Origin of the sequence: Helicobacter saguini (assembly GCF_000762875.2) — a bacterium.
GTDB classification, from domain to species: Bacteria; Campylobacterota; Campylobacteria; order Campylobacterales; family Helicobacteraceae; genus Helicobacter_A; species Helicobacter_A saguini.
In genome coordinates this window covers 57,672-115,342 of record NZ_JRMP02000007.1, presented here as the reverse complement: position 1 = coordinate 115,342, position 57,671 = coordinate 57,672, and the positions used below count along the sequence as shown (strand labels likewise).

General features: G+C 33.8%; 57 protein-coding genes, 1 tRNA gene and 1 other RNA gene (2 of these 59 cut by a window edge). 23 read left to right on the top strand and 36 right to left on the bottom strand.

The window, feature by feature from the left end; genetic code table 11:
• From LS64_RS06020 to LS64_RS05995, 6 genes are all read right to left on the bottom strand, one after another.
• A protein-coding gene (locus tag LS64_RS06020; protein WP_034570101.1) for a hypothetical protein crosses the window boundary here: on the bottom strand, positions 1 to 753 show its 5' portion. 666 nt of this gene lie to the left of the window's left edge; 753 of the gene's 1,419 nt are visible here — the first part of the coding sequence; it begins with the start codon at positions 751 to 753; its stop codon lies beyond the left edge, outside the window.
• An 8-nt stretch (positions 754 to 761) separates the two neighbouring features.
• The gene (locus LS64_RS06015; protein ID WP_034570104.1) at positions 762 to 2,027 is read right to left on the bottom strand and encodes a hypothetical protein; all 1,266 of its coding nucleotides are present in this window, start codon (positions 2,025 to 2,027) and stop codon (positions 762 to 764) included.
• A gap of 75 nt (positions 2,028 to 2,102) precedes the next feature.
• On the bottom strand, positions 2,103 to 2,972 hold the full coding sequence (gene ftsY, locus LS64_RS06010) for a signal recognition particle-docking protein FtsY (RefSeq protein WP_034570107.1): 870 nt from the start codon (positions 2,970 to 2,972) through the stop codon (positions 2,103 to 2,105).
• Positions 2,973 to 3,100: 128 nt separating this feature from the next.
• Positions 3,101 to 3,901 carry a zinc ribbon domain-containing protein gene (locus LS64_RS06005; RefSeq protein WP_052062333.1) on the bottom strand — a complete coding sequence of 267 codons (801 nt, stop codon included), beginning with the start codon at positions 3,899 to 3,901 and terminating at the stop codon, positions 3,101 to 3,103.
• A 24-nt stretch (positions 3,902 to 3,925) separates the two neighbouring features.
• Positions 3,926 to 4,987 (bottom strand): Nif3-like dinuclear metal center hexameric protein, encoded by a 1,062-nt coding sequence (locus LS64_RS06000; protein WP_052062334.1) that lies wholly within the window; start codon positions 4,985 to 4,987, stop codon positions 3,926 to 3,928.
• Positions 4,988 to 5,029: 42 nt separating this feature from the next.
• Positions 5,030 to 5,106: transfer RNA gene (locus LS64_RS05995), tRNA-Arg, on the bottom strand.
• 158 nt (positions 5,107 to 5,264) lie between these two features.
• Here LS64_RS05995 and rpmH point away from each other — a divergent pair.
• From rpmH to LS64_RS05980, 3 genes are all read left to right on the top strand, one after another.
• A complete protein-coding gene (gene rpmH / locus LS64_RS05990; protein ID WP_034570110.1) occupies positions 5,265 to 5,402 on the top strand; it encodes a 50S ribosomal protein L34 in 138 nt (45 codons plus the stop codon).
• A gap of 392 nt (positions 5,403 to 5,794) precedes the next feature.
• Positions 5,795 to 7,873 (top strand): elongation factor G, encoded by a 2,079-nt coding sequence (fusA, locus tag LS64_RS05985; protein ID WP_034570112.1) that lies wholly within the window; start codon positions 5,795 to 5,797, stop codon positions 7,871 to 7,873.
• 74 nt (positions 7,874 to 7,947) lie between these two features.
• Positions 7,948 to 9,339, top strand: coding sequence for a ComEC/Rec2 family competence protein (locus tag LS64_RS05980; protein WP_034570115.1), 1,392 nt, complete (start codon positions 7,948 to 7,950; stop codon positions 9,337 to 9,339).
• 3 nt (positions 9,340 to 9,342) lie between these two features.
• Here LS64_RS05980 and LS64_RS05975 read toward each other — a convergent pair whose 3' ends face one another.
• The 5 genes from LS64_RS05975 to LS64_RS05955 form a co-directional block, all read right to left on the bottom strand.
• A complete protein-coding gene (locus LS64_RS05975; protein WP_034570117.1) occupies positions 9,343 to 10,116 on the bottom strand; it encodes an ABC transporter ATP-binding protein in 774 nt (257 codons plus the stop codon).
• A 145-nt stretch (positions 10,117 to 10,261) separates the two neighbouring features.
• On the bottom strand, positions 10,262 to 10,537 hold the full coding sequence (locus LS64_RS05970; RefSeq protein WP_034570119.1) for an EscU/YscU/HrcU family type III secretion system export apparatus switch protein: 276 nt from the start codon (positions 10,535 to 10,537) through the stop codon (positions 10,262 to 10,264).
• Positions 10,538 to 10,644: 107 nt separating this feature from the next.
• Positions 10,645 to 11,598 carry an ATP-grasp fold amidoligase family protein gene (locus LS64_RS05965; protein WP_238699469.1) on the bottom strand — a complete coding sequence of 318 codons (954 nt, stop codon included), beginning with the start codon at positions 11,596 to 11,598 and terminating at the stop codon, positions 10,645 to 10,647.
• A gap of 56 nt (positions 11,599 to 11,654) precedes the next feature.
• Positions 11,655 to 11,966, bottom strand: a complete 312-nt coding sequence (locus LS64_RS05960) for a hypothetical protein (protein ID WP_118962124.1) — start codon at positions 11,964 to 11,966, stop codon at positions 11,655 to 11,657.
• A 53-nt stretch (positions 11,967 to 12,019) separates the two neighbouring features.
• The gene (locus tag LS64_RS05955; protein WP_034570377.1) at positions 12,020 to 12,493 is read right to left on the bottom strand and encodes a hypothetical protein; all 474 of its coding nucleotides are present in this window, start codon (positions 12,491 to 12,493) and stop codon (positions 12,020 to 12,022) included.
• A gap of 332 nt (positions 12,494 to 12,825) precedes the next feature.
• Here LS64_RS05955 and LS64_RS05950 point away from each other — a divergent pair, with 332 nt between their 5' ends.
• The 4 genes from LS64_RS05950 (at position 12,826) to LS64_RS05935 (ending at position 19,681) form a co-directional block, all read left to right on the top strand.
• Entirely contained in the window at positions 12,826 to 15,504 is a 2,679-nt protein-coding gene (locus tag LS64_RS05950; protein ID WP_034570379.1) for a TonB-dependent receptor, read from the top strand.
• Positions 15,505 to 15,600: 96 nt separating this feature from the next.
• Entirely contained in the window at positions 15,601 to 18,108 is a 2,508-nt protein-coding gene (locus tag LS64_RS05945) for a TonB-dependent receptor (RefSeq protein WP_034570381.1), read from the top strand.
• Positions 18,109 to 18,514: 406 nt separating this feature from the next.
• A complete protein-coding gene (locus LS64_RS05940; RefSeq protein WP_138127268.1) occupies positions 18,515 to 18,715 on the top strand; it encodes a hypothetical protein in 201 nt (66 codons plus the stop codon).
• 204 nt (positions 18,716 to 18,919) lie between these two features.
• Positions 18,920 to 19,681 carry a hypothetical protein gene (locus LS64_RS05935; protein ID WP_034570382.1) on the top strand — a complete coding sequence of 254 codons (762 nt, stop codon included), beginning with the start codon at positions 18,920 to 18,922 and terminating at the stop codon, positions 19,679 to 19,681.
• 66 nt (positions 19,682 to 19,747) lie between these two features.
• Here LS64_RS05935 and ribA read toward each other — a convergent pair whose 3' ends face one another.
• On the bottom strand, positions 19,748 to 20,323 hold the full coding sequence (ribA, locus tag LS64_RS05930) for a GTP cyclohydrolase II (protein ID WP_034570384.1): 576 nt from the start codon (positions 20,321 to 20,323) through the stop codon (positions 19,748 to 19,750).
• A 78-nt stretch (positions 20,324 to 20,401) separates the two neighbouring features.
• Between ribA and LS64_RS05925 the strand changes: the two genes are divergently transcribed.
• Complete coding sequence (locus LS64_RS05925) at positions 20,402 to 21,640, top strand: N-acetyl-gamma-glutamyl-phosphate reductase (RefSeq protein ID WP_034570386.1); 1,239 nt, start codon at positions 20,402 to 20,404, stop codon at positions 21,638 to 21,640.
• Between the two features lie 96 nt (positions 21,641 to 21,736).
• Entirely contained in the window at positions 21,737 to 22,972 is a 1,236-nt protein-coding gene (ilvA, locus tag LS64_RS05920) for a threonine ammonia-lyase (RefSeq protein ID WP_034570389.1), read from the top strand.
• A gap of 16 nt (positions 22,973 to 22,988) precedes the next feature.
• Here ilvA and LS64_RS05915 read toward each other — a convergent pair whose 3' ends face one another.
• The 9 genes from LS64_RS05915 to LS64_RS12410 all read right to left on the bottom strand — a co-directional run bounded on the left by LS64_RS05915 (position 22,989) and on the right by LS64_RS12410 (position 30,484).
• Positions 22,989 to 23,444 (bottom strand): DUF1104 domain-containing protein, encoded by a 456-nt coding sequence (locus LS64_RS05915; protein WP_052062347.1) that lies wholly within the window; start codon positions 23,442 to 23,444, stop codon positions 22,989 to 22,991.
• A 163-nt stretch (positions 23,445 to 23,607) separates the two neighbouring features.
• Positions 23,608 to 24,315 (bottom strand): hypothetical protein, encoded by a 708-nt coding sequence (locus LS64_RS05910; protein ID WP_034570391.1) that lies wholly within the window; start codon positions 24,313 to 24,315, stop codon positions 23,608 to 23,610.
• Between the two features lie 117 nt (positions 24,316 to 24,432).
• Complete coding sequence (fur, locus tag LS64_RS05905; RefSeq protein WP_034570393.1) at positions 24,433 to 24,897, bottom strand: ferric iron uptake transcriptional regulator; 465 nt, start codon at positions 24,895 to 24,897, stop codon at positions 24,433 to 24,435.
• A 175-nt stretch (positions 24,898 to 25,072) separates the two neighbouring features.
• Positions 25,073 to 25,439, bottom strand: a transfer-messenger RNA (tmRNA) gene (ssrA, locus tag LS64_RS05900).
• A 249-nt stretch (positions 25,440 to 25,688) separates the two neighbouring features.
• Positions 25,689 to 26,006, bottom strand: a complete 318-nt coding sequence (gene yajC / locus LS64_RS05895) for a preprotein translocase subunit YajC (RefSeq protein WP_034570397.1) — start codon at positions 26,004 to 26,006, stop codon at positions 25,689 to 25,691.
• Between the two features lie 94 nt (positions 26,007 to 26,100).
• Positions 26,101 to 27,060: a hypothetical protein gene (locus LS64_RS05890; RefSeq protein WP_034570400.1), complete on the bottom strand. Its 960-nt coding sequence runs from the start codon at positions 27,058 to 27,060 to the stop codon at positions 26,101 to 26,103.
• Between the two features lie 141 nt (positions 27,061 to 27,201).
• Positions 27,202 to 27,774: a hypothetical protein gene (locus LS64_RS12765; protein ID WP_034570405.1), complete on the bottom strand. Its 573-nt coding sequence runs from the start codon at positions 27,772 to 27,774 to the stop codon at positions 27,202 to 27,204.
• A gap of 83 nt (positions 27,775 to 27,857) precedes the next feature.
• Entirely contained in the window at positions 27,858 to 30,047 is a 2,190-nt protein-coding gene (locus tag LS64_RS05880; protein ID WP_118949061.1) for a phosphoethanolamine transferase family protein, read from the bottom strand.
• A gap of 266 nt (positions 30,048 to 30,313) precedes the next feature.
• Positions 30,314 to 30,484: a hypothetical protein gene (locus tag LS64_RS12410; protein WP_160662222.1), complete on the bottom strand. Its 171-nt coding sequence runs from the start codon at positions 30,482 to 30,484 to the stop codon at positions 30,314 to 30,316.
• Between the two features lie 130 nt (positions 30,485 to 30,614).
• On the opposite strand from LS64_RS12410, the gene LS64_RS05875 reads away from it, so the two are divergent.
• Positions 30,615 to 31,439 (top strand): metal ABC transporter permease, encoded by an 825-nt coding sequence (locus LS64_RS05875; protein ID WP_034571303.1) that lies wholly within the window; start codon positions 30,615 to 30,617, stop codon positions 31,437 to 31,439.
• A complete protein-coding gene (locus LS64_RS05870; RefSeq protein ID WP_202391488.1) occupies positions 31,432 to 31,761 on the top strand; it encodes a hypothetical protein in 330 nt (109 codons plus the stop codon). Before LS64_RS05875 ends, LS64_RS05870 begins: the two co-directional genes overlap by 8 nt.
• Before the next feature lie 81 nt (positions 31,762 to 31,842).
• Here LS64_RS05870 and tsf read toward each other — a convergent pair whose 3' ends face one another.
• The 3 genes from tsf to LS64_RS05855 all read right to left on the bottom strand — a co-directional run bounded on the left by tsf (position 31,843) and on the right by LS64_RS05855 (position 34,837).
• A complete protein-coding gene (tsf, locus tag LS64_RS05865; protein ID WP_081948299.1) occupies positions 31,843 to 33,207 on the bottom strand; it encodes a translation elongation factor Ts in 1,365 nt (454 codons plus the stop codon).
• Positions 33,208 to 33,314: 107 nt separating this feature from the next.
• Positions 33,315 to 34,124, bottom strand: a complete 810-nt coding sequence (gene rpsB, locus LS64_RS05860) for a 30S ribosomal protein S2 (RefSeq protein ID WP_034571305.1) — start codon at positions 34,122 to 34,124, stop codon at positions 33,315 to 33,317.
• 206 nt (positions 34,125 to 34,330) lie between these two features.
• Positions 34,331 to 34,837 carry a hypothetical protein gene (locus tag LS64_RS05855; protein WP_034571308.1) on the bottom strand — a complete coding sequence of 169 codons (507 nt, stop codon included), beginning with the start codon at positions 34,835 to 34,837 and terminating at the stop codon, positions 34,331 to 34,333.
• A gap of 83 nt (positions 34,838 to 34,920) precedes the next feature.
• On the opposite strand from LS64_RS05855, the gene luxS reads away from it, so the two are divergent.
• The 3 genes from luxS to LS64_RS05840 all read left to right on the top strand — a co-directional run bounded on the left by luxS (position 34,921) and on the right by LS64_RS05840 (position 38,557).
• Positions 34,921 to 35,421 (top strand): S-ribosylhomocysteine lyase, encoded by a 501-nt coding sequence (luxS, locus tag LS64_RS05850; RefSeq protein ID WP_034571312.1) that lies wholly within the window; start codon positions 34,921 to 34,923, stop codon positions 35,419 to 35,421.
• Positions 35,422 to 35,901: 480 nt separating this feature from the next.
• Positions 35,902 to 37,269, top strand: a complete 1,368-nt coding sequence (locus tag LS64_RS05845) for a TrkH family potassium uptake protein (RefSeq protein WP_034571314.1) — start codon at positions 35,902 to 35,904, stop codon at positions 37,267 to 37,269.
• A 193-nt stretch (positions 37,270 to 37,462) separates the two neighbouring features.
• Positions 37,463 to 38,557, top strand: coding sequence for an FkbM family methyltransferase (locus tag LS64_RS05840; RefSeq protein WP_052062274.1), 1,095 nt, complete (start codon positions 37,463 to 37,465; stop codon positions 38,555 to 38,557).
• Between the two features lie 202 nt (positions 38,558 to 38,759).
• Here the strand turns inward: LS64_RS05840 and LS64_RS05835 are convergent, their stop codons facing one another.
• From LS64_RS05835 to LS64_RS13595, 3 genes are all read right to left on the bottom strand, one after another.
• Complete coding sequence (locus tag LS64_RS05835) at positions 38,760 to 39,032, bottom strand: hypothetical protein (protein ID WP_034570261.1); 273 nt, start codon at positions 39,030 to 39,032, stop codon at positions 38,760 to 38,762.
• A 79-nt stretch (positions 39,033 to 39,111) separates the two neighbouring features.
• Positions 39,112 to 39,393, bottom strand: coding sequence for a hypothetical protein (locus LS64_RS05830; protein WP_118949064.1), 282 nt, complete (start codon positions 39,391 to 39,393; stop codon positions 39,112 to 39,114).
• Positions 39,394 to 39,503: 110 nt separating this feature from the next.
• Positions 39,504 to 39,629, bottom strand: a complete 126-nt coding sequence (locus tag LS64_RS13595) for a hypothetical protein (protein ID WP_272916628.1) — start codon at positions 39,627 to 39,629, stop codon at positions 39,504 to 39,506.
• A gap of 58 nt (positions 39,630 to 39,687) precedes the next feature.
• Between LS64_RS13595 and LS64_RS05825 the strand changes: the two genes are divergently transcribed.
• From LS64_RS05825 to LS64_RS05810, 4 genes are all read left to right on the top strand, one after another.
• Positions 39,688 to 40,176 (top strand): hypothetical protein, encoded by a 489-nt coding sequence (locus LS64_RS05825; RefSeq protein WP_052062281.1) that lies wholly within the window; start codon positions 39,688 to 39,690, stop codon positions 40,174 to 40,176.
• Between the two features lie 67 nt (positions 40,177 to 40,243).
• Positions 40,244 to 40,705 (top strand): hypothetical protein, encoded by a 462-nt coding sequence (locus LS64_RS05820; RefSeq protein WP_034569240.1) that lies wholly within the window; start codon positions 40,244 to 40,246, stop codon positions 40,703 to 40,705.
• A gap of 47 nt (positions 40,706 to 40,752) precedes the next feature.
• Complete coding sequence (locus LS64_RS05815; RefSeq protein WP_160659270.1) at positions 40,753 to 40,971, top strand: protein NO VEIN domain-containing protein; 219 nt, start codon at positions 40,753 to 40,755, stop codon at positions 40,969 to 40,971.
• A gap of 82 nt (positions 40,972 to 41,053) precedes the next feature.
• On the top strand, positions 41,054 to 41,152 hold the full coding sequence (locus LS64_RS05810; RefSeq protein ID WP_275051255.1) for a hypothetical protein: 99 nt from the start codon (positions 41,054 to 41,056) through the stop codon (positions 41,150 to 41,152).
• Positions 41,153 to 41,204: 52 nt separating this feature from the next.
• On the opposite strand, the gene LS64_RS05805 is transcribed toward LS64_RS05810, so the two are convergent.
• The 6 genes from LS64_RS05805 to LS64_RS05780 form a co-directional block, all read right to left on the bottom strand.
• A complete protein-coding gene (locus LS64_RS05805) occupies positions 41,205 to 41,420 on the bottom strand; it encodes a hypothetical protein (protein WP_118949066.1) in 216 nt (71 codons plus the stop codon).
• Positions 41,420 to 42,580 (bottom strand): tyrosine-type recombinase/integrase, encoded by a 1,161-nt coding sequence (locus LS64_RS05800; RefSeq protein ID WP_118949067.1) that lies wholly within the window; start codon positions 42,578 to 42,580, stop codon positions 41,420 to 41,422. The genes LS64_RS05805 and LS64_RS05800 overlap by 1 nt, the downstream gene beginning before the upstream one ends.
• Before the next feature lie 4 nt (positions 42,581 to 42,584).
• Complete coding sequence (locus LS64_RS05795) at positions 42,585 to 42,959, bottom strand: hypothetical protein (protein WP_118949068.1); 375 nt, start codon at positions 42,957 to 42,959, stop codon at positions 42,585 to 42,587.
• 434 nt (positions 42,960 to 43,393) lie between these two features.
• Positions 43,394 to 44,737: a hypothetical protein gene (locus LS64_RS05790; RefSeq protein ID WP_138127266.1), complete on the bottom strand. Its 1,344-nt coding sequence runs from the start codon at positions 44,735 to 44,737 to the stop codon at positions 43,394 to 43,396.
• 187 nt (positions 44,738 to 44,924) lie between these two features.
• Entirely contained in the window at positions 44,925 to 45,254 is a 330-nt protein-coding gene (locus tag LS64_RS05785; RefSeq protein WP_138127264.1) for a hypothetical protein, read from the bottom strand.
• 554 nt (positions 45,255 to 45,808) lie between these two features.
• Positions 45,809 to 47,635 carry a glucosyltransferase domain-containing protein gene (locus LS64_RS05780; RefSeq protein WP_034570466.1) on the bottom strand — a complete coding sequence of 609 codons (1,827 nt, stop codon included), beginning with the start codon at positions 47,633 to 47,635 and terminating at the stop codon, positions 45,809 to 45,811.
• Between the two features lie 252 nt (positions 47,636 to 47,887).
• Here LS64_RS05780 and LS64_RS05775 point away from each other — a divergent pair, with 252 nt between their 5' ends.
• Positions 47,888 to 50,713, top strand: coding sequence for a TonB-dependent receptor (locus LS64_RS05775; protein ID WP_118988413.1), 2,826 nt, complete (start codon positions 47,888 to 47,890; stop codon positions 50,711 to 50,713).
• On the opposite strand, the gene LS64_RS05770 is transcribed toward LS64_RS05775, so the two are convergent.
• Positions 50,697 to 52,148, bottom strand: coding sequence for an AAA family ATPase (locus LS64_RS05770; RefSeq protein ID WP_034570472.1), 1,452 nt, complete (start codon positions 52,146 to 52,148; stop codon positions 50,697 to 50,699). The genes LS64_RS05775 and LS64_RS05770 overlap by 17 nt on opposite strands.
• A gap of 89 nt (positions 52,149 to 52,237) precedes the next feature.
• Between LS64_RS05770 and LS64_RS05765 the strand changes: the two genes are divergently transcribed.
• A complete protein-coding gene (locus LS64_RS05765; protein ID WP_052062353.1) occupies positions 52,238 to 53,059 on the top strand; it encodes a tetratricopeptide repeat protein in 822 nt (273 codons plus the stop codon).
• Positions 53,060 to 53,074: 15 nt separating this feature from the next.
• On the opposite strand, the gene LS64_RS05760 is transcribed toward LS64_RS05765, so the two are convergent.
• A complete protein-coding gene (locus LS64_RS05760; protein WP_052062354.1) occupies positions 53,075 to 53,920 on the bottom strand; it encodes an NHL repeat-containing protein in 846 nt (281 codons plus the stop codon).
• Between the two features lie 204 nt (positions 53,921 to 54,124).
• On the bottom strand, positions 54,125 to 54,796 hold the full coding sequence (locus LS64_RS05755; protein ID WP_034570476.1) for a response regulator transcription factor: 672 nt from the start codon (positions 54,794 to 54,796) through the stop codon (positions 54,125 to 54,127).
• Between the two features lie 210 nt (positions 54,797 to 55,006).
• On the opposite strand from LS64_RS05755, the gene LS64_RS05750 reads away from it, so the two are divergent.
• The 3 genes from LS64_RS05750 to LS64_RS05740 all read left to right on the top strand — a co-directional run.
• Positions 55,007 to 55,513, top strand: coding sequence for an outer membrane beta-barrel protein (locus LS64_RS05750; RefSeq protein ID WP_034570478.1), 507 nt, complete (start codon positions 55,007 to 55,009; stop codon positions 55,511 to 55,513).
• A 539-nt stretch (positions 55,514 to 56,052) separates the two neighbouring features.
• A complete protein-coding gene (locus LS64_RS05745; protein WP_064773690.1) occupies positions 56,053 to 57,498 on the top strand; it encodes an efflux RND transporter periplasmic adaptor subunit in 1,446 nt (481 codons plus the stop codon).
• A gap of 21 nt (positions 57,499 to 57,519) precedes the next feature.
• Positions 57,520 to 57,671, top strand: partial view of a hypothetical protein gene (locus LS64_RS05740; RefSeq protein ID WP_064773691.1) — the 5' end (the start) only. The gene runs 2,383 nt beyond the window's last position; the window shows 152 of its 2,535 coding nt (coding positions 1–152); it begins with the start codon at positions 57,520 to 57,522; its stop codon lies beyond the right edge, outside the window.

Below are 57,671 nucleotides of genomic sequence, written 5' to 3'. Positions count from 1 at the left end.
GTCACTTAAATCAAATCTATAAAAGATATAACATATTTTAGCTCCCTGTTGATTATATGCTTTAATGTAATTTATGATATATTTTTGGGCTTCTAATATTTTTTCTATTTCAGTATCAAATGATTTATTTTGTATATTAAGTATTTTTTCAATACTTGCTTGCAAAAACTCTAGTGCTTCCTTTACATTGCATATTGTTTCTAGTTTATTCCAAGATTCTATATTTGTAGGTAAAAGTTTATTGTATAAATCTTGTTGTTCTAAGCTTTGTTTTTCTCTTTTAGCTTCTACAACTTCATTATCATGTCCATTTCCTACTTTAAAACTCATATCTATTGATAAAAAGCACATATCTACTTTAGAATCAAATGCATCATACACAATGATTACAGCATAGTATTTTTCAAAAGTGGCTTCATTTATTCTTTTTATAGGTAGTGAAAATTCTATTTTAGTATTGCTATCAGGTTCTATATTTAGTTTTCTTGCATTATATTTACTATTATGTGCACTACCAGATTCTAATAAAGCATCATGTTGTTTTAAGCTTTCAGTATTAAAAGTATCCTTTGTAATTTCTTTTATAAAAATATCTAAATCTTTCTTACTTGATTTTTCTATAATAACCCATCTATAATGCTTAGTTGTATCTTTATGCTCTAACTCTAAATTAATATAAGTACCAGGTGCAAATGGGGCTTTAAAATCACAATGTTTGCAATTATGTATTATACCTTTACTTGCAATAGACATATTTATCCTTATTCATATTCATAAAATTCATCATCACGTTCTTTTTCCAACTCTTCTTTAGTTTTATCACAAGTAGGGCACACCATTATAATACCATGACTGGTGCCTTGAGGTCTAGGTTTAGTCCCATCATAATCGTGACCATGATATACTTTCAGTCTAATGCACTGCGATTTTGGTGTATATTGTTTCAGCATATCTTTTAAAAATATAAACATTTTTTCATCTACTCCTATACTACCTATGGAGCCAAACTCCCCTTTTTTATTAACGCTGTATAGATAAAATTCTTTTTTTATAATATCACCTTTATCGCTTGTTTCAATATTTACTATACTATTTTTACATTCTTTATCTGTGTAGATTTTAGTGTAGTATTTTCCCCAAGTTTTACCTATATTAAATGGATTTTTTTCTTTAGATTTTATATCATTTTTAGATTCTACAATATCAGCTAAGTTTATATAATAATCCCCTCGCGGAATTGCTCCATATTTAGTATGTGTGCTTTTGGTATCATAGTAGAATATTGCTTTTGGCTCTTTTTTACCTAAATATATACCAGATTCTGGTGCATTCATTTTTTTTCTATCTTCTCCTTGTGGTTGCCTGTCTTTTGGTATGCCACTTTTTGCTTCATATGTTTTTATATCGTGAACTTGTTTAAGCTGTTCAGTAAATCTTTGAAATATTCCTTTGTCTATTGTTAAAGTTGTTCTACTAAACACTAAAATGATTTTTGCTTTAAAATATATTTTTGCATATTCATTTTGATAATTATTTGGTGTATATAATTTTTTACTTACATCTTTTAACTTATTATCTTGCAGTGTTGTAGATAGATTAAATTCACTTTCTTCATATAAATCATCATCTACTAATCTAACGCTAAAATAATCAGCCCTCTCACTAGAATCTACTTCAAAAACTACAATACCTCTTGCATCAGTCACTTTATATGGATATACCTTTTTTGTATCCACATTTTTTATTTCCACTTTTCTAAGTGGCAATCTTTCGTCAGTATCATAATCTATTACTTCAAAATATAAATTCACTTTATCTCCTTTTTCTTGATTAGAATCTTTTGCTTTTGCCATTATACTTTTATTTCGTTTTAAGGACTTTGCATATTTATTCGCTTTTAATTCTAATTTCTCACGTGATTTCTCATACTCTCTTTCTAATCTATCTTCTTGCCATTCGCTAAATTTTTCACATCCATTAAATAATACTATTATCAATAAAATACATATTTTAATACTATATTTCATAATGCTATGCCTTTTATATTGACAAATTATTAAATAAAGACGCCTAGATAGATTTTTAATTTGACACTTTGCTATTTACTCAAATATAGAATCTAAAAACCCATTGATAAAGTCGCTTTCATTAAATGGCACTAAATCATCCTCTTTTTCGCCCATTCCTAAGTAAATTATGGGTAGCCGCAGCTCATGGATTATGCTTAAAATCGCGCCGCCCTTTGCCGTGCCATCCATTTTTGTCAAAATAATTCCATCAAGATTCAGGCTTTCATTGAAAATACTAGCCTGCGAAATGGCGTTGCTCCCTTGCGTGCCATCCAGCACCAAAATGCGATGAAAAGGCGCGTTATCTAGGGCTTTGGCACAAGTTTTGGAGATTTTTATTAGCTCATTTTTTAGATTGATTTGATTAGGCAGACGCCCTGCGGTATCAATTATCGCGTAGTCCATTTTGCGTGCACGCGCCGCATTTATCGTATCAAAGGCAAGTGCGCTAGGGTCAGCCGCCATTTTTGTGGTGATAATCTCAACGCCGATTTTTTCACTCCAAAGCTCTAGCTGCTCGACAGCCGCGGCACGAAATGTATCCCCAGCGCCCAAAATGACCTTTTTACCGCCATTTTTAAAGCGTTTGGCAAGTTTGGCAATGCTTGTGGTTTTACCCGCGCCATTCACACCAAAGACAAGATAGACAATCGGGCTGTGCGTAATTTCGCTGAATTTGACCTTATCATAATAGCTCTCTCCGCGAAAGAAACGCTCAAAGGCGACTTTCAGCTCGGCTCGCGTGATATTTTCACCCAAATTATCAAGCATTTTTTCGATAATATCATAGCTAATATCAGATTCTATCAATATTTCTTCTAAGGCATCTTTGCTAATTTTTTGCGTCTTTTTGCCTAGCATTTGGATGATATTTTGCGAAGTTTTTTTGAGGAAATTAAACATTTTGCACCTTAAAACTTAGAATCTTAAAAGGGAAATTGTAGCGATTTTTCTAAAAGATTGTAAAAAGATTCTATAAAGTTGTTTTTAAATATGATTTTAAACGTATGGCTTTAAGTGTTAATCTTAATTTATGCGTGAGCTTCTGCTACTTCACTAGATTCAGTAGTTTTAGAATCTTGCACCTTAGAATCTTTAGAATCACCAGGCACAATGCTAATCCCAACCTCCTCACCATCATACAAAATGCGCCCACAATGCGGACAATGCACGATTTCATCACCACGTTTTATATCAATCACATTTTTGTCGCTAAGCTTGATAAAACAGCCACCACACGCATTTTTGTAAATAGGTATCACGCTAGAATTGCCCGCCCACTTGCGAATTTTCTCATAAAGCCGCAAAAGTGCGCCATCCATTTCAAGCGCCACCTTCTGCCGTTTTGCACTCACCACATCCTGCTCTTTTTTAATGCGATTAATATCGTCACTGCAGGCATCATTTATTTTTTTAATCTCAGCATCCGTCTCTTCTATTTTTTTAGTCAGCTCATCAATCTTGTTTTTTGCTTGCTCGTTTTGCTTTTCTAAGGTGTCAATTTCGTTATTAAAAGCCGTAATACGCTCCTTTAAAATATCCTCCTCCATGCCAAGATTTTTTTGCTCTTTTTCGCTTTTAGAATCCTTAATCTTTTCAGTTATTTTTTCAACATCAGCACTCACAGCAGCCAAATCAGCGTTGCTTTTATTCAGCAAATCCTCATTTTGTCTTATTTTTTCTTCTAAGTCAAGTTTTTCCTTTTCATAGCGCTCTTTTTCATCACTTTTGGCGTAAATGGGCGCTTTTTTCTCCTCAATTAGCGGATTAAATTTCGAAATTTCAAGGTCAAATTGATTAACTTCGATTAACTTTTTAAGGTTGCTATTCATTTTTTTTCTCCTAATTTTAATGTTTCAAGCGTAGCAAAATGGGTTATGTGAATTTGAAATTATAGCTTGAATATTGTATTTTTGCAAAATTTTTGCCATTAATGGCGCGAAAATATGCTCACTTTTGTAATGCGAAATCTCAATAAGGCTGATATTTTGAGAATCTGCAATCATTGCATCGTGATATTTTATGTCGCCTGTAATAAGCAAATCCCCACTTTTTAAACTCGATATGAAACTCGCTCCGGAGCCGCATATAATGTGGATGTTTTTTATTTTTTGAGCTAAATCATTTGTTACATATTTTAAATGTTGCAAATTTAGAATCTTTTTTATATGGGATATGATAGATTCTAAAGTTATAGATTCTGTAACTTTTTTGGTGTTTTTGTTATTAATGGGTGCTAGGTTAGATTCTATATTTTCTAATTTTTTAGAATCTTTATTAGAACCTTGCTCGGCATTAGATTCTATATTTTCTAACTTTTCTAAGGAATAAATTATACTAAAATCTTTATCGTGGGAATATTCAAAGCCTAAAGATTCTAAGTTTAAACTATCGGCAAATGCGCGATTTAAATGGGCTAAATCAAAATTTGTATGCAAAGAAATCACAGAAATATTTTCTTTAATGCAACGTTCTATCAAATTGCATGGATAAATTTGCGTATTAAAATTTTTTATAGGCTTAAAAATCACAGGATGATGGGTAATTAAAAGGGTGGAAAAGTTATGATTTTTGTAACTTTTTAAATTTTCTTTAGAATCTTCTTTTGAGTTCGCAGGGCATTTTTCCTGCTTTATATTTTTTTGTGGGTGGGTAGGGTGGGGCAAGGAATCTAAAGCAGGAAAAATGCCCTGCGAACCTTGCATAATATTAGAATCTTCTAAATTCCCTAACTTTTTATCAAAATTATTATACTCCAAAATAAAATCCAAAACCTTAGAATCTAACTCCAAAGCCACATAGATTCTATCAATATTAGTTTCAAAACTCCCAACATTAAGCCCCGAATTATCCCAGCTAGCCTGCGTTTCAAAGGGGGCAATTTCATTTAAAATATCATAAATTTCTTTAATTTTCATACTAGATTCTATAAATTTTATAAGTCAAAAAATAAAAAACAATGGCGTGCTCGGAGGGACTCAAACCCCCGACCTACAGGACCGCAACCTGTTGCTCTATTCAACTGAGCTACGAACACTTAAAAAAGCTGAAATTCTACCAAAATTTTGCTAAATATTAGCTTAAATCTAACGAAAGCATTGAAAAAATCCAAAAAATATTATATAATCTCAAGTTTATTTCAAATTTTACGCGATTTCAAACGCATTTTAAAAGAAATTTCCCAAAGGAGACAAAATGAAACGCACATACCAACCACACAACACCCCTAGGAAACGCACTCACGGCTTTCGCGCACGAATGAAAACCAAAAATGGCAGACGCGTGATAAACGCCCGCCGCGCCAAAGGCAGAAAACGCCTAAGTGTCGCTTAGATTTTAGGATTCTATAATTTAAGAAAATTCTAAGAAAAATAGAATTTGTATGTAAATTCTAAGCTTGTTTCATAATGTATTTTGGCTTTATGAAGTTATATACTTAATAAAAAATGAATTTATTTATTGATTTTTTTCAAAAATATTTGCAATTTCTAACAATAAATCGATAAAATTATACCTTTTATATGTTTTATAGAATCTAGCAAATGGAATCTAAAACGTTTGGAATCTAAATAAGATTCAGAATCTAAAAAAGATTTAGAATCTAAATAAGATTTAGAATCTAAAAAAACTTAGAATCTAGAATCCTAAAGCATAGAATCTAAAAAACCTTTAGAATCAAAAATAGATTCTAAAAACAATAGCAAATAACAAAGGAGAAACACAAAATGGCAAGGAAAACCCCACTAAATAGAATACGAAATATCGGTATTGCCGCACACATTGACGCGGGGAAAACGACTACTTCTGAGCGGATTTTATTTTACACAGGTGTGAGCCACAAGATAGGCGAGGTGCATGATGGGGCGGCTACGATGGATTGGATGGAGCAAGAAAAGGAGCGTGGTATCACGATTACAAGTGCGGCTACGACTTGCTTTTGGAAAAATTATCAAATAAATTTGATTGATACTCCCGGACACGTCGATTTCACTATTGAGGTGGAGCGCTCAATGCGTGTGTTGGATGGGGCTATTGCTGTGTTTTGCTCGGTTGGCGGTGTGCAGCCACAAAGTGAGACCGTGTGGCGTCAGGCGAATAAGTATGGCGTTCCGCGAATGGTTTTTGTGAATAAAATGGATAGAATCGGTGCGAATTTCTACAATGTAGAAAGCCAGATAAAAGAGCGATTAAAGGCTAATCCTGTGCCGATTTGTCTGCCTATCGGTGCGGAGGATAATTTTAAGGGCGTAATTGATTTAGTGCAGATGAAAGCCATTGTGTGGAATGATGAGTCAATGGGCGCGAAATATGACATTGAGGAGATTCCAAGCGATTTAATGGATAAGGCAAAAGAATATAGAGAAAAGCTTGTCGAAGCCGCTGCCGAGCAAGAGGAAGCCTTGATGGAAAAATACTTAGGTGGCGAGGAATTGACAACTGAAGAGATTAAAAAAGGTATAAAAATCGGTTGTCTAAATATGAGCCTTATTCCTATGCTATGTGGTTCTAGCTTTAAAAATAAGGGCGTGCAAACGCTTTTAGACGCAGTAGTCGATTACTTGCCAAGCCCTACTGAAGTAGCAGAAATTAAAGGCATTGACCCAAAAACCGAGCAGGAAATAAAGGTAGAATCTAGCGATAATGGCGAGTTTGCCGGACTTGCATTTAAGATTATGACTGACCCATTTGTAGGACAATTAACGTTTGTTCGCGCATATCGCGGTATGTTAGAATCTGGTAGCTATGTGTATAACTCTACAAAGGGTAAGAAAGAGCGTGTAGGACGCCTTTTGAAAATGCACTCAAACAAACGTGAGGATATAAAAGAGATTTATGCAGGGGAAATTTGCGCGTTTGTTGGGCTGAAAGAGACATTGACAGGCGATACGCTTTGTGATGAGAAAAATCCTGTGATTTTAGAGCGAATGGAGTTTCCTGAGCCTGTTATCCATATCGCAGTTGAGCCAAAAACAAAGGCAGACCAAGAAAAAATGGCGATTGCGTTAGGTAAATTAGCAGAAGAAGACCCTAGCTTTAGAGTTAGCACGCACGAAGAAACAGGGCAGACACTTATCGGTGGTATGGGCGAGTTGCACCTTGAAATTATCGTGGATAGATTGAAACGTGAATTTAAAGTCGAAGCAGAAGTTGGGCAACCGCAAGTTGCCTTTAGAGAGACTATTCGAAGTAGCGTAACGCAAGAGTGCAAATATGCAAAACAAAGCGGTGGTCGCGGTCAATACGGACACGTGCATATTAAGCTTGAGCCAAAAGATGCTGGTAGTGGCTATGAGTTTGTGAATGAAATCACAGGCGGCGTGATACCAAAAGAGTATATTCCAGCGGTTGATAAGGGCATACAAGAGGCTATGCAAAGCGGCGTGCTGGCTGGCTATCCGGTGGTGGATTTTAAGGTTACGCTTTATGATGGTAGTTTCCACGAAGTAGATTCTAGCGAGATGGCGTTTAAGATTGCTGGTTCTATGGCATTCAAGGATGCGTGTAGGAAGGCAAATGCGGTGTTGCTAGAGCCGATGATGAAGGTGGAAGTGGAAGTGCCAGAGGATTATATGGGCGATGTTATCGGCGATTTAAACCGCAGACGTGGGCAGATAAACTCAATGGATGATAGAATGGGACTAAAGATTGTCAATGCCTTTGTGCCTTTGGCTGAGATGTTTGGCTACTCAACGGATTTGCGTTCGGCTACGCAAGGGCGCGGGACTTATACAATGGAATTTGACCACTACGGCGAAGTGCCAAGCAACATTGCAAAAGAAATTATGGAAAAACGCAAGGGGTAATCCTAGATTCTATGCTTTTTATAAAAACTTAATTGATGGAATCATTATTTTAGAATGCTTGAAAGTTACAATAAATGAAAGATTCTAAAGCAAAAAAAGTTCTAGATTCTATAATAATTAATACTAAAAAGTTATACTACATTGATACACGCCAAAAGAAAAGTGGGTATTTTTTTATCTACATTCCTTTTAAGCATTATTGCGTGATTTTGGGAATCTTAAGCGTGATTTTTCTGGCAAGTCTTTATCATAAATATAGCATTTTTAAGAATCTTCAGCAAGGTTTAAGCTTTGAGGCGATTGTGGTAAATCACTATCCAAAAACGCCCACAAAAAAGGGCAATTTTAGCGAGAATTTTAAGCTACAAGATAGCAGTGGTAATGTGTTTTACGCCACTTACAAGGGCAGGTTTAAAAATATCATCGGCAAAAAAGTGCGCGTGTATGGCAAAATTTATAAATGTAGCTTTTTGCAATTTCTAAAAAGTTGCAGAATTTATAACTCTACAATTTCGCTAGTTAGTGTGAGTGACCCAAAAAAGATTCTAACAAATTTTATAAAAAATCAGCATGAAAGCTCTTTTAGTTCGAATTTATATAACGCCCTTTTTTTCGCAGAAACCTTAGCAAAGCCTGTGCGAGATGCTAGTGTGGCTTTAGGTTTAGCGCATTTAATTGCTATTTCTGGCTTTCATTTATCCGCACTTCTTATTATGTTTTTTGCAATTATTTCGCCTTTTTATTTCATTTTTCATAAGTTTTATTGCTATCGCAACGCGTATTATGACTTAGGATTTTTAGGGCTAATTTTCGCATTTTTTTACCTTTTGCTAATTGATTTTGAGCCAAGTTTCTTACGCGCATTTATAATGTCGTGTGCGTATTTTCTCATTTTACTTAGTGGCTTAAGAATCTTTAGCTTTTTAAACTTATTTTTATGTGTATTTTTGGCGGTAGCTTTTAACCCATCTTTATTATTTCATATCGGCTTTTTATTGTCAGTTAGCGGAGTGTTTTTTATTTTTTTATTCGTGCGACACATTCAGCCACTTTTAAATTCAAAAAATTTAGCGCGAAAAATAATCTATGGAATCTTACTTTTTGACATAATAATTTTTTTACAAATGATGCCTGTAGTGCATTTTTTCTTTCCATATTTTTCGCTCTATCAGCTTGTTTCAATCCCTTTAAGTATCGTATTTTTCGCACTTTTCCCACTTTTAGTTTTCTTGCATTTAATAGGGAAAGGCAACATTTTTGATAGCATTATAGAATCTTGCATTGCTCATAATTTCTTTTTAAGCGAGGTTAGCACTCCCCTTTGGCTTTTGCTAATTTATATCATTTTTTCACTACTTGGGATTCGCTATAAAGTTCTATATTTTATAACTATCATTTTTTCGTTGTTATTTTACATTTATAATTGTTTTGTATTTTTTGATTCTATGAAAAATGCTCAAATATAGAATCTACACCGCCTTTGGCACGACAATGGGCTTATTATTATGCGTGATAATCTCGCACTCCAAGCCATCATAAACTCTCTGCAGTTTTTCCACCGCAATCAAATCGCTAGGCAACCCAAAATCCATCACGCTACCATCTTTCATTAGCACGATTTTATCGCAAAATAGGCTTGCAAGCATCAAATCATGTATCACAATCACGCCGGTTAGCCCCAAGTTTTTTATCAAAAGCTTCACAATCCGCAGGATTTCAACCGCATAATGCAAGTCCATCGCACTTGTAGGCTCATCAAGTAGCAGGATTTTTGGCTCATTAACGAGCGCGCGAGCAAGCAACACACGACCAAACTCACCCCCGCTAAGTGTCGTGGCTATGCGGTTTTTATGCTGCCAGACATTTAGCCGTTCCGCGACTTCTTGCACGATGTCAAAGTCCTCATTTTGATAGCCAAATAAGCTATTTTTAAGCTTCGCATAACGCCCCGCAAGGATAAAATCTAGCACCTTTAAAGGCATCGTCAAAAGGCTTTTTTGTGGGATATAGCTCATTAAATTTGCCAGCTCTTTTGGCGTATATTTGCTAATTTCAGTGTCATTTATTAGAATCTGCCCGCTACTAGGCTTCAAAAATCCCAAAATATTTTTAAGCAAAGTGCTTTTGCCACAGCCATTTGCGCCCAAGATTCCAAGCAACTCGCCACTATTAGCCTGCAAACTCACATCTTTTAAAATATGCCTTGAATTATACGAAAAATTTAGGTTTTTTACTTTTATCATTTTTGTCCTTTTCTTATTTTTATAGAATCTTGCGAATTAGATTCTATAATTTTTAAGAATCTATAGAATCTTGCGACTTAGATTCTATGTTTTTTGGGAATTTTATAGAATCTTTTAGTCAAAATATACGCAAAATCTATAGAATCTAAAAATCATTCTTACTTATACTAGCCTTATTCTCGGCATTTTGCAGCCATATAAACACATCGACTACCGCCTGATACAGCTCTGGCGGCACATTGCTATTTATATCCATTTTGACAAGCGAATCGACTAGCTCGGCATTGCAAAAAAGCGGAATGTTAAACTCATTTGCCTTTTTGATAATCGCCTCCGCAATCATTCCTTGTCCGCTGGCTACGACCTTTGGAGCGTGGTCTTTGTATTCCTCATACGCCAAAGCAGCTGCCTTTTTTCGCATATTTTTCCTTTTTTGAAATCATTTGACGCATTATATCATAAAAATAATTTTTATTTTGCAAATTTATATTAAGATTCTATATTTTATAATTTTTATCTTAAAAAGTTCTAAATTTCCCATATATCTCCTAAGATTCTATCATACTCTTTTGGATTAAAAGTTTCTGTCCCACCGCCGTGAGTAAAGGTTAGCTCCCCTACAAAAATTTTCCCTTTAATATTATACAAATCCACACGAACATAATTGCACGAACTCCCTAAAATACGAGCAATGGCAAACATAGATTCTATATTTTTTGGCTTTTGTGCTAAATATTGCGGATTTTGCGGCAATGGATAGCAAAGGCTAAAGGGCAAAGCCTCAAAATCTTGCGTAAAAAACGCCCTTGTGTGATTGCTAAATCGCTCAAAATCAACCTGCATATACATTTTGTCCTTGAAAGTGTGGATTTTATAATCATCTGGAATCTCGCCATTTTGCCCTAACATTTCCTCAGCAAAAATTCTAGATTCTATAGCTTTGTAATGATACTCGCGGCTAAAATCATAATAATTTGTGTTTAAATGAAGTGTTAGTTTTTCTAGCATTTGCTCTAAAATGAATGGATTTTTTAGCAAAGCCTCTTTGTCCTGCACGATTATTACGCCGCCGCTGTCGTGGTTTGTTTTTAGGACAAAAGAATTTGGCAATTTGTTGAAATCTATCTCTTTAACGCTTTTGTAGATTCCATAAAGTTTTGGCAAGTATGGGCAGGTGTTTGTTTCAAAAAGTTGTGTGGATATAGAATCTATGGGACTTTCTAGGATTTTCATTAGCTCTTTTGGGAGAACATCTATGTTTTTAGAATCTTTTGTAGAATCTTGATTCTTAGATTCTGTGTTTTGAGAATCTTGTTGATTAGATTCAGTGTTTTTAGAATCTTCATTTAATAAAGCCAAAACAGGATTATTTTTAGATTCTATAAAGTATTGATTTATGGAATCTATGCTATTAAATTGTTGTGAATTTTGTAAGTTTTTGGAATCTTTGGAATTAGATTCTATATTTTTGGAATTTGTCACAGAATCTTGGTTTTTAGATTCTATATTTCCTAACTTTTTAGGGATAAAGTTATGATTTACCCCCCCCCCCCCGTATTATTACTAGCTGCAAAATCACGCAATTTGTAAGAAATATAAATCCTAGCCTTTAATTTATCTGCCAAAAATGTATATAGCGGATTTCTATCAAATAAGATTCTGTGGATAATTTTCTCATTAAAAGTGCGTGGATTAGCAAAATCAGGCGTATAGCCAAAGATATTTTTATGCCTTGTGATAAAAAAAGCTAAATCACGTTCAAACGCACCTTTTTCCTTTCGCTTTAAGCGATAATTCTTATAAATATTAGAATTTTTAATGCGTTTAGTTACAGATTTTATAAGTCCCATATTTTTCCTTTAATGCAAAATAAAGCTAGAATTATAACATAGAATCTAAAAATCTAATGCGCTAAAAATCTAGCTAAAATCACGGCTATTAGGCAAATTAAAAGGGCTAAATGATGATAGAATCTTCGCATTGGGTCTGGTTTTTTTAGCACTAAAATATAAAAAAATGAAATTGGCGTGAAAATAAATAATAAGGAAATAGTTAGTAATTTTAGAACTAATATAGATTCAAAACTCAAACTTTTAGAATTTCGCACTGAATCTAAAATGCCATAAAATCCGCTCTTAAAAAACTCCAAAAATCCATCCTCAACATAAAAAGAAAAAAGCCCAAAACCACTAAGCAAAAGCCCTAAAAATGCCACGCCCAAAATGACTACGCTAGGCTTTAGCACCTCGCGTTTTAATGCCTTAAATTCGCTTTCACTTCGCTTTAATTTAAAATAGCGAAAAATCAGCACATCATACACCAAATACCCGACCACCACGCACGCACAAAGCAAGTGAATTAAGCCTAAAATAAACATTTTTATCCTTGAAAATCAATTTAGATTCTATATTTTTATTTAGCCATAGAATCTAGATTCTATTTTATCCTATCGCCCACCCACCAGCCTATTGCCATCAAGTCGCACAACTAACATTCACGCCCTTTAAAGTTAAAATTTTGTAGAATCTTAACATAAATGTGTGAAGTTTGGGGTTTGGATTATGATATTTACTTTTTGTTATCTTTTCTATTTTAGTATTCGATTTTATTTTTAAGATTTTTTTGTAAAAGGATTTTTTATGAGTAAATTTGTAAGATATATATATATATATATATATATGCGTAGTAGGGAGTTTTTATTTTTTTAATGTGATAAATGCTAAGGATTTAGATTCTAAGAATTTGTTAGATTCTAAGCAAAATATGGAATCTAAACTTGATTCTAAAAGTTTGTTAGATTCTAAAGATTCTAAGGTGAATATAGAATCTAATTTGAACCAAACGCTCACCCACCGACCTTTTGAGAAAAAAGATTCTATAAAGTTATCTAAAAATATGGAATCTAGTCGCAAAGATTTTATAAAGATAGCGGATTCTAATGAAAATATAGAATCTATCCTATCGCCCGCCCACCACCCTATAAGTGTCGCAGATTCTAATAATATAGAATCTAAAGAAGCCCAAATGCTAAATAACCGCCATTTTGAGAAAAAAGATTCTATAAAATTAGCGGATTCTAGCCAAATGCTAACCTACCACACTATCGAGAAAAAAGATTCTAAAGAAAATCGCCCTATTTATTTGGCGGATAACGAAACTACAGAATCTAGCCAAATGCCCGCCCACCGCCCCTTTGAGAAAATGGATTCTAAAGAAAGCCTTATTTATTTAGCAGATTCTAATAACGATACAGAATCTAATCCTAGTAACCTATCGCCCGCCCGCCGCCCTATTAATAATACAGAATCTGCCCAAAGTCGCTCTGCTAATGAAGCAGATTCTAACGAATCGCCTACAAGTGATATAGAATCTAGCAACAATAATCTAACCCAAGCAAAAGAATACAAACTAGATTCTATAAAAGTAGTTGCAGGGAAAACGCAGCGTGAAATTTTCTATGAAAATGATAATATCGCTTCAGTTAGTGGTGAAAATCTACAAAAATTAAATATCCAAAATGGTAAAGAATTAGACAAAGTTTTCTCTGGTGTGTTTATCACAAATGAAGGCGGTAGTGCCTATCCTACGATTACTATAAGGGGTATGCGTAATGGCTATTATTACAATCCAAATGTGCGTGTGTATATCGATGATGTCCCGCAAGATGTATTTTTCCTAAATCAAGAGCTACTAGATGTTGAAAATGTTGAGCTGCTAAAAGGCTGGGGAGGTAGCGTATATGGTGCTAATGCCGCCGCTGGTATCTTAGATATTCACTCAAATATGGCGACAAATAAGACAAAGGTTTTTGCCACATTAAATCTAGGCACAAAAGATAGGGGCGCGTCTGGCTCAGCAAGTGGTGCGTTGATACAAGATAGATTATATGCAAAGGCTAGTTTTAAATATTCTCAATTTTTAGGGCAGGTAAAAGATTCTACCACAGGGAAATTTGCGGATACTTCTAGTGCGGCTTTGGGTCGAGTATCACTTCTTTATGATGATTCTAAGCTTAATGTAGGATTTGATTACTATATTGATAATGGTGCATTTCATGATTTATTTTATCTAAGTAATGCTGAAATAAGCAATAGAAATAATATAACGCATGATTTTGGCACAAATGGAGTCCCTATTTTAAATCGTTTAGTGCAAACTTATGCTTTAAAAGCTGGATATAATTTTGAATCTTTTAGTATTAAAAATGTGCTAAGTTACCAAGATAAAAATAGCGATATATATAACTTTGGTGGATGGTATGAAGAAGCTAATGGAAGCCTAAGCGATGAGCTAAAAGTAAAGCAAGAGTGGGATAATGATTCTACAAGCCTTTATGGAATCTTTTTTAGCTATGATGCCTTTCAGCATAAATTTACAAAAGATGCTTTTAGACAAGATGATACAAATAGGCTAAAAAATATAGACTTTGGAATCTTTACTGACCACGCTATAAACTTGCCTATGAATCTAACGCTAAATGTGGGCTTACGATATAACTATAATTATGCAAATATCAATTATACAAGTCCAAATGCGATAAGTAGTAATAATCCCGGTAACTTTAGTGATAGCAAAGGCTGGCATAACTTTGGAGCGCGTTTAGGATTATCCTACACATTTTTAAGTAATCATAAAATATACACAATGCTATCTCGTAGCTTTAAAAAAGGTGGCTTTGCGAATGCGATATATGGAGACTATTATAAAGAAGCGTATAAACCTGAAATTAATTATAGTGCGGAACTTGGATATAAAGGCTTTTTTTGGGGAGACAAAATCTATATAAACGCAGCCTACTTTTTTAGCTATCAGCAAGATAGACAAGAAAATCTATGGCTAGGCATTGTGAATAATCAAACTATTGCAATGTTTGGGAATCTAGGTAATGTTTTAAGTCATGGCTTTGAGTTTGAAGGTAAGTTTAACTTTATGCAAGATAGCTTTGTAATGTTAAACTTTGCATATATCAACGCTAGTTTTATTGATACGCCACTGCCACCGACAAATCACGTGCTATATTTGCCAAACTTTAATCTAAATTTATCTGCTGATGTAAATGTGTTTAAAAACAGCTTTTTGGGTGTGTATGTTAATACTTCGCTAGAGTTTAAATCGCTTGTGTATTACACCGACCAAAATCCATTGTATTATGCAAATAACCCTTTATTGCCAAACCAAACAGCAGCACCAGCATATTCACAAAAACCTTACGCATTGTGGAATCTAGGTTGTCGTGTAACATTTAAGGATAACTTAAGCCTTGCGTTTAACTTTGAAAATGTGCTAAATACGCTATATTCAACCTATGGCTATTATTCAGGCACAACACCATATCATCAAATAGGTAGATTGTTTAATTTTAACTCAACTCTTAGTTATAGATTCTAAGAATTACATTTTTATTACAAACTATTTACTAATCATTATTAGTTTTGTAGTAGCATTCGACCTTTGAAAATTTTAGATTTTTTGAAAGGATAAGTTATGAGTAACATTGCTAAGTTTGCTATATATATATCATTTAGTTTAGGGAGTTTTAGTGTGGTAAGTGCAAGGGGTTTAGATTCTAAAAGTTTGTTAGATTCTAATGTGACTATGGAATCTAAAAGGGTAGATTCTAAAAAGTTAGATTCTATAATGTTGGCTCAAAACATAGAATCTAGTAAGCAAGATTCTATAAAATTAGCGGTTTCTAATAATAATATAGAATCTAATTTAAACCTATCGCCCACCCACCGCCCTTTTGAAAAGAAAGATTCTATAAAATTAGCGGCTAATGAAATTATAGAATCTAACCAAAGTCGCCCTATCAAAATAGATTCTACCCAAACGCCCGCCAACCGCCCTATAATTATCGCAGATTCTAACGAATCGCCCACAACCAACGAAATAGATTCTAACGAAACGTCAAGCAATAATACAGAATCTAACGCAAACATAAAACAATACGACTTAGAAAAAGTAACCACAACAATGTCAAATGCTAGAACGCAACGTGAAATATTTGATTTAAATGACAATATCGCTTCAGTCAGTGGTGAAAGCCTAGAAAAGCTAAATATCCAAAATAGCAAAGATTTACAAAATGTATTATCTGGACTTTATATCGGTGATAGCGGTGGTAGTGCCTATCCGCAAGTATCACTTCGTGGTATAAACTCAGCTGATAATTATAAACCTAGCTTTCGGCTATATATCGATGATGTGCCACAAGATGTGTTTTTTATGAATCAAGAGCTGCTTGATGTGTATAGCGTAGAGCTTTTTAAAGGAATGAGCGGCACAATGTATGGTGAAAACGCACAAGCTGGAATCTTGTCTATTAACTCAAATATGGCTACAAACACGACAAGACTAAGGGCAAATGTAGGATTTTCTAATCTTAATAGAATCTTTACAGGTTCTGCAAGTGGTGCGATTATAAAAGATAAATTATACGCAAAGCTTAGCTTTAAACATAGCGACTTTTTAGGGCAGATAAAAGATTCTAGCACAAATCGCTTAGCTGATACGACTAATATTAATTTAGGGCGATTTTCACTGCTTTATGACGTGGAGAGATTCTATGTAGGGCTTGATTACTACTTTGATAAAAGCGTGTATTATGATAATTTCTATCTTACGCCTGATGAGATAAAAAGCCTAACTCATAGCTTTCAAGTCCCTGTCACAGATTCACAAGGAAATAACACAGGTGTAACCACAAGGCTAATATCTAAAAATGATAGGACAATGCAGACTTACGCTTTGAAAGGCGGCTACTACATAACAGATAATATACTGCTAAAAAATACTTTTAGTATCCAAAATCGTTTAATGCCTGTATTGACTGATTATAGCGGACTAAAAGAAGAAAATAATACCGCATATATTAATGAAACGCGTTTAATGCAAACGTATGATAACGACTCAGTGAGCATTTATGGAATCTATTTTAGTTATGGTGATTTTAAACTTAGCTTTTTAGAAAATCCTATAAATAATTCAAACTATTGTCAAGCAGGACAGACTTGCTCTAATTTACCCTATACAAGACGTGTAGGCGATATTAATAAAATAGGCACTTTTAACTTTGCGTTATTTACCGACCATAAGATTAAGCTGCCTTTGGGCTTTGATGTTACATTAGGGCTTCGCTATACATATTATAGAGACGCTATTAATTTTAGTAAGGGTGGTGCGACTAATTCATCTATTGCTAGTTTTGCTAATAGCATAGATTCTAATCAGTTCTCACCACGCATTGCTTTAAGCTATACATTGCTAGATTCTCATAAGTTTTATACTTCATTTGCTCGTGGCTTTAAGGCTGGTGGCTTTAAAAATGAAGTAGGCGATGCGGAATACACAAAGACGCCATATAAGCCTGAAACTAACTATACAGCAGAAGTGGGATATAAAGGCTTTTTTTGGGATGATAGAATCTATATTAATTTAGATTATTTTTACACATTTACGCAGAATAGACAGGAATTTTTGTATCTTGGGAGTGGTAATACAGGCTCTTGGAATATTTTGAATGTGGGGAATTTGATAAGTCAAGGCGTAGAGTTTGAAGGGAAAGTGCAGTTTTTAAAAGATAGCTTTTTTATGCTAAATTTCGCTTATACAAATGCGAAATATAAAAATGCAAGAGACCCTTTTACAGGCGAGAGCTTAGATAATCGTAATGCGTTATATATGCCAGAGTTTAACGTGAATGCTAGCCTAGATTCTATTATATGGGGAAATTCTTTAGTTAGATTCTATGGAAATTTAAGCCTAGCCTATAAGTCTAGAATCTATTTGCGGCAAGATTTTTATCAAGAGCCTTACACACTTTTTAACTTTGGTTTAAGAGCTGAGATGAAAAATATTTCACTTGCTTTTTATATGAATAACGCACTAAATTTAGTATATAGCACTTATGGCTACACTACTACTGCAGGTGTGCAAATGCGTCAAATCGGGAGATTGCAAGAATATGGAATGAATGTTAGTTTAAGATTCTAGATTCTATCCACGTCTTTAAAAAGGGTGGTTGGGCGTTTGTCCTTATAATAGGGTGGTGGGTGGGCGATAGGAATTTACGAAAGCAAAATATAGAATCTAGATTCTAAAAACTTATAAATTTTATAACTTTATAAAGGATTTAATATGTAATTTAGAAATTTTGAAAAGTTTAGGTATAATTTTACTTGTGAGGCATCGTAACCCTTTTGTGGAGTTACCGCTTCACAAAAGGGAATCGTCTCGCCGAAAGGAGAAACGATAATGAAATACCTTGTAATTATAGCATTGATTTCATTAATCTTTGCAATAAGAATGTATTAATTCTTAAATTTCTACATTCTTAAATAATCTAGGGTAGTCTTGCAAGCGAGACTACTTAACCTGAAAACATTGTATTTTCCCTTGCTTGCAACTTCAAATTATACCAACTTTTTATACAAAATTATACTTTTTAGAATCTAGATTCTATCCATTCATCAAAAAGGGTGGCTGGGCTTACCTTTCTAATAGAGCGGCTGGTGGGCGATTAGGCAATTTGCGAAGCGAAATAGAATCTAGATTCTATAATATTTTCAACCTTAAAGGGTGGTCGGGCGGGAATAGATAAAAAATATTGAAATTATAAAATCTAGATTCTATATTTTTAACCTAAACGCCCACCCACCACCTTTGTGAGTTTATAGAATCTAGATTCTAATTAAATCACAAAAAAGTTATAAATTTTAGAATCTAATTTCCATTCACTATCTTAAAAGAAGTGGATTAGGAAATATAGAATCTAAATTAAACATTTTAAAAAAGGAGAAATCTTATGAAAAAATTTTTTAAAAGAAAGAATTATCTAACTTGGCATTTGTATATTAGTTTGTTTTTTATTCCTATGGCGTTAATGTATAAAATCACAGGCATTGTGTGTATTATAGGCTATTTTGGTGATAATAAAAGCGTTGATTTACCGCTAAATGAAGCCCAAAGTAGTAGCTTAAAAAGCATTTTAGAATCTAGTTTTTTAGAATCTAAAAGCCAAGATTCTAAACAAAATATAGAATCTAAAAACACAGAATCTAGCAAAAATATAGAATCTAAATCACAAGATTCTAAAGTAGATTCTAAAGAAACCACAGAATCTAGCAAAATAGATTCTAAAGATTCTAAAGAAACCATAGAATCTAATCCCCCAAACCTAGAACTTTTACGCTCAAATATTCTAAAATTCCTAATTGAAAATAACATAGAGATTCCAACAAGCACGCATTTTGAGGAAAAATGGGATAAAAAATCCTACCTTTTAGGCTCACAAGCTAAAAAAATTGAAATTTACAAGGATAACACAAATAAACTTACAATCCACACAAACGACTGGCTAGGCAATCTTATCGCCCTACATTACGCCCGCGCAGGTGCGTTATTTAGCACATTTGCATTTAGCTTTGTGATTTTTATGTTTATCACATATCTTACAGGCTTACTAATGTGCGATTTTAAACGACAGGGCAAAAAATACTTCCTTGCCATAGCCATCGGCTTTATAACCACCACCGCCCTTGCCATCCACGGCTTGTATTTCTTGTAAAAAATATATTTTTAAAACAAAATGTTGGATTATGGGTTACAAAAACACAAAAACATAGAATCTAAATTACAACAAATGTCCCATTTTTTCCTTTTTGACTTTCAAATATTCTTTGTTGTATTCATTTGGCGTGATGATAATGCTGTCGCGCACGACTTTTGCGTATTTTTCCATTTCAGCGATTTTCTTTGGATTATTCGTCAAAAGCCGTATCTCACGCAGCCCAAAATGCCTAAAAATCTCGCCCACAATATCATAACACCGCTCATCACCGCTAAATCCCAACGCCTCATTTGCCTGCACGGTATCTAAGCCGCTATCTTGCAGATTATACGCATTAATCTTGTTAAAAAGCCCTATGCCACGCCCTTCTTGACGCAGGTAAATTAGCATTCCATTTTGCTCGTAAATGCGCTCCATAGATAGAGCCAACTCAGGACCGCAATCGCACTTCCTAGAGCCAAACACATCGCCAGTCAAGCACTCGCTATGCACCCGCACAAGTGGCACACTGCCCAAATCAGCCGTATAAACGACCAAATGCTCGACCACAATCTCATCTTTAAACTCGCGAACTGCTTTTGTCTTAAAATTCCCAAAACGCGTGGGTAAATTAGCTTCTTTGCTATATTCAACTTTCATTTTATCTCCATTTTAGAAACTAGAATTATATAAGATAATGTGTTAAAATAATACACAAATTTTTTAAAAGGTGCGAAAATGATAAAAGTCGCGGTGCTAGGGGCTAGTGGATATGGCGGGGCGGAGGTGCTTAGGATTTTAAGCCAACACAGGGGCGTGAAAATTAATTATGTGGGGGCTAATTCAAAGGCTGGTCTTCCCTTGTATAAAAGTTTTGGGAATTTTTATATGCCTGGCAATTCGTCTCGTGTGCAAGATTCTAAACTTAATTTTACAGAATCTAAGTCGCAAGATTCTAAAGATTCTATAGAATCTAACCTGCAAAATATCGGTAATCTGCCCTTGCAAGATTTGGATTTAGAGCAGGTTGCAAGTGAAAATGACTGCATAATCGCCGCTACACCGCATGAGTTTTTGGCACATATTTTGAGCGAAAAGATTCTAAAAAAGTGTGTTGTGATTGATTTATCCGCTGATTTTCGCTTGAAAAATCCAGCTAAATATAACGAATATTATAACTTTACGCACAAAAACTTAGCACTTTTAAAACAGGCGACTTACGGACTTTGCGAGTTTAATTCTAGTGCGATAAAACAGGCGAAATTAATCGCAAATCCGGGCTGTTATCCTACGTGTAGCACTTTTGCCATCGCGCCATTTTTGCGTCTTATTGAGCCACAAAGCATAATTATTGATGCCAAAAGTGGCGTGAGTGGCGCTGGTCGTGGGGCTAAAATGGATAATTTATTTTGCGAGGTAAATGAGAATATTAAGGCGTATTCGCTAATCAATCATCGTCACGTAGCCGAAATCGAGCAGAATTTGAATGATTTTTTGAATGGGAATTTTAAGCTAGATTCTATGCAATTTATAGAATCTAAATCACAAAATGCTAAAGATTCTAAGTCGCGAGATTCTAAGAGTTTGACAGAATCTAAAAGCGAAATTAGCATAACTTTTACACCGCATTTAGTGCCGATGAATCGCGGTATTTTGGTTACTTCTTACGCTTCACTGAAACCACAATACAAAAATATCACGCAAAGTAATTTAGATTCTATGCTTAGCGAATTTTACGCGGATAAATTTTTCGTGCGAGTGTTGCGTAATGGCGAACCACCGCAGACTCGTTGGGTTAAAGGGAGCAATTTTAGCGATGTTAGCGTGCGACTTGACTCGCGTAACAATCGCCTAATTATGATGGGCGCGTTAGATAACTTAATCAAAGGCGCAGCCGGCGCTGCCGTGCAGAATTTCAACATCCACTTTGACTTTAAAGAGAGCGAAAGCTTAGATTCCTTGCCAACTTTCCCTTAATATAGAATCTAACCTAACATTTAAACTTAATTTTTGCTAAAATTACGCTTTTTTAGAATCTAGATTCTAAAATATAGAATCTACAAAGGCATAAAAATGAAACTAATCCCCCTAAATGAAATCAAGCAAGCAGCAAGTAGGCTAGAAAATGTGATAGCCAAAAATCCGCTAGCTTTCGCCCCAAGGCTTAGCAAATTAGCAGCCACAAATGTGTATTTAAAAAAAGAAAACTTGCAGCTCACAGGCGCTTTTAAGATACGCGGCGCATTTAACAAACTAGCAAAACTAAAAGAGAGCGACGACAAAAACGGCACGCAGATTCTAAGCAGCGGCGTAATTTGCGCAAGTGCTGGTAATCACGCACAAGGCGTGGCTTATTCCGCCAAGCATTTTGGCGTAAAAGCTGTGATTGTAATGCCTGAGGCAACGCCGCTTTTGAAAGTCTCTGGCACAAGGGCTTTGGGCGCAGAGGTCGTGCTAAAAGGTAACAACTACGATGAAGCATGCGAATACGCGCTGCAGCTTGCAAAAGAAAAAAACTTGTCCTTCATACACCCATTTGCCGATAGCGATGTAATCGCTGGGCAGGGCAGTATCGCCCTTGAGATGATTAAAGAGCAGCCGCTTGACTTTGTGGTCGTGCCTATCGGCGGTGGCGGGCTAATTAGCGGCATTGCAAGTGCGTATAAAGCGCTGCAGCCGCAGGTCAAAATCATCGGTGTGAATGCGAGTGGGGCGAATGCGATGCGAACTAGCTTTTATGAGAAACGCGTGCATAACGCAAAAAGTGTTCGCACGATTGCCGATGGGATTGCGGTGCGTGATGTGAGTAGCGATATGCTTGAGTGCGTGATGGCTGGGGTAGATTCTATCGTGGAGGTCGATGATGACGAGATTGCTAGTGCGATTTTATTTTTGCTAGAAAATCAAAAGCTGGTTGTGGAGGGCGCTGGGGCGGCGGCTGTGGCGGCGATTATTCATAAGAAGTTTGAGTTTGGGTGTGATTCTAAGGTGGGCGCGATTTTGAGCGGTGGGAATATCGATGTGACGATGCTAAACACGATTATTGAGAAGGGTTTGCTAAAAAGTGATAGAAAAATGAAGTTTCAAGTGACGCTGATTGATAAGCCTGGAAGCCTGCAGAGATTGACTGAGATTCTAACGCGGCAGGGCGCAAATATCGTGTTTATCAACTACTCGCGTGTGGGTGCGAAAATCGCTTATGGTGACGCTGTGGTCGAACTCGCTTTAGAAATCAAAGGACGCGAACATAAAGATTCTATCCAAAAGATTCTATTTGAAAATGGCTATATTTTTGAGATGGTGATGTAGATTCTATAGACAATTATTATTTTTTAGAATCTTTTTTATTTTTCTTAGAATCTTCTTTAGATTCTTTTCCGTGTCCGCACTCGCAGTTTTCACCACAAGAATGCCCTTTTATAGAATCTTTCCCACCGCCGTGATGATGCCCTTCAGGATGCTTAATTCCTAGCTTTTCCATTTTTGCCTTTAGCTCTTTTTTCACACTACTTTCATACGCGCGAAACTCCTTTACACTCATATTTTCCGTGTTTTTTTCATAGCTTGCCTTTAGCTTGTCGATAAAATCCTTTCGCACTTTCTCATCCATTTTGTCAATGCGCTTTTTAATTTCAATCTTCAAATCCGCTGCATCGCTGGCATTTTTCACGCTCCCATGCAGTTTGACTAGCTCATCATTGCTCTTTTTGCTGTAATCTTCTGCCATCAAAATGCCGCAAAGCCCCGCACACACCGCACTTACCAAAAGAAATTTTTTCATAATGAAACTCCTAAAATTGAAATGAAAATGTATTTTATAATAAAAATGTATTTTTTTTGAAATATTATTATAAAAATCTTATTTGTGTGCAATACAATTAAAACAAAATGTGCTTTTTAATTTTGAAATTTAATGCGAAAGTAATTCAAGCATAAAAGTTATATTAAATAATTTCATCCACAGATTCAATTGTAAAGCGTAGTTTAATGTCCTGTCGCCACTTAATTGGCAGGGCGTTAGAATCTAGCTTTTCTAGCTCTTTTTCTTCGGCTTTTTCATCGTGCAAATCTTCGTTATTATCAAACAAAAAGCCCAAAATTTCATGCTTTTCATCCTTAGAATCTTGCAGCTGCCGCGGACTAGATTCTATAGAATCTGCACCACTTTCAAAATCGCGCACATGCAAAAGCAGCACATTAAAGCCCGTGATTTCATCGATAAAGACAAGCGGCAGGCTCTCCATTTCACGCACAAACTCAAAACATTTCAGGCTATGACACGAAAAGTGCATAAATTTTGTGATGGATTTTATCTTTGTATCGCTAGATTCTATAGAACCTGTCCTAAAATCCGCACTTTTAGCCCAGCCCTTAAACTTAGAATCTATCTCGTTATCATCGCAAAATAGCCGCAAACACTTGGTTTTTATATCATATTTTTTCGCCAAAGTCGCGATTTTATTTAGCTCGATATTAGAATCTAAACCCGCAAAATGTATGCTAGAAATATCGCGCTCCCTTTGGCTCTCACTCCACAAAATAGCACACAGCACATAAATCGTAAGGGCAAATACGCAAAAAATCACAATGCGTTCAAACGGCGATTTTTTCAGGATATAAAGTGTGAGTGTATTAAAATATTTATCAAACATTTTGTTAAAAAAGTTAGGAAATTTGGAATCTAGATTCTATATTAAAACGCAAAAAGTTATAAAATCCATAGTATCACAACCGCGATAAAGTTACAGAATCTAGAACTAAATCTCAAATTACTGCTTATCCTTACACTTACTACAAAGCACAAAAAGTCGCATATCATGGCTAATTAGCTGCGTATTAAACTTCTCGGCAATATCAATCTGTAGCCGCTCAATATCGCTATCGACAAACTCAATAATCGTCCCGCAATTAAGACAAATAATGTGGTCGTGGTGGGCTTTCGCCGCGATTTCATAACGTTTGCCCGTTTTATCGGCTTCCAACGCCGTGATAAAATGCTCTTTTTCAAGGAAACTAAGAATGCGATAAACCGATGAAATGCTCGTATTTTTGTCCTTTTGTCGCAGCTGATTTGCAATCTCTTCAGGGCTTAAGTGCGTGCCACTTTTATACAGCACGCCGATAATTTCCTCTCGCTGCTTTGAGTTTTTCAAGCCATTTTTCTTAATGCTGCTACGCAACCTATCAAGGATAGAATCAAGTGTCTCAAGCCGCTTCGTGATAGTCTTTTCCATAGTCAAAACTCCTTTTGTAAATTTCAAAATAAAAACTAATACCATTTAGTAAATAGAATTATAGCAAATAAAATGCGAAATTTGTCTAATTTTCTCAAAATATTTGTAAAAATAATAATTGAAAAGTAACATTTTAGAAGATTTTAACGATTATTTGCAAAAAAAAGAAAAAACTTGGTGGAGCTGTGGGGACTTGAACCCCAGTCCAAAAACTCTACCACACAATGCTTTCTACATACTTAGGAAAGTTTTATGATTTCAAATCTAGCCTTAAAACTCCCAAAATAGCTAAATTTAAAGCCTAAAATCTTTTTAAGCGCCACTAGACAAAGGCACTTAAGCAGCTAGATTAAATTACAGATTCTAAAATCTCCTAGCAAAAATCTTAAAATCCGGCTCCAAAGGAGGTTAAGCTTACGCTACTTTTGCGTAAGCTGGAGCGTAATTCGCGTTGTTTGCGTTTATTGTTTGTTGATAGTTGCAGGTATCAGCTGGTATGCTTACATCGCTATAAAATTCCTGTCGAAAGCCAAAACAGCCCCAAAAATAAAAAGAAATAAAAGAACTAAAAAAACAATCGGTATTATACACGATTTTTTAAGTTTTTAGCACAAATTATTCCAAAAATTGTGTTTTTGTTTGGATTAGTTAGAATCTAGATTTTATATTTACAAAGACACTTTGGGGTTTATAAAATTTCATACAAACTCAACTTTTAACTTTTTAGCAAGTGCATTTGTATGGGAATTTAAAGTCACAAAATTAGGCAAATTTTTGTGGTTTTTAAAATGTTATTTAGAATCTTTTTTACCCTCATCTTTAGATTCTACCTCTTCACTATCATTTATATCATCGATTTTATAGCCCACATAATCCTTTGACAAACGCACCTGATTATCGCCAAGCAACACGGTTATAAACTTATCTTCTTGCTTTACTACCTCGCACACAAAGCCACCATTTGTCACGATTTTATCGCCTCTTTTTAGGCTTTGCACCATTTCGCTATGTCGCTTTCGCTGCTGCTGCTGCGGACGAAACACCAAAAAATAAAACACCAAAATAAGCACCACCAAAGGCAAAAACGAAATAATAGGATTGCTCTCCATTTTCCACTCCTACAAAAAATTTAAACTTAGATTCTATCATAATAAATATTTTTTTAATAAATCCTACGCCTAAATTTGCATTTAAATTTAGAATCTACCCTCGGCACCAGCCATTCCACCCATTTGTTAGCATTAGCTCTAGGATATAGATTCTATCCTTATCACTAAAAGACTTGACAAAATAAGTCGTATTAATACCTGCATCCATACTGCAATGGCTTGTGTTTGAGTGGTATGTTAGCTTTATGGAATCTGCATTTTGTAAATTCTTAGCCATTCCATTGTTCTTAAAAATTATGTAATTTATGTTAAATCCACCACGTCCCATGGGACACGTATAATCTTGGCTCTCATTCACATTCATCTTGCCTTTCTCTACATATTTAAAAAGTGGTTTGCTCCAGCTTTCGAACTTACTAGAATTAATTATGTCCATAGAATCTAGCACATTTTCAAAGTTTTGCTTATCAAATCCATAAATACTAGCCCTAAAATCATTAATCACGAGACAATTATCTTTAGCAAAATTTATATATAAATCACTCAAAGTATAACTTTTTGCTATATTTTCTTGCTTTATTTTGTGTTCGTTGTCATAATATGTCGTATTGTAGTTATAAACATGGCTTGCTGCATTATTGATGCATTCATTGTAATCTCTAACGTTATTTTTTATTGTAGGGTCTTTACATTCGCCTCCTTTGGCTCTTTTAAGGCAATATTCATATTCGTTAAATCCTGTTGGTTTTTCACCACAAAGTCGCTCTATTCTATCCATAGAATCTTCGTTTAAAATCAGCAAATTCTCTTTTGAAAAAGACGTATTTGTGGCATTCTCCAAGCATAATTTGATAGAATCTAAATTTGCTTTAGAGTTGTCGTTGTAATCTTTTGTTACAAATTTTTTTATGAAATCATTTTTGCTACTAGATTCCATGTTAGAATCTTTAGCAATTTCTAACATATTAATACATTTTTGCACACCTTGCTTAATTTCATTTGCTTTTATAGAATCTAAAAGCACAAAACACATTAAAAATATAAAAAATCTCATTAAGTTTCCCTTACCTTCATGTATAAACTAAATTATAAAACTAGATTCCAAAAATTAAAACTTTATCACAGGATTTTTAGAATTTTGCTTTTAGACAATTTTAATACAAAATTATATATTAATGGAATCTTAAACGCTAGATTATCTGTAAGGTTGTGGTCTATATAGTGGTTTTTCCCCGGCTAGGATTACTTTTACTTGTGGGTTTTGGAAGGCGTCTATTTCTAAATTTTTGGCTTTATTTTGGGCTTCGTTCCACGTAAGAAAATCAATGGCAGGAAAGTCGATATTTAGCCCTAAAGATTCCATAAATTCATAAAGATAATACGCAAAACTCAACGCATTTACATTGCCGCTTTTTATCACATTTTCTAAGTGCGTTTTTATAGAATCTCTTTTAGATTCTAACTCGTCCAAAGGAAAATAGGGCACATAGTAGCTTGTGTAAAATTTTGCGTTTTTAAAGGGTTTTAGGCTTTCAAATTCGCTAGATTCTATAATAAAATTTTGACGCGGATAGTCATATTTTTCACACAATCTTTCTAGCTCATTTAACGCATCAAGGGCATTTTCCGCACTAAGATTTTTAAAATCAAGCCAAATTTTATGATTTTTTATAGAATCTTTTTGCGTGGATTGCCACACTTCGTTCGCAATAACTTTATGATTTTTGCTTAAATCCTGCAAAGTCGCCAACATAGAATCTAAATCCAAATTTATGCTATGTGGAATGCCATCATGTCCAACATCAAAGTATCCGCGCGCGTTTTTAAATGGCGAAGTTGATAGTTTAGATTCTATAGAATCTTGCCGCCCCGTCTCTCTCTCTCTCTCTCGTAATCATCAACGTTTTCTTTAGATTCTATATTAGATGTTTCGCTTTGCTCAACATGACTTTTATACAAAAAATGCACATCAATCTCAAAATTTTGATAAAATGGGAAAAAATCAACTAGCTTTTGTATCTCATCAACGCGATGTAGCCAAATCTTAGAATCTCCACTCAATGTATCGCAATATAGGCACTTTTGTTTTTTTAAATCTTTGTCATAATCTTTGTTTGCATAAATTCGTTTGCGATTTTCATTAAATTCACTCGAAAAAAGCGAACGTTTTAAATCCAAATCAGGCGTATTTATATCAAGCAAATCAAGCAGGGCGTGGATAAAATCATCACTCATAAAAGGCTTATTTTGGGCGTTTTTAATCTTAGATTCTAAATGCGGAAAGCTTGCCTTTGCCTTATCGCTTAGATAAATCATAAATGGAATCTCAACCATAAAGCGACTAGGTCTTCCTATTTCATCGTGCCCGGCAAAGTCGCGGAAATCATAGACCTCATCGCCGTGATCGCTCAAATAAATCACGATAGATTCAGTATTTTCAAAACGTTTGATAATCTCAGCCACGACAAAATCATTGTAAAGCACGGCGTTTGCATAATGGGCTTTTACTTTGGCTTTATTTTCGTTTTGCTTATTTAGGGTTGGGAAATTTGCATTATTAAAAAACTCAAAATTGCGTGGATAGCGATGTTCATAAGCTCCGTGTGTCCCCATTAAATGCAAAACAAAAAAGTTAGATTCTATCTTGCTAAAAGGGCGGTGGCTGGGCGATAGGATAGAATCTTTTTTAGAATCCATTTTATCTTTCATGTTGAACGTTTTGTCTGTCATGTTGAACGTTTTATCCGTCATGTTGAGCGTTAGCGAAACATCTGCGTTTGTTTTATTAGATTCTATGTTTAGATTCGTAACGCTATTTTTAGAATCTGTTTCATTTTTACTCATTAATATTTGTAATTGTCTATCTAAAAGTGGCAAAAGAACCTCATCTGGCTTACTTCCAGCAGTAAATGAATCTGCAATCATAGCTGGCACATACACATCACTTAGACGCGAAATAACCTCAGCCACACTCCCAAAAATAGAAATAATCTCTTGATTTGTAAGCCAAAAAGTTTTAAAATTAGCCCCCTTTAACACATCAATAATATTGTGCTGATTATACCACGCAGTATCGGCATTCTCGTAGTTTTGAAAGGTTAAAACCTTTGTTAAAGCAGGATTAGTATGCGAGTGCGGCGAAATCACATCGCTAAAAATAAATAGATTTTTAGAATCTACAAGGCTTTGCAACAACGGATTTGTGGGTAGTGAAAAGTTATAAAGACTTAGATAATTTCGCTGTGTGCTTTCGCCGATAATTAGCACGACATTTTGCGGTAAGCGAGAATTTGGTGTAATTTTGTAACTTTTTTGTGAATCTAGAAAATTATTCATTTCTTTTTGTAACATTTTAAATTGAGTCACAAACTCATTTTCAACCTTAAAAGCGTGGGTAAAAATGCTAAAGTAGCGATAAAGCACATTTTTAGATTCTAAAAAATCCTTGTGTTTATAAGAATTTATCACTAGAAAAAATGTGGAAATAATGAAAAATAGGGCGGATAGAATCTTAATAATAGGGCGGTTTAGAATCTGCTTTTTGTCATTGCGAGAAATTTCATTAGAAATTTCGTGGCAATCTACAAATTTTGTAGAATCTTTAGAATTTGTATTTTTAGATTCTATAAAATTATCATTTTTCGTAGATAAATTTTTAAATTCTATAGAATCTTGCATAGATTGCCACGATTTTCCTTGCGGAAAATCTCGCAATGACAAATTAGAATCTATAGAATCTTTTTGCAAATTAACGTTATTAGTGCGACCAAAAGGAATAAACAAAAACAAAAAAGAAAAAACTATAAAGAAACTTAGGGCTTTCAAAGTCTTAGAATCTAAATACATACTTAGAAATTCTTTTGTTTCATTTACATTTGTCGTCAAAAATGTATCAAAAAAAGTCGCATTTAAAGGCGCAAAAAAATTAATAATCAAAAAAATATCCACAAAAGTGAATATAAAAATAAAAAAATAAAGTCCGCCACATAGCGTATTTACGCAGATTCTATAAATCTTAGAATCTTTACAAAAATAAAGCAAATAATGGGCGATAAAAAATACGCAAAAAATAAAGGCAAAATTTACAAAAATAAATCGCGGAGCAAAACGGAAAATCTTAGAATCTACAAGCTGTAAATTACTAAAAGTGTCAATGTTATAGTCGGCAAAATCTTTGCTTTTGCTGTTTGCTAGGTCTTTTGGCTGATTGTTATTAAGTTGATTTTCTATGGTGTATTTTGGTTGATTATTGCGAAGCTTGGCGTTGCTAGGGTAATTTGTAGCGATTTGATTATTATTAGAGTGATTTACCCCCCCCCCCCCGTATTATTTGCTAGATAGTTATAATCCATAAAAAAGGCTTGTAAAAACACGCAAGTAACAAGGGCGTAAGCGAAAGTTTTAAGGGGGAAATTATGCAAAATTATCCCTTTATTAACGCAAAAAAAAGCCTTTAAAGTAAGCTTAGAATCTATCATTACTTCTCCTTAAGTCAATTTAAAAAGGCAAAATTATAGCAAATTTGCAAGATTTTAACTAGATTGCAAATGTGAAACTTTTAGAATCTATTGTAAAATTTTAGAATCTAAATTAGCAGAAAGCCTTAAAATGTCCTTTTTAGACGCAATTTTTGAAAACATTTTTTTGCAAAATGCCTTGCTTGGCATAGGCTTAATCGCCGTGATTAGCGGCATTGTAGGCTCGCTTTTGGTCTCAAATAAAATCGTTTTTTTAGGCGGCGGCGTAGCACATAGCGCGTATGGCGGCATTGGTGTGGCGTTTTTTTATGGCTTTTCGCTTTTGCTTGGCGCGACTTTGTCCGCGATTTTTGTGGCGTTTGTCCTTGCGATTGTGAAAAAAAAATATGCCGAATCTATCGATACTTTTAGTGCGATTTTATGGGCGTTTGGGATGGCTTTGGGCGTGATTTTTATGAATTTGTCAAGCAACATTAATGCTGATATTGAATCTTATTTATTTGGCTCGCTGCTTAGCGTGGATAATGAATTGCTTGCGATTTTACTTGGGTTTGATATTTTGTTACTTTTCTTTACTATTTGTTATTATAAAGAGATATTGTATGTGAGTTATGATTATGAATTTTGTAAGTTAAAAGGGTTAAAAGTTAGCCTTATTTCGAATATAATTTTTGCCTTTATAGCTATCGGCGTGGTGCTTAGTATGCAGATTTCTGGGCTTATGCTGGTGCTTGCGATGCTCTCAATCCCTGCATTTATCGCGAATATGTTTGTGAAAAGTTTGAGCGGACAGATGATTTTTGCTGGTATTTTGAGTGGGATTTTTATGATTTTTGGGCTATTTTTTGCGTTTAGTTATAATTTTTCTGTTGGGGCGAGTATAACGCTTGTTAGTATCGTATTTTTGGGAGTTTTTATTTTTTTAAAGTTAGTTTTAAGGAGATTATATGGATAATAATTTGAATGAAAAGTTAGACTTTTTAGAAGTTAAAATAGATTCTAAAATCAATGCGTTAGAATCTAATTTGCAAACCTTGCAAAATGAGCTAAACGCGCAAAAAAAAGTCACCAAAAACGCCCTGAAATTTAGCGTAATCATAGGGCTTTTAGCGCTTTTTTTTATCGCGTTTAACTTTAGCGTCCTATTAACCACAGCAGGGGGCATCGCAGGGAGCGATAGAAAGCTAAACGCCCTGCAAGAAAAGGTGGAGAATTTGCAAAGAGATTCACTAAATTATAAAGAAAATATAGAATCTAACCCACACGATTTGCCTTAAAATCAACAAGAATTTAGATTCTAAGAATCTAAAAAAGTAGATATTTCGTTCTCGCTCAATATGATATAGATTCTATAGAATCTATTTCATCTGGGCGGCGACTTCTGCGGCGAAGTTATCGACTTTTTTCTCAATGCCCTCACCTAGCTCAAAGTTTATAAACTGCACGATTTCGATAGTATCGCCGATTTTGGCACTCTCATCTTTCAACACTTGCTCGACACTTTTTTTATCATCAAGGGTGTAAAGCTGGGCTAATAGCGTAAGTCGCTGGTCTAGTATCGTATTATCAAGGATGAAACGCTCAAGCTGCCCTGGCAAAATTTTATCCCAAATCTTTTCAGGCTTGCCATCAGCCTTTAGTTTCTCTTTTAGCTCGGCTTCTTTTTTAGCGATTACTTCAGGGGTAAGCTCGGCGCGGCTTACAAACTCTGGTATGCGATGTAGCGTCTTGCCAAGTCGCTTTAGCTCCTCATTTTCCTTTTCAAGCTCGGCAGCAATGGCGGTTCGCTCTTTTGCTATCAATTCTTTCGCCAACTCCTTGTAGCTTATTACTTTCGGCTTCATACTTGCAACCTGCATACTTAGGTATTTTGCAAGCGTGCTTAATGCCTCGCGTTTCTTAGAATCTTGCAAGGTTTTAGAATCTTTTACGCTTAAAAGCACGATAGCGCCGACCTTTTTATTGTGGTGCAAGTAGCCATTTAGTATCTGCTTGTCATGGCACGAAATTGTCGCAGCACGGCGAATGACGATATTTTCACCGATTGTGGCGATTTTTTGCTTTAGATATTCCTCAAACGTCTCGCTATTAACCTTAAGATTTGATAGCGGATTTTCACCATTTTCGTTACTAAAAGTAACCTTATTTTCAAAAGCAAGATTCAAAGTGTTACCCACAAGCTCGTTAAATGCGTCATTTTTGGCGACAAAATCTGTCTCGCTATTTACTTCCAAAAGTGTGGCGCGCTCAAAATTTTGTGCGACTTTCAGGGCAATCACGCCCTCAGCTGCAATCCTATCCGCCTTTTTCGCCGCCTTGCTTAAGCCCTTTTGACGCAAATATTCAATCGCCTTTTCAATATTTCCCTGCGTTTCTTTTAGCGCATTTTTGCACTCCATAATGCCCGCATCAGTCTTATCACGCAGCTCTTTTACAAGTTTTGCTGAAATCTCTTGAGCGTTTCCTTGCAATTCTTTTGCTTTCTGCCCTGCTTGTTGTTTCAATTCATCTGCTTTTTTACTAGCAGAATCTTTAAACTCATCAAATTTTTTACTTGCTGAATCTTTTAGCTCGCTAGCTTTTTTACTTGCTTCTTCATAAGATTCTTGAGCCTTGTTTTTTATTTTTTCACCTAAATCTTTTGCTTCATCTTTTAGCTTTTCACCTAAGTTTTTTAGTGAATCTTTCGCATTTTCATAAGCTTTTTTTGTATCATCTCTCATAATTTTTTTCCTTATATATTAATGTATAGAATCTAACACGTGTCCTATTCTAGAATCTAAACCATTACATAGAATCTAGAATCTAAACCCTATAATAGAATCTTTCTTTACTCCGCGCTCTCAAACTCTTTTGCTAGTTCATCTTTTTGCAACTCACTTAGCAAAGCCTCTTTTTCCTCTTCGCTTACCGGAGTATCCAAATCATCCGCATTTACCGCATTCTGTTCGCCCTCAATGCCATTGCTCTCGCGCCCTTCAGTTATCGCATCGCTAATCTCTTTGCAAAATAGCTGGATACTGCGAATCGCATCATCATTCCCAGGAATAGGATAGTCAATTAAGTCCGGGTCGCAGTTCGTATCCAAAGGCGCAACCACAGGAATGCCTAAACGTCTTGCTTCACCAACCGCGATTTTTTCTTTCAAAATATCCACGACAAAAAGCATATCAGGGATTTTTTTCAAATGCCGCACACCGCCTAGATATTTCTCCAACTTCTCTTTTTTGCGCGTTAGCATAAGTCGCTCTTTTTTTGTCAGTAGCTCGATTTGTCCGCTAGATTCCATCTCCTCTATGATTTCTAGGCGTCTCACCGACTTTTTTATCGTTGAGAAATTTGTCAGCATTCCGCCTAACCAGCGGTAATTCACATAGGGCGCATTGATTTTTTCAGCGTATTCTTTTAGCGTGGCACTCGCCTGCTTTTTCGTGCCAACAAACATTATGACCTTGCCCTCCGCAGCAGCGTCCCGCACGACATTGTAGGTGTAGCGAAAGTATCGCAGCGTCTTTTGCAAGTCGATAATGTGAATGTTTTTTCGCACACCAAAGATGAATTTTTTCATTTTTGGATTCCATCGCCTTGTTTGATGCCCAAAATGCACACCACACTCAAGCAAATCTTTCATCGTAACCATATTTTTCTCCTTAACAAATAAAATAATTTGTGAATTTGGTTTAAATCACCGCGTCCATTAACTTCTAGATTTCATAACTTTTCATAGAATCTAATTATAGAATCTAGAAGCAACCAAAGCAGGATTGACGCGTAAGAATTTCACAAAAGCGTAATTATACTATAAAAAATGTGAAAAAGATTCTAAAAAACATCTTTTATAGAATCTTAAGGCACATCTTTATACAAATTATTTAATGCGGCTTGAACGTTTTTTTCCACAAATGGCGCGACTTCCTTGTCGTTTAATTCGCCCTTATCACCGATGTCCGCAATGGGCGCAGCCTTAAGATTCAATGTAGCATTTTGCTTACTAGTCAAAGTCGTAAGCCCACCGCTATCAGTTGGATACTGCCCGATAACCACGATATTTACGCTAAATGTGTTATCCACTTTATCCTTTATAAAGCCCTCTTGCGTATTCAAATTCTGCTTAGAATCTACCTTCACACGCATATTTAGCTTGGCGTTATCATCCTTTTTATAGCAGGTTTTAGTCAATGCCTTTTTGGCACTTTTCTCCACTAGCTCGCTCATATCGCCGCTCACCTCAAAACTAGCGGACGCATAAGTCTTGTAACTATCGCATTTCACCTCGCTATCATGGACTATCTCATTTTTCGCACAGCCCGCAAAAAGCGTCACACACGCAAACAAAGCCAACCAAACTCTCATAATTTCTCCTTAAAAATAAACACTTATTTTACAATAAATTTGATATAATCCACGTTTATTTTATGATTAAAAAAGGAGAAATTATGCCTTTACTTGATAGTTTTAAAGTGGATCACACGATTATGCCAGCCCCTGCGGTGCGTTTGGCAAAAAAGATGAAAACGCCAAATAATGATAAAATCAGCGTTTATGACTTGCGATTTTGCAAGCCAAATGCCGAGATTTTGGATGAAAAGGGCATTCACACGCTAGAGCATTTGTTTGCTGGATTTATGCGCGAGCATTTGAATAAGGATGGCAGCGTTGAGATTATAGACATTTCGCCGATGGGCTGCCGCACGGGCTTTTATATGAGCGTGATAGGCGAGCCTAGCGAGTATGATGTAAAGGATGCGTGGGAGGCTAGTATGCGCGATATTTTGCACCTTAAGAGTGAAAGCCAAATCCCTGAGCTAAACATTTATCAATGTGGCACGGCTAAAATGCACTCGTTAGCAAACGCGCAAAAAATCGCCGCTGACACGCTAGATAAAGGCATCGGCATTATGGATACGCAAAAACTGCTATTGAAAGAATTTGTGTAACTTTTTAGCGTTTAGATTCTCATAGAATCTAAAATTAACTTCAATTACAAATAAATGTCAAAACATTTTTAGAATCTAAATTCTATTCACTATCAAAATAAGGTAGCGTTTGGATTTTAAGAAGATACCTTATCATTTAATAAATTAACACTAAAAAAATCAGCTCTTTTATTCTCTTTAATATAAAATGCAACTATTTTCCTATGATAGTCTTAATAGGATGTATTTCTTGTTTATGTTTGCTTATTTGCTAATGGTTTATTAGTATCATAATCTAGCAGTTTAAAGGATTTGCATTAGTTGCCTTTTTAGCCGTTCTTGATTGTATCTAGATTCTATAAAATCTTTTGTGCGTTAGAATATTATATATTTTAAAGTTACTTAGTATTTCCTTAACATTTAACACAATACAATATATTTCTATATTCTATAGAATCTAAAAGATTAGAATCTAAGATTCTAAACACAGGACAAATCACAATGCTAAGTATCAAAGCCTTGCTTGCGGGTTATTTGGGTATCATTTTTATCGGCACTTTCCTGCTTGCCCTGCCGCCTATGTATATGACAAATATTAGCTTTTTAGACGCGTTATTTACTAGCACGAGTGCCATTACTTGCACGGGGCTAATTATCAAAAATCCTGGCTATGATTTTACGATTTATGGGCAGATTGTGATTATGATTTTGGTGCAGCTAGGCGGCTTTGGACATATGAGTATGGCTGGGCTAATCTATTTAATGATAGGCAAACGGCTCACGGCGGCGGAAAAAGATTTAATAAATGTCGCTGAAAATTTGAATAACAACTCGCTAAATGGTATCGGCAAGGTCGTGCTACACGCCGCCATTTTTGTGCTAATCGTGGAGTTTATCGGTGCTTGCTTGCTTTGTCCCTATTTTGCGATTAAAACAGGCGATGTTATAGGGGGAATCTGGGCTGGGATTTTCCATTCTATCACGGCGTTTAATAACGCAGGATTTAGTATCTTTAAAAGCGGGCTATTGCCTTATCAAGCTGATATTTTTGTGAACATCACCATTTCGCTTCTTGTAATTGCCGGTGGGCTAGGCTATGTGACAAGCATTGAAATTACGCAGTATTGCTACTCTAAGGTTCGCTATCATAGAATCTTTGGACTAAAATCAAACGCGCGTTTGAATTTAAATGCGCGAATTATCATCGTGGTAACGCTGATTTTGCTACTTTGTGGTATGGTAAATGTGCTAATTTTTGAGTGGAATAACGCGAAAACTTTAGCGAATCTGCCGCTGTGGGAGCAGATTGTAAATAGCTTTTTTATGTCGGCGAACTATCGCACGGCGGGTTTCAATATCTTTGATATTAGCGGATTTAACGATAGCACGATGTTTTTCTCGCTTTTTTTTATGATTGTGGGGGGCGGTCCTGGCGGGACGGCGAGTGGGATTAAGGTTACGACTTTGGCGATTTTGATTGCTCTCTCCATTTCGATTATGAATAATCGTAAGGAAACGATTATCTTTGGGCGTAGCATTCCGCAGGATACGGTCTCGCGCGCATTTGGAATCTTTGTGATTGCTATGGTGTATTTCGCGGTGGCAACTTTCATCATTTCTATTTTAGAGCCTGATATTCGCTTTTTACCTTTGGCGTTTGAAGTGATGAGTGCGTTTGCTACGGTTGGCTTGTCTATGGGCGATGGGGGCGTTTTGAGCTTGTGTGCTAAATTTAATGACTTAAGCCTTAGCATTATGATTTTTCTTATGATTTCAGGCAAAATAGGAATCTTAGCCTTTACGCTCATTTTCATCGGTCGAAGTAAGACAAAGCACGTCCATTGCGTGCAAGAGAAGGTGTTGATATAGAATCTAGATTCTAAGTTTTAAAGGGGTGTTAAGCAAGCAAAAGTATAAATATAGAATCTAGATTCTACAAAGTTTCAAAAAGTAACTTTGATTTAAAAAATTTATAAAATTATAAAAATATTTATTTTTTATTTACTATATGTTTTTTTTTTTTTTTTGTATCGTATTTTATCTTAAAAAACAAGGTAAAAAAATGAGCAAGATAATCACAAAAGAGAAAAAAATAAAAAACAAAGGGCAGTATATAAGGGTTAGACATATTTATAGAATCTTTAATGTGCCGATATTTTTCCGCGATGACAAAATCTCTTATGCTAAAGAAATCATAAAAGATTTCCTAACACAAAGGCTTTATGGCTACATTCCTATGACTTTGGCAATCAGCGAATATATCGCTAGAGAGCCTAATATTTTAGAGCAAACGCAAAATTTGTTAGCAAATCTAGCACCAAAAGAAGCAAGAAAAGTCCTTTTAATCATAAAAAGACTGCAAGAAATGCGCGAAAAACTACTTAGCAACAAAGCAATCCACACATTAGAATTAAGGCAGAAAGACGAGATAGACGCACTAAATGCAGCAAGGAATTTTCAGGCAAATATCGTTAAAATGAATGATATTTACATTTATGATGGCTATTTTTTGCCTAAAATGCACGGGATTAGCACATTTTTTTATCGCCACGGCTTACATATTTTAGAATCTAAAACGCTAGATTCTATGAAAAATAAGGATTTTATCGATGTGGGCGGATATATCGGTGATAGTGCGATTATTTTTGAGCGGGAGTTTTGCGATAAAAAGATTCATACTTTTGAGGCGACCAAAGCTAACTTTAAGCTAATGCTAAAAACCTTAGAACTAAATAAATCTAAGCGGATAATCCCTGTAAATAAGGGCTTGGGCGCGAAAAATGAGAGTATAGAAATAGCGGTAAATGATTCGTGTAGCACGATGAATAGTGAGGTGAAAACGATGAATGAGTTTTTAGAGAGTGAAATGTGCGAGATTATCACTTTAGATTCTTATGTGCGTGAAAATAATGTGGATGTGGGATTTATAAAGGTCGATATAGAAGGCTTTGAGCAGGAGTTTTTAAAGGGTGCGATTGAGACTATTAGCCGCTTTAAACCAGCGATGTTAATTAGCATTTATCACAATGGTAGCGATTTTTTTAAAATAAAGCCTTTGATAGAATCTTGGAATCTAGGTTATACATTTAAATTTTTTAAGCCAGTAGATGGCACGATAAGCATTGAGACGGCGTTATATTGCGAAGTTAAGAATTAATTTTTTTATTTATACTTTTTATTTACACTTTTGCATATTTTAAGCTATCTTTAAGATTTTAAAAAACTTAGATTCTATGTGATAAAAATCTTAAATGAAATTATATCAAATTATTACAAAACAAAAACTTAAATGAAACTAAATTAAGAAAAGTATTAAGATAAAAGTAGAAATTAAAAATTAGATTCTATCATTCCAAAACTTAGAATCTATTTTTATTTTTTTGTGTGTAGTCTTTAATCACAAACGCATTAAGCTTCTTAGATTCTAAATCATTGCTAGAATCATTTGTCAATATAACCTTGCAATCCATATTAAAACGCATTTTTGCTATATTAGCTAAATCATTCAATACAACGTCTTTATTAGCATTGAAATAAGCTTCCCTTTTATTGTCAATAGCTAATATTTCCCTTTTTTTAGCTTCCCTTTGAAATATTTTTCCAGCACGTGCTATTTTATCTATTAAATCCATTACACTACCCTTTTACGTTTCAATTCTTAAATAGATTCTAACAAAATGTAGCTTATATAATCCTTGCAAAAAAAAAGATTTATTTGTGTGTATTTTTTATCTTAGAATCTTGCTTATGTGATAAATCCTTGCTAGATTCTACATTGACAGCAGATTCTACACATTCCAACTTTTGATACTTTGCTATAACATTCTCTTTGATAGCTTCTTTTTTTTGTCTTTTCTTTTCATAGTAGCTTAAATCATTATCACTTAGAATAACGCTTTTACCATACTTTGCAATCTTAGCTTCCTTTTTAGCATTTGCATTTTTACACATTGTAGCAATTTCATTAAGCAAACTTTGAATCTTAGAATCCATTTTACGCTTCCTTAAATTCTTTTTTAATAATCACATTAGCATTTTTTCAAAAGTCGCAATAAAAGCCTTTTTTTAATATTATAAACTAAATTTTTTTACACTTTTTTATATTAACAAAACACAAAATTTTTTGTATAAGATTCAGTAATATTTTTGTGTGCGGTGTGATATGAGTTTGACTTTCCTTGATTTTTGTGCTGGTATCGGTGGCGGGCGTTTGGGGCGAAATCACTCAATTACTTGATGAAAATAGCTACTATCATATCGTAATTCCGCAACCATAAAGGATAGTATATGAAAGCTTTTTTATTCACTCTATCTTTTATGTGCCTTGTTTATGCAGATAATGTCCCAGAATACATTAAGCAATGGCAAGGAAAAGTATATATTTCGACATTAAATATAAATGGCGAGAATGTTACACAGGCATTTAAAATAAGTGATAATTGCTATATAAGCAAAGAAGTTGGCGACATAGATTTATTTGGAAAATATTATTGTGAGATTTTATATTCACAAAATGGCAGTGATTTTGATGAATTGAGTGTGAATTTTTATACAGAAAAGCCAAATGATATGAATTATAGTCTTGTACGTGTGATAAGTATAGAATCTAATTCAAAAGCAACTATTAAGGTTGTTTCAATGGAATATGCTAATGATTTTTGCAATATTAATGTAACACGAAACAATGACACGATTACACTAGAGCATTCAAAATGTAAAATTGATGACTTGATGCTAAATAATGATATTTTTCATATATATAATAAGATAAAATAAGATAATTTTAGAAGAAAGGCATACAAATACCTTTGGTAAATATTAAACTCTTAGATAAAGGAAAAAAATGAAAAAAATAATGTTAATTTTGGCTTTATTAAATGTATTGTTGGCAGAAAATACAAATAGATTAGAAAAAACTTGTTTTGAAGTAAAGATTTGCGAAGATGATTATGAATGCAGAGTGCAAGAATGTTTTATAAAAAATACTACGAATTTACTAGAAGCTTTTAGATTTGACTTAGACGAAGAATCTAAAGCAAAAAGAGAAAAATATTATAAACCAGTCAATGCTATTTATAAGCAAATGCTTAATGAAATTACTTTACCAAAATATGAGACTAAAATACAAACATTAAAAATATGTTTAGATAAATATTGTAAAGATTTTAGAGAAAATAATATTACGATAAAATACACAATAGATGAGCTTTACATAGAATATAATCTCCATGATGATGGTATATATTCAAAAACTTATAAAAAATATAAAAACGCTATCAAAGTTATTAATGAAAGTCATATTTAGCGTATATTTCAGTGCAGAAATGATATTGACACTTAGCAATTTATTTTGTGGAAATTAAAGGGCTAAATGAAGCAAAAGGCAATTTTTTACTTACGCAAAAAGAATACGAAATTGCCCAAAAATTTAGCCAAAATTACTGCCTTTATATCGTTAGCAATTTCAAAGAAAAGCCAAAAGAGAGCGTATTTTTTAACCCTTTAGAATCTTTTAGCTTTAAAGAAATAAAAAAAGAAATTACACAAATTAGCTATCAAGGAGCGTTTTAATGTATATGTATAATGTAGATTTGTATTGTTTGGAAGAGTTACTCGAGCGTAAAGTGGTTTCTAGCAAACAAGAAGCGTTAAAATAGGAAAAGTTTTAATGCAAAGAAAAGGCGGAGATGACGGACGTGATAGTGCTAAAATGTTACAATTTAAAGTAAATTCTTGTAAATTTTTGAGATAAAATAAATTATAGAATCTAAAATTATAAAATCTTTGTGAATTTCAATCATTTGCTAATCCTTGCTGCCCTTAAGAATGTTTTTTAAATCCTTTTTAGCATTTTGCTTAAAAGCTTCGTTTGCAAAATCATTAAAAGCAGATTCAGCAGATTCTAACAATTCTTTTAAATTTGTAGAATCTAATTCAACATTTACCTTTTTGCTAGAATCTAGCATATAGCTATCATTTGCTACATTTAAGCTATTGATATATCCAGCCCAAAAATCCATTAGCTTTTTTTCATTAATTCATAAGTAGCAAAATTATAGCTTCCTTCGCTTCCTTGCATTGTAGAATGTGCCAGACAAGAATCAATAATATATTTGTGTATATTATGCTCCAGCCCTTTTTCATTTAGAATCGTAGAGAAAGCCTTGCGTATGCAATGCAAGTTAATATTTAGCTTCCTTTTTACCATTTCACTAATCACTTGCTTAAAAGTATTTTGACTTGCTTTTGTAGTATTTTTGTAAGTTTTAAAGCTAGATTCTAGATTCTCAAGCTTTACCTTGCTATAAAAATATTTGTTTGCAAACTTAGAATCTAGATTATATTTTTTAGCAACTTGCAAAAATAATTGACGCCTATCCCCCCGCTTCCATTCAATACCTTTTAAGGCTTTTTTACATTCTTTTAAGGCTTTTATCACATTTGAAATATAGATTTTATGACTTGCTAAATTTCTATCAAACACAAAATTAGAAATCTTACATTTTTGCATTTCTTTAAGAATTGCAATCGCCCCACTATTTAAAGGTAAAATAAAATCTTGCTTATTTTTCATTTCACTACCCTTAAGCCTTAAAAGCTTTTTTTCAAAATCTATATGCTTCCATTCCAACATTACAACATTTTTAAGCCTTAAGGCAGTATATATTGTGAATAAAACCATTTTAAAAAGCAATGTATCCTTAATGTGTGTTTTATACTTTTTATTCACAAAATCCACATTTAGCAGGGCTTTTAAATCATTTTCACTAATTGAATCTAGCTTTTTGTATTTATGTGTTTTGTAGCTAATTTTGTAGTCAATTTCTAAAAACACATTTCTTACAACATATTTTTTTTCTTTTAGCAATCTAAATATATTTTTCATAAGAATAAAAATCTTATCAACATATTTGATTTTCTTTTGCAATTTATCAATCCAGCTTCTTACAAACGCTTCAGTCACATTATTACATTTCACATTTTCAAAGTATGGCAGCACGTGCAATTTAAACATTCTTTTATAATTTGCAATACTCTCAGCCCTTAAATCCCTGCTTTTTAAATACATATTAAAAGCTTCTACTATGTGTAAATCATTTTGATTTTTTTTCATAGTAAGATAATCTTTTAAAGATAGATAGCTATCTTTGAAATCCTTGCTATTCAACACACTTTGCATTTCCTTAACCTTTGCAATGGCAGAGTCTAATGTTGTTAGAATCTACCTTGCAAAGTGTAATCATTTGTGTTTTCTTATCTTTTGTAAATCTATACACAATATTAGCATTTACGCATTTTTGCGAGTATTGCAATAGCAAGGATAAGCCTTTGCATTCCTTGCAACTAATAAGCTTATTGTTTAAGCTTTTATGATTTAACGCAGATTCTAAAAACTCTACCTTGCAATCATTAGCAAAAGATTCCAGCACACCACCCTTAAGATTTTTAAGCAATCTTAGATTTTTCCTTAAGTCGCTTCCATTATCCAAAATCTTAATCACAAATTCATAAGATTCTACTATTTCCAACACGTCCGCTTTTGAATTAAAATACAACATTTTTCTATCCTTAAGTTTAAATTTTTAATGTTACTAAATGTAACATTTTTTTTTTTTAAACGCTTTTTACACGCTCTTTTTTTTTAACGCTCTTAACGCTCTTTTTTAAGCTCTTTTTTTTAAAAGCTCTTTTCATTTTTTTAGCCCTTTTGATTTTTCCAAACTTTTTACACACATCTTTAGATAGCGCGTTTTTTTGGCGTGAGTTTGCCCTTTGCAATTTTTGTGTTTTGTAAGATTTTTAGTCAATATCATTTAACCTTAAATGAATCTTAAGCAAGTCCTTAAAACGCCCAGCCTATCGCATTTTTTGCTACTTACAACTTTACTAACAATTCTTAATAGAATTTATATGCTTTTTTTGGCATATTCCATTGATTTAAGAATCAATGAATTTTAAAAGTGTGTATTTTGTGATATTTTGTAAGATTATTCTATCGTTTGATTAATATATTTTCTTCTTCATATTCATTGTTGTGTTTTGTATACAAAAACAAAGCATCAAATATTTGTTGTTCCTTTGTTTCTAAAAACTCATTTTGCTCAATATTTTCTATATCAATAATAAATTCTTCTATACAAAATGTTTGTGCATTTTTTTTCTGTTTGGTAGAAAAGCAAAGTGGAATATTGCCACTTGGTGTTTCAATATAAGAATCTTTAGGCAATATATTTATTTTTTCTCCATAAGTTTCTATACATTCATATCCCCACGCAGAAATATTCCATAATGTTTGTGTATCTATATCAACTTTGCTATAAAAATGCTTAATTATATAATAAGTTAAAGTAAGCAAAATAACTTCTAATATAGAATATAAATCTTTGCTTGTTGTATATTGAAATGGTAAACCTGAAGTCCCATATTTAGTTTGTTTTGTTGAGATTATTGTGTTGATATATGTTTGCAATAGTTTTATGCTATCCTTAAAATATTGCTCTTCTTTTTGTAATATTTCTTTTTTATCTTGTGGCTGTTGAAAAAATAATTGTATGCATTCATAGTTTTTAACATTTTGCATATTTTTTTCATCATATAGAAAGTGTATATAATTTAAACTGCCTATTCCTAAATACGTCATTGTAGAATTTAGTTTTTTTAGTTTATAATAATCATTATATGCTTGTTTATAAATATTATATTTTTCTTGTTTTATATACACAAATGGAGTTAAATTAAGCACATAAGATTCAGTTTTTTTTGTATTTATTTTAATTTGATATTTACTATAATCTATTGTTGTTTCATAATTTTTATTTGGCTTTTTATGTAACACATCGCTTTTTATATCTTTAATTTTAACGCCATAGTAAATGTGATTTCCAAGTTTATTGATTAATTTCGCAGTTAATCCAGCATTGTATTTATGCGGAGCATTGCTTATAATTAGATAATTAAATCCTTGTTTAGCTGTATCTGTAGATTTTAAGCTACTAGATTCTATATCTTTTATTAATTGTATAAATTTTGTTGAATTAAAAAATGGACTTTCTGTGTATATAAGACGATTGCTTGAGATATGTATTTGTTTTTGCAAGATTTTACTAATATTGTTTTTGTTATAAAAATGTATTTTTTTGTTTGATAAATCGGTGTTAAATATATTATTTATATCAAAATTATCAAGTTTATTTTGTTCAAAATTTATGCAAATACCTAAATCTTGCTTTATATAAGATTGTAGTTCTTTTATTTCTATATTAACACCAGAAAAATCAATAATTGTTTTGTTATCTATCAATAATGTATCATTTAAGATATTGTTTTCAAATAACATAATGATTGGTGCTATGTCTTGCATTATTAATTTAATAACGAAATTAGAAACAACATAGTTATATTTAGAATCTATCCATTCTAAAATATTATCATATGCTTCAACGCCACTAAAGAATGTATCAATACCAAATATTGCGATATTACCTTTAGTAAAAATTTTTTTAATACTAAAAATATCAATAATATTAAAAAAAAATTACTACTTCTTTATACATTTGAGCATTTCCATCATTATATATATTTTGTATTGAATCTTTTATGTCATCAAAGGCGATATTAATAGCAGATTCTAAATCTTTATTACCATCAAGATATTCTAACTCTTGAAACATTTTGATTTTATTTAGGAATGGTTGTCTTAGGTTCGTATCAATAGAATCTAAAAGGTTTTTGCAGTTATCTTTATCGTTTAAAAAACTATTAATAGCTTGTGATAAATTTTCCACTTTTTTATTTGAATGCTTTAGTAAGCTTTCTGTAAAATCATATAAGATGCTGGATTCTTCTGTTTTCATATTGTATACACAAATGCTATTTGATGTTTTTGTTGTATCTATTTTGAATGAACTACTATTTTTGGATGGGGCACTTAAATAATATTTTTTTTGTGTTAAATGTGTAATAATATTTTTCATATTAATAGCATCATAACTATAAATCTCTATTTTCACCCCTTCCAAAGCTAGAGACAAAAGATGCTGTATAAATTGTTTTTTAAATTATCTATATTGTAATTTTGCAAGTTATTATAATAAGATTCAAAATTTGAGCAATAAAATCGTATAAATTTAGCATTTTTTGTATTTGTTGTGATTTTTTTTAATAAGTCACTTTGTGTATGTATAAAATTTATATTTTCAATGCTCATAATGATTTGCTCTATAATTTTTTTAATAATTGTATCAAAAGTTTTTCAAACTTTTAAATTTGTCTAAAAGGCTAGATTCTAAATAGTCTATAAATTTTTGAGATTCAAAAAACTACAAAATTCTAAAAGTTGCGACTTTCATAGAATCCAGATTCTATATTTTTAAACTTTCTAAACGCTTAGTACTATATTTATAGAATCTTATTTAGATTCTACGGTTTCATTGCCGTTGGTTATGCCTATGGCATCGGTCTCCTCCTCTTCTAGCTCTTTGTGTGTGTATTTTTCCTCGCCTTTAAATGTGATGATGGCGCAATGCGGATAGACTTCGATTTTATGATAAATGTTATTTATGCGTTTGACTAGCTTTCCAGCAGATTCTGGTATGCACTTTGGATTTTCCTTTATTTTCTCCGGGTCCTCGCTATCTGGCAGCTCTAGCCATTGCTCTTCTGGGATTTTCCCCCAGCCATAGTGCTTCATTACCATTCGTATCCAGTATTTGCCATCGGTGATTAGGACTAGACGTTTCATTATGCGGTTGCTCTTACTTGAGTTTTCTAGCACAGGTGATGCGGTAACCCATCCCTTTACGCGAAACAAATAATCATCGTAATTTACCTGCTTTGGCAGCGCGTTGGCTAAGTCGTTTAGCAAAATTGTGATTCTAAAGTCTTGATACTCTTTTTGCTTTGCTAGTGCGTTGCCATATGCATTTGCAAAGACTATTAGCGACCAAGTGAAAAGTGCGACAATCACGCCGCTAAAAATAAAAAAGCCCTTTTGCACCGCATTTCTAGTCGCTATCGCGCTAGAATCTGTTCGCGCCACATCCTTGCTCTTATACGCCCAGCCACGCCACGCACTCACCACATAAATGGCAATCACCGCCGTAAAAATGCCGATACCGATAAATGCACGCGGACGCGTAAGCGGCTGCTCTAGTAGCAAATACGTGCCATAGCTAATAGGAATGCCGATTAATAGCACCAAGAAAGCTAACACGAAAGATAGAATCTTATCCGCTGGAAAGCTCACGCCAAAAGGCTTTCGCCCCTGATACATCGCAGAAATCAAAAATAGCACCAAAAGTGTTAAAAAACAAATCTTAAGCCCGCTCCAGCCTATATCATTGCTACCAAAGTCATTCCACAAAAATTCTAAATACATCTCAATATTTTCGCAAAGTCCATCAATCAAATTTGAAGGTTTCAAAGTCTCTGTGCTAGCTTGCTTATGGCTAAACTCACGTGCTATCACAAACTTAAAAACGCCAAGCGCAAGAGCATAATTTAGCATCGACACACCGATAAAAATAAAGGTTTTTTTAATCCCAGCATTTGTTTGATTTAGCATTACAAAGGCAAAAAATAGCACCATAATAAGCTCGATACCGCTGCTTGCTTGATACGTCATACACATCCCAAGCGAGCAAAGGAAACTAACAGGAATATACGCCCTAATATGATGGATAAAAATAAAAGGAATCGTGCTAAATAGCACAGATAACGCCATATAAGGACTATCGAATCTAAAGCTTAATTCTTCTAAAAAATAAGGCGAAAGACCGATAGGAATGGACGCGATAATACCCAAAAGGGTCAAACGCTTTTTATATGGAATCTCCTTGCTCTCCCACACGCTAGACTCATTTTTCCAAATCACTTCACGCACGCTCCACACCACAATCACAGACGCAAGGCTAAGAAAGCCAATCGCCACAAACTGCGTAAGGGGCGCAATATCGCTAAGCACGACATCCATGTGCATAAGGCTAGAGAGATAGTAGCTAATGTAGCGGCTAAAGTTATCCCACTCCTTATAACCTATCACGCCGCGCCCCCAATCATCGATATAATACACATCCGCACGAATAATCGCCGTGATACCAAGCAGATAGATAAAAAACGCAACGCCTAAGTATTTAAAAAAGCCCTCCGTGTGGAAAAACGCCCACAACGCCGCCTTAAAATCGCTCCAGCTTTGCGAAAAAATATTCTTATTTTGTGTAGCTTGTGTAGTTGTCATATTTGTCCTTTGGTATAGAATCTAGATTCTAAGAATCTAATTTATTAGATTAACAATTTGGATAATGCTGTGTAAAATGTAATAATCATTAGCAAATTTTTTATAGATAATTAATTTAAATTCTATAAATTACATAACGATTACAGAATCTATTTGTAAAAATTAGTGTTATTTAAATTGTATATACTAATTACATAAAATTTATGTATAATATTGTTTGTAAAATTATGATTTTTAGAAGTGGGGTATGTTGTGGGGTTTTTAAATAATAAAGTTAGAATCTTTAGTTTAGCATTTTTAGTATTTGAGTTTGGTTATACAGCAGATTCTATAGAATCTAATACTTTTACACCAAGTCACGTAAGCAGTAGTTATAAAGCACCTATTGATGGTGGTAGCAACGCACCAGCACATATAGGTAAAAGTTATGACAAGATAAGTCAGTCTAAGGCATTATATAATGGAGCATATTTCAACGATGAAAGTGCTAACACTTTCGTGCCAACTTATGTAAAGGATAGTTATAAACGTCCTATCTTAAATGGTGAAAATGCGCCCACACATCTAAATCAAGCACAAGGTGCAATGCGATTTGGCTCTAGCTACAATGGTGCATATACACAAGGGGAGCGAGATGGCAGATACGCACAAAATGGTAGAAATAATGGAACTAACGCTAAAAACAAAAAAGCAAAAAAGGTAGTCCAAACAAAATACGGCTACGCACTAAATGATGGACAAGTATCCCAAGAAGATATTGACGCACTAAAAAGGACATATTCAAAGCAAGGCTATATGCTAAGTATGCAAAGTAATATTGTGGCGTCATCTTTAGGCTTTGACTTACCATATAGAGAAGAGCCTAAAAACCTAGCCTTTGTTGAAAAGCGAGAGTATAATAATCGTGGCTATCAAAGCCTAGAGCAAGTCCTGCAATATAGCCCATTTGTAACTTTTATGAATAGTGGCTTTGGTAATAATATCGACTTAAGAGGGCAAGGTCCTGATAGTGCAAGGGCTGTAAAATTGCTTATAAATCGTGTGCCTATTTCACTACTTGATACAAGTCATGGTGTGCCTGCGTATAATAATATTGATATTGAGGATGTAGAATCTATTGAGATTGTCCCTGGTGGTGGAGCGATACTTTATGGTAGTGGGACGCGAGGCGGTGTGCTAAATATCACTACTAAAATGCCAAGTCGTGATTTTGCTAGAGCTTCTATTAAGGGTATTAGTGGAGAAAAGGAAGGCTTGCAAGGTGGATTACTATCCGCTGCCTTTGGGAAAAGATTAGGAGAGCATTTCTTTATCCGCACATCACTTGGTGGTGGATATATAGGTGGTGTAAGAAATGCTACAGGAGAAACTAATAATGCCTTTATAAATGATAATATCACAAATGCTTATGGTGCGTTTCAAACGCTATATGAGATAAATGAGAATCAAAAGCTAGATTTTAACATTAACTACGCACATTTATGGACTAGCTATCCACAGACATATTTATCGCTAGTAGATGCAAATGGGAATATGAAAGATTCTAAAACCTTGCAAAGTGAAAGGAATAATCCAAGTCAATATACGACAAAAACGCAAACAGATTCTATGATGGGCTCGCTAAATTATACTTATAGTGGTGATAATTTAAAAATGGACTTAATGGCATTTTATCAATTTAGCTTTGTAAAGTATCAAGAGATACAAGAAAGGATAGTGAATCTTGGGACTAATCTTGGTGTTAAAACTGATTTTGTCATATCAAGTGATGCAAATAAAAATAGATTCCAAAATAGGGCTGGTGGCTTAACCTTTAGAATCAAGTATGACACACCTAAAAATATGCTTATTACAGGATTTGATAGCGTGGTAGAGTATGCTATCCGCACAGATTCTTTATATAGTGTAGCAACAAATAATGCAGATAATAGATATGGAGTAGAAATAAATAATAATGCTTTAAAATTATCAAATAGTATTTATGTGCTTGATAAATATAATATTACAGATTCTTTTTCACTTACCGCTGGAGCTAGATTAGAATATGCAAATTACTGGATTACAAATAATCAATATGCTTATTTTAATGCGTTAGGAGCTTTAGTTGGTGTAGTTGGGGCAATGGAGCAAGATTATAAATTTAATATGAAAAAAAATTATTTAGGCTATGCCTTTGATATTACTCCTAGCTACAAGTATAGTGATACAGGTAGTGTATTTATAAAAGGTGAGCTAGGATTTATAAACCCATCGCCATTTCAATTAATAAGCACAGAGCAAGGTGAATTAACATTATGCGAATTTAACCCAGGTAATAACTGCGAACAAACAAAAATAGACCGCAATATCCTTAGAAAAAACCTAGCAAGTGATATAAAGCTAGAGCAATATGCCACAGGTGAGATAGGGATAAAGGATAATGTTAGTGTGGGAGATACTAGCATTTATGGTTCTATCACACTCTTTTATACGCATACATTTAATGAGATTTATGCTAATTCATTAGCACATGGAACAATTTATACGTATGGGAATCTAGGGCAGACACAAAGGGCTGGTATAGAAATCTTAAGCAGGCAAAGATTCTTAGCTAATCAAATGCTTAGAATGCAGCAAAGTATAGCAGGACTTTACTCAAATATTTTAGAATCTAATATTTCAAATAATCACTTAAAAGGAAATATGGTCCCTTATGCTCCTTGGCTAAAGGCTACATTTAATATAGAAGCAGATGTCTTTCGTAGTGGGAGACAATTTATTACGGCATTTATGAATAACGCATATTTTTCACAAAGCATAGATAATACAGCCGTCTTAGAATCTAATCTAACAGATAGCTCCGTATCATTAGAATCTACAAGCGGAACAATCGCTAACTATAATCCAAGTAGCCATATAATCAATAAAGGTGGCTATGTGCTAAGTGATGTAGGGCTAATATATGGTGCTGGGGACTTTAGATTCAATGCTGGTGTGCGAAATGTCTTTAATAGCTACTATGTAACATATCAAAAATACCCAAATATAAACCCCGCTATGGGTCGCACATATTACGCGGAGATTAGGTATAGTTTTTAGGATTTGTTTTGCTTTGTTTTTCAGACTCCAAACATTTCTCATAAAATTTATTATTTGATGTTAAATCTTGGCAACTTACGCGGGTGCGTGTTAGTGCTACGTAGTATAGGTTTGTTTCTTGCACTAGATATTGCTTATATTTTTTTATTTTTTCTTTATCTTTTTGTTTTACAGCGATTGCTTTAGATAGGCGAGTTTTTAGTGTATTTATATCATCAAAATCACTTGCAATCACCACACTATCCCACTCTAAACCTTTCGCGCTATGCGCACTTAAAATATCGCTTTTAGAATCTAAATTATTAAAAAGAAAACTTTTAGCGTATTCTAAGGCGTCATAGATTCTATCGTTATATTTATTCACAAGCTCATAAGCGAATTTTAACTCATTATCATAAGTTGCTTCTGCGTATTCTTTAATCTTGTATAAATCTTGGAAGCTATTTAAAAAAGCATATTTTTTGCTTAATTCTTCATTGTTTTGAAAGTTAAGAAGTGCGATGCTGCATTCAAATATTTCATCAGGATTTTTTAATAAATTAATATTTTTGGTATCATTTTCCATCTCTTTTATTACATATTCTATAATTCTAGCATTTGTCCTAGTTAGGATAACCATAGTTTTTATATCTATAAAGTTAGCCATTGATTTCATATTATATTTCAAATTTGCGTATTTTTTTAGAAAAAAGTTAGCCTTATCAAGTATGCTTTGTGGCGTACGAAATGAGTTTGTAAGATATTTTTCATAATTAGATTCTACGATTAAAAGGGCATTTATCGTATCTAAAAAGCCATAAATATTTTGATTGCTATCACCTACTAGAATCTTTTTGCACGGATTATCTAAAAAAATATTTAGGGTATTATCATTTGTATCTTGGGCTTCATCAAGTAGGATATAGTCGTAAATATGTAGGTTTTTATTTTTTTTCCATTGATATTCTTTTAGATAAAATGAATGCGTATAAGGTATCTCACGTTCTTTCATAAGCCTAAAAAGCTCCTTTACATAAGGCTTTATATCATCATTTGGCACGATTTCTTTTGAGTTTAGATATGTCTTAATATCTTTTAAAAGGTCCGCCCATTTGCTCCATCTCTTGCGTTTATTTCTAAAATTATCATTAAAAATCTCTTGTAAATCATGCACTTTTAGCTCATGTCCTACTTCATAATCATGCGGGGCAATCACACTTGCGTAGGCTAGGGCGTGCAGGGTTTTAACATCTACATTTGGGGGAAATTTCTGCCTTGCTTCTAACACGACATTTTTATTAAAGGCAAGGTAGAGAAAACGCTCATTTGGCATACTTTCAGCAATTGCTACTAGCGTGGTAGTTTTCCCACTACCAGCACAGGCATTTATTTTTAGAATCTCGCCATTTTGCATATTTTTGGCACATTCAATAATTTCTAGCTGCTCTTCGCTCAAGGTTTTATCCTTTTGGGGATTCAGATTCTATAAATATAAATTGTGGAATTATTTTAGCATTATTATAGAATCTTTTTTAAGGAATTTTAATGTTGAAATATCACAGAATCTTTTTATGCTTATGTGCATTTATATGTTGTATAAAAGGCAACAATACAGAATCTAACTTGGAAATATTAGAGAAAGAATGCTCTAGCAATAATTTTTATAGCTGTCAGAATCTAGCGGTAATCTATATTCATGGTTTAAATGGTTTAAGAAAAAACACTAAGAAGGGAATTGCACTATTAACCAAAGCGTGTAATGGTGGAATAATACAAGTATGCAATGATTTATCAAATGCGTATTTAAATGGTAAAAGTGAAATAGGCATACAAAAAGATTCTAAAAAAGCATTTAAGTTTGAATTAAAATCGTGTAATTTTGAAATGTATATAGCATGTTTTAATGTTGGGGTGGCTTATTTTAATGGCAGTGGAGTTCAAAAGAGTTTAAAAAAAGCAAAAGATTTTTGGGTTAAGGCATGTGAAAATAATATTTATAGTGCGTGCAATAATCTAGGGCTTATGTATTATAATGGCAATGGCGTAAAACAAGATTCTATAAAAGCAAAAGATTTTTGGGTTAAAGGATGCGAAAATGATGAATTTGAATCTTGTGCAAATTTGAGCGTTATTTATTCAAGTGGCAATGGTGCAAAACAAGATTTTTTAGAATCTAATAGATTAGCAAAAATATCTTGCGATGGAAATAATGCTAGTGGTTGCTATAATTTAGGGCTACATTATAGTGATGGGTTAGGTGTAAGGCAAGATTTGAAAATAGCAAAAGAGCTATTTGGCAAGGCTTGTGACTTAGGAAAACAGGATGGATGTAATAAATACAAAGAATTAAATGAAAAAAGATTCTAAATGTAACCTTACATTTCAAGGCATCACCTTAAACACCCTGTTTTGTTTAGAATCTGGTATCCATAAGGCATCATTGCTATATGTAAAATATAGCGCACTTTTTAGCTTGATATTTAAATCCACTTCAAAAATCTTAGAATCACCTGTGATACTATAGAATCTAACATCACCATTGCTATCATAGCCACTTAGCATTATTATGCCTTGCTTTGTGATTTCAAGTCCGTAGATGTTGCTATTATAACTACTTGTTAGATATACGCTTTTAGATTCTAAGTCAATGCGAAAAACATTCCCCTTTAGCGTCTCAAACCGCGTAGAATCGCTCGTCCCAACATACAAAAAGTTGCCATTTATACCGATACCATTAGGCTGTCCTAGACTAGATTCTATGGCGATAAATACGTGATAGTTTTTTTTCTTTATATCCACAGCATAAATCACACCAGCCTTGCTATCGCTAACATACAATGTATCATTGCTTGTAGCTATGTCGCTTAGGGCGTTTGCACCTTTTATTTGCATATTTAAGACCTGCTTTTTTGTGCTTAGATTAAAGCCCTTTAGCGTATTAATATCCACGACATAAAGGACATTATTTAGCACGGCAATGCCCTTTGGATAATCAAGATTATCAATGAATTTTAGCTCAACAATCTTACCTTTGCCATCAAGCCTGCTAATAAATCCGCTCTCTTTTTTAATATTATTTTTATAAATCCCAGCATTGCTAACATATATGTTATTCGCATTGCTTACCACCGCCTGCGGACCTTGCAGCCCACTAATGGAGACCATATTAGAATCTTTAGCAAACAAAAACGAACTAAATAAAAATATAAAAATATAAACAATATTCATACTACAACCAAATCATAACTTAATAACATAACGCAAATTTTATTCCTTTTGTAGAATATACAAAGATTCTTTCATTTGTTACCCTAAGATTTTGTGGTAAAATTATATAAGAATTTTATTAAATTTTATTCTTTTAGTAGATTTAGATTCTATAAATTAGTTGTTAATATTTATACGAAAATTGAGATTTTTAATTCATAAGATTTATATGCAAAATTTATATCCTATACCCCACACTGATTGTATATACTTTGGCTCTTTAGCAGAATCGCCTAGTTTATTTCGTAAATTTCTAATATGTGTATCAATGCTTCTTAAGCCTGTATCTTCATGTATGGCATTGATTGTATGGGCGATTCTATCCCTACTTACAGGCTGCAAACGATTTTCTATCAAGAATAAAAGTATGTCAAACTCTGTGTTTGTAAGCTCTAAATATTCATTTTTTAATTTAACAATTCGTTTCTTAGGGTCTATTTGCAATGAGCCAAAAATCATTTCTTGTGTTTCGAGTCTCCTTAAAAGTGCCTTGATTCTAGCATTTAGCTCATCTAAATGATAAGGCTTTGTTAAATAATCATCAGCACCATCCTCAAATGCACTTATTTTGTGTCCCACATCATTACTAAATGACGTTATGATAATTGGCATTTTAGTGATTTCTCTAATTTGTCTACATATATAAAATTTATCTTTTTCGTCTGCATCATTTAAAACCAAATCTATAAGGATAACATCAATTCGGTTTTCCATTATAGTGCTTAATATTTTATCTGTAGATTCTAAAAAAATAGGCTCATAATCAAATTCACTAAGATATTGCTGTAATGAATTGAACGTTTCTAAATCATTTTCTAACACCAAAATCTTAATCATTTTTACCTCTTTACTTACATAAAAAAACAATAGCGTAATTATATTATTTTGCACTTAAAAAGTCTATAAAATTTTAAGAAAACTTAACATTTTGTAAATGTAATATTTTTGTAATAAACAATTTAGATTCCATAAAATTTCTAATATTAGTTATTTGTAGCCGATTTATAGTATAATTTTTTGCTTAAATTTATTTTAAAAGGATAAAAAATGAGAGTTTTTAAAAGTGTGGTATTGACAGGTATTTTAGGTATGAGTGTGTCTAGTGTATCATCAGCGGCTATTCTTGGTGCGGAAGTGGGTGGCATTTTTGGAGCAAGCATTAATAGTGTTAATGCTGGGAATCTTGATGCTGATACTACTTTTGCAGTTGGTGCGTATGGTAAATTGTGGTTAAAACCAGGAATGTTACGTATTGCTCCATTTGTTAAATGGGAATCTGTTGGCTCCTTGGATGATAAGGTGCGTTATAATAATTTTCAATATGGTGGGTTAATAGGTGTGCATGTATCTAAGATAACCCCTTATGTTGGTATTGCATATTCACATTTCACAAACACTGCTTTAGAGCATACTTGGGCTGTTAATTATGGCGTTCATGTTAGTTTGCCTGCTCATATTACCATAGGTATAGAGGCTTCTTATCAATCACCAAAATTGTCAGGGATTAAGGTTGATATTAATAGAGTTTCTGCTACTTTAGGGGTTCAATTTTAATTTAGATTCTAATTTATCACAATAATATTTAAGTTTAAAGTAAATATTTATATTTTTAAGTTACAATTTTAGGTTAAATTTGATTGTGTGGATTAAAAAATGAGTGTTTTGCAGCTTAGTTTTGCATTGTCGCATGTAATAAAGGCGGGGAATTTCTTTTTTTGGCGTTATATACAACCTGTCATTTTTGCTATTTTTATATCTTTTATATTTTCTATTCTTTCTATTAATTTTGTAAAATTGCTTGACTTATAGTTGGTCTAATGGTTTATAATTTTGGTTATAGAATCTAGATTAGATTCTGTGTTTGCGAGTGAAACTTAAAAAAATATAGATGTTTCGCTTACGCTCAACATGACAAACAAGATTTATAGAATCTAAAAATGTCGGCAGGGAGCATAAATTCTAGTATTTTGGATATATTTTGCAAAAACTTTTTTGTCCGCGAAGTGAGACTAACCTAATCGGTTGTCGCAACGAGCGGACAAAAAATTTTTGTAAAGGATAGACGGAAGACGAATTTTTAGGGAGTAAAAATTATGAAAAATGTAATCTTAACAATGTTAATATCACTAGCACTAATCGCGTGTAGTAGCGACAAAGAGCAGAAACAAGAAACGCCAAAAATGCAAGTTAAAGGCATGGTAGTAAAAGCCCAAAATATGTTCCTTAGCTTTGAATATCCAGCGCGTTTTAAATCCGTGCAGCAAAGTAGCGTATATGCGCGTGTGGAGGGCGTGCTACTAGCCCAAGATGTAAAAGAGGGCGATATAGTTAAAGAGGGCGAGCACCTTTTCAAAATCGACCCTACACGCTATCAAGCAAAAGTCAATATGGCAAAAGCGCAATATGACGCCGCAAAAGCGAATTTCACAAAGGCTGAAAAGGACTGGCTACGCGTCTCAAAGCTCTATAAGCAAGGCGTCCTTACTATCGACCAGTATGATACTTCGCAATTTAACTACGCTTCGGCTAAGGCAAATGTGGATAATACAAAGGCTGCCCTAGATGATGCGATGATTGACTTAGGCTACACGGATGTCGTGGCGTCTATGAGCGGTCGCATCGGTATGCGGCGATATGATGTGGGTAATGTCGTAGGTCGCAGTGGGCAAGATGTGCTTACGACTATTACGCAGCTCTCGCCTATTTATGCGGAGTTTAGCATTCCTAGCAATGACTTTTATTATATGCGGCATTTGAATAAGGATAATATCGCGGTTGAATTTATTCTAAATAATGGCAACACTTACGAGCATAAGGGCAAGGTTGATTTTATAGATTCTGTCCTTGATACGCAGACAAATTCGATTAAAGCAAGGGCGATTGTGGATAATGATAAGTTTGCTCTTTTGCCAAATGACTTTGTGCGAGTAAAGTTGCAAGGATTTGAAGCCCAAGATGTTATTGCTATTCCGCAGTCGGCGTTATTGCAAGATTCTCAGGGTAGCTATGTTTATACGCTTAAAGGCGATAAGCCAAGCATTACACGCGTGACTTTAGGGCAGAATCTAAAGGATGCTTTTGTGCTAATTTCTAGTGGTTTGCAAAATGGCGATATTGTGATTACTTCGCATTTAGCTAAGATTAATCCTACAATTAGTGTTTCAGTAGATACAAGTGATTCGCCCAGCGCCCCGACAAATCCACCAGCAGAAGCACTCTTAGATTCTAATATATGGAATCTAGATTCTAAAACCGCTAAAGATTCTATAGAATCTAACTTACAAGATTCTAAAAAAATATCAATTATAGAATCTAGATTCTATAGAAGTATTGAATCTAATAATTTAGATTCTATAAAATTAGTGAATTTAGAATCTAGGATTCTAAACAAACTAAATTCGCAAGGGCAAATTTTCCTTAGATTCCAAAGTCCCACCCATTCCCACCCATTAAAATATAAGGAAATTTTGCCCTTGCGAATTTCTACAAACAATTTAGATTCTATAAATATTACCTATCGCACCACCACCCTATTTTGATAGAATCTAAAAAGGCATAAAATGAGCGAAGAAGTAAATTACAAAGTCAAATTTGCAAATAAATATTTCGATGAGGGGAAATATTGCGAATATGATATAAATAATATTGATGTGATTTTAAAAAATAAATATCATAAGCCCATTTTATATATAGAATCTAAGTATAAAATAAC

Bases quoted from the DNA above. Each gene is read 5' to 3' on its own strand.
- LS64_RS06015 (WP_034570104.1), bottom strand. From the start codon at position 2,027: ATGAAATATAGTATTAAAATATGTATTTTATTGATAATAGTATTATTT.
- ftsY (WP_034570107.1), bottom strand. From the start codon at position 2,972: ATGTTTAATTTCCTCAAAAAAACTTCGCAAAATATCATCCAAATGCTA.
- LS64_RS06005 (WP_052062333.1), bottom strand. From the start codon at position 3,901: ATGAATAGCAACCTTAAAAAGTTAATCGAAGTTAATCAATTTGACCTT.
- LS64_RS06000 (WP_052062334.1), bottom strand. From the start codon at position 4,987: ATGAAAATTAAAGAAATTTATGATATTTTAAATGAAATTGCCCCCTTT.
- rpmH (WP_034570110.1), top strand. From the start codon at position 5,265: ATGAAACGCACATACCAACCACACAACACCCCTAGGAAACGCACTCAC.
- fusA (WP_034570112.1), top strand. From the start codon at position 5,795: ATGGCAAGGAAAACCCCACTAAATAGAATACGAAATATCGGTATTGCC.
- LS64_RS05980 (WP_034570115.1), top strand. From the start codon at position 7,948: ATGAAAGATTCTAAAGCAAAAAAAGTTCTAGATTCTATAATAATTAAT.
- LS64_RS05975 (WP_034570117.1), bottom strand. From the start codon at position 10,116: ATGATAAAAGTAAAAAACCTAAATTTTTCGTATAATTCAAGGCATATT.
- LS64_RS05970 (WP_034570119.1), bottom strand. From the start codon at position 10,537: ATGCGAAAAAAGGCAGCTGCTTTGGCGTATGAGGAATACAAAGACCAC.
- LS64_RS05960 (WP_118962124.1), bottom strand. From the start codon at position 11,966: ATGGGACTTATAAAATCTGTAACTAAACGCATTAAAAATTCTAATATT.
- LS64_RS05955 (WP_034570377.1), bottom strand. From the start codon at position 12,493: ATGTTTATTTTAGGCTTAATTCACTTGCTTTGTGCGTGCGTGGTGGTC.
- LS64_RS05945 (WP_034570381.1), top strand. From the start codon at position 15,601: ATGAGTAACATTGCTAAGTTTGCTATATATATATCATTTAGTTTAGGG.
- LS64_RS05935 (WP_034570382.1), top strand. From the start codon at position 18,920: ATGAAAAAATTTTTTAAAAGAAAGAATTATCTAACTTGGCATTTGTAT.
- ribA (WP_034570384.1), bottom strand. From the start codon at position 20,323: ATGAAAGTTGAATATAGCAAAGAAGCTAATTTACCCACGCGTTTTGGG.
- LS64_RS05925 (WP_034570386.1), top strand. From the start codon at position 20,402: ATGATAAAAGTCGCGGTGCTAGGGGCTAGTGGATATGGCGGGGCGGAG.
- ilvA (WP_034570389.1), top strand. From the start codon at position 21,737: ATGAAACTAATCCCCCTAAATGAAATCAAGCAAGCAGCAAGTAGGCTA.
- LS64_RS05915 (WP_052062347.1), bottom strand. From the start codon at position 23,444: ATGAAAAAATTTCTTTTGGTAAGTGCGGTGTGTGCGGGGCTTTGCGGC.
- LS64_RS05910 (WP_034570391.1), bottom strand. From the start codon at position 24,315: ATGTTTGATAAATATTTTAATACACTCACACTTTATATCCTGAAAAAA.
- fur (WP_034570393.1), bottom strand. From the start codon at position 24,897: ATGGAAAAGACTATCACGAAGCGGCTTGAGACACTTGATTCTATCCTT.
- yajC (WP_034570397.1), bottom strand. From the start codon at position 26,006: ATGGAGAGCAATCCTATTATTTCGTTTTTGCCTTTGGTGGTGCTTATT.
- LS64_RS05890 (WP_034570400.1), bottom strand. From the start codon at position 27,060: ATGAGATTTTTTATATTTTTAATGTGTTTTGTGCTTTTAGATTCTATA.
- LS64_RS12410 (WP_160662222.1), bottom strand. From the start codon at position 30,484: ATGATAGATTCTAAGCTTACTTTAAAGGCTTTTTTTTGCGTTAATAAA.
- LS64_RS05875 (WP_034571303.1), top strand. From the start codon at position 30,615: ATGTCCTTTTTAGACGCAATTTTTGAAAACATTTTTTTGCAAAATGCC.
- LS64_RS05870 (WP_202391488.1), top strand. From the start codon at position 31,432: ATGGATAATAATTTGAATGAAAAGTTAGACTTTTTAGAAGTTAAAATA.
- tsf (WP_081948299.1), bottom strand. From the start codon at position 33,207: ATGAGAGATGATACAAAAAAAGCTTATGAAAATGCGAAAGATTCACTA.
- rpsB (WP_034571305.1), bottom strand. From the start codon at position 34,124: ATGGTTACGATGAAAGATTTGCTTGAGTGTGGTGTGCATTTTGGGCAT.
- LS64_RS05855 (WP_034571308.1), bottom strand. From the start codon at position 34,837: ATGAGAGTTTGGTTGGCTTTGTTTGCGTGTGTGACGCTTTTTGCGGGC.
- luxS (WP_034571312.1), top strand. From the start codon at position 34,921: ATGCCTTTACTTGATAGTTTTAAAGTGGATCACACGATTATGCCAGCC.
- LS64_RS05845 (WP_034571314.1), top strand. From the start codon at position 35,902: ATGCTAAGTATCAAAGCCTTGCTTGCGGGTTATTTGGGTATCATTTTT.
- LS64_RS05840 (WP_052062274.1), top strand. From the start codon at position 37,463: ATGAGCAAGATAATCACAAAAGAGAAAAAAATAAAAAACAAAGGGCAG.
- LS64_RS05835 (WP_034570261.1), bottom strand. From the start codon at position 39,032: ATGGATTTAATAGATAAAATAGCACGTGCTGGAAAAATATTTCAAAGG.
- LS64_RS05830 (WP_118949064.1), bottom strand. From the start codon at position 39,393: ATGGATTCTAAGATTCAAAGTTTGCTTAATGAAATTGCTACAATGTGT.
- LS64_RS05825 (WP_052062281.1), top strand. From the start codon at position 39,688: ATGAAAGCTTTTTTATTCACTCTATCTTTTATGTGCCTTGTTTATGCA.
- LS64_RS05820 (WP_034569240.1), top strand. From the start codon at position 40,244: ATGAAAAAAATAATGTTAATTTTGGCTTTATTAAATGTATTGTTGGCA.
- LS64_RS05805 (WP_118949066.1), bottom strand. From the start codon at position 41,420: ATGGATTTTTGGGCTGGATATATCAATAGCTTAAATGTAGCAAATGAT.
- LS64_RS05800 (WP_118949067.1), bottom strand. From the start codon at position 42,580: ATGCAAAGTGTGTTGAATAGCAAGGATTTCAAAGATAGCTATCTATCT.
- LS64_RS05795 (WP_118949068.1), bottom strand. From the start codon at position 42,959: ATGTTGTATTTTAATTCAAAAGCGGACGTGTTGGAAATAGTAGAATCT.
- LS64_RS05790 (WP_138127266.1), bottom strand. From the start codon at position 44,737: ATGTTATTTGAAAACAATATCTTAAATGATACATTATTGATAGATAAC.
- LS64_RS05785 (WP_138127264.1), bottom strand. From the start codon at position 45,254: ATGAAAACAGAAGAATCCAGCATCTTATATGATTTTACAGAAAGCTTA.
- LS64_RS05780 (WP_034570466.1), bottom strand. From the start codon at position 47,635: ATGACAACTACACAAGCTACACAAAATAAGAATATTTTTTCGCAAAGC.
- LS64_RS05765 (WP_052062353.1), top strand. From the start codon at position 52,238: ATGTTGAAATATCACAGAATCTTTTTATGCTTATGTGCATTTATATGT.
- LS64_RS05760 (WP_052062354.1), bottom strand. From the start codon at position 53,920: ATGAATATTGTTTATATTTTTATATTTTTATTTAGTTCGTTTTTGTTT.
- LS64_RS05755 (WP_034570476.1), bottom strand. From the start codon at position 54,796: ATGATTAAGATTTTGGTGTTAGAAAATGATTTAGAAACGTTCAATTCA.
- LS64_RS05750 (WP_034570478.1), top strand. From the start codon at position 55,007: ATGAGAGTTTTTAAAAGTGTGGTATTGACAGGTATTTTAGGTATGAGT.
- LS64_RS05745 (WP_064773690.1), top strand. From the start codon at position 56,053: ATGAAAAATGTAATCTTAACAATGTTAATATCACTAGCACTAATCGCG.